We start from the raw sequence: 56,046 nt of genomic DNA on the forward strand, positions 1-56,046 counted from the left end.
AAGAACCGCGCCAGGGCGAGGAAGCCGGCCAGCACCACCACGTCGGCCACCGCCGCGCTCGGCAGGCCGGTGGCGAGCGAGGGCAGCGTGGCGGCGGCGATCCAGGTTGCCCCGAACACGATGTAGGGCGCGGCCCGGAACACGGGCGACGCCGTGTGGGCGACCAGGGCCTCCTTCGTGAGCAGTTTCGCGAGCTCCCGGTAGGGCTGCGTCAGCGGGGGACCCTTGCGGTTCTGCAGGCGCGCCTTCACCCGCCGCACCCAGCCGACGAGGAGCGGGGCCGCCGCGAGCACCAGGAGCGCCTGCAGCACCGCGAGCGACCAGGCCCAGACGCTCAGGAGATGATCCACAGCAGCACCAGGAGGGTTGCGAGCGACCACGCGAGGTAGGTGCGCACCTGCCCCGTCTGCAGGCGCACGACGCGGCTCGCCGAGCGCTCCACGAGGCGCGCCACCGGGGCGTAGAGCAGGTCCCAGACCCGGTCTTCCACGTGCAGGAGGTGGCGCTGGCGCCCCCCCTCGGTCTCGACCCGCTCGTCGATCCGGAACAGCGGGCCGAACACCCGGCGGATGGGTTGGGCGAAGGAGGTGGCCGTGTACTGCATGTGGGCGTTCGGGGGCGAGAAGCCGCAGTCCCACGCGTCGCAGCGGCGCACTGCGGCCCGGGGCCCGCGGGCGAGGAGCCAGCGCCCGCCCCACCAGAGCACGGCGAGGGAGAGCAGCACCAGCGGGGCACCGTAGCTCGCGCCCTCGGCCGGCACCGGGGTGAGCCACAGCCAGCTCTGCGTCGAGACCGGGTCGAGGCCCTGGCCGAGGAGCAGCTGCGAGACCGGGTTCAGCAGGCCCACCACCGTGGTGGGCAGCACCCCCAGGAGCAGGCAGAGCGCGGCGAGCAGCGCCTGGCCGGCGCGCATGCCGAGGCTCACCTCGCGGGCCCGGCGCACGTGCCGGGAGCGGGCCTGGCCGAGGAAGGCGACCCCGTAGACCTTGACGAAGCAGGCGGCGGCGAGCGCCCCGGTCACCGCGAGCATGGCCGCGGTGATGGGGAGCAGGCTGCGCAGCACGCCGCTCTTCAGGCTCCAGGCCTGCAGCGCCGCCTGGAAGGTGAGCCACTCGGAGACGAATCCGTTGAAGGGCGGCAGGGCCGAGATGCTGATGCAGCCCACCAGGAAGAAGAGTCCCGTCCAGGGCATCCGGCGCAGCAGCCCGCCCATGCGGTCGATGTCGCGCTCGTGGGTCGCGTGCAGCACCGCGCCCGCTCCGAAGAAGAGCAGGCTCTTGAAGAGGGCGTGGTTCAGGGTGTGATAGAGCGCCGCGATGAGCGCGACGACCCCCGCGACGGTCAGCCCCGCGGAGAGGAAGACGAGCGACAGGCCGAGGCCGATGAAGATGATCCCGATGTTCTCGACCGAGTGGTAGGCGAGCAGGCGCTTGAGGTCGTGCTGCATCAGGGCGTAGAGCACTCCCATCAGAGCGGAGACGCTGCCCACCAGCAGCACCGTCACCCCCCAGCCGAGCCGCGCGTCGCCGAGGAGGTCGAAGGTGAAGCGGATGAAGCCGTACACGGCGACCTTCAGCATCACCCCGGACATGAGCGCCGAGACGTGGGAGGGGGCGGCGGGGTGCGCCTCGGGCAGCCACGCGTGCAGCGGCACGAGCCCGGCCTTGGTCCCGAAGCCGAGGAAGGCGAGCCCGAAGGCCACGCTCGCCCACATCGGCTGCAGCTCCCCGGCGCGCATCGCCTCGAAGGTGAAGCCGTGGCCGAAGGCGGCGAGCACGCCGTAGCCGAGCAGGATGCTGAGACCGCCCACGTGGGCCATGAGCAGGTAGAGGAAGGCGGCCCGGCGGTTGGCCGAGTGCTCGTGCTGGAACACCACGAGGAAGTAGGAGCTGACCGACATCAGCTCCCACGCCACCATGAACAGGAAGGCGTCGTCGGCGAGCACCACCAGCAGCATGCCGGTGAGGAAGAGCCCGGTGAGGCCGCCGAGCAGCCACAGGGGGTCGCGGCTGTGGGCGAACTCCCGCACGTAGCCGGGCCCGAAGAGCGCGACCGCGACGGTGACGAGCCCGATCAGGACGAGGAAGAAGCCGGACAGGGCGTCGAGGCGGACCCGCCAGGGCAGCCAGGGCAGGCCGAGGGGCAGCTGAGCGGTGGCCACGGCGCCGTCGCCCGTGAGAGCGCCCATCCCGGCGGCGACCGCAAGCACGCCCGTGAGGCCGAGGAGCAGGAAGTACAGGCGCCCGACCCGCTCGGCCCAGGCGCAGGTCGAGACGGCGAGCGAGCTCGCCGCGAGCGCGACGACGACCGCCCCGAGGGCGAGGACGAGCGTGGGGTCGGTCACGGGCGGGGGGGCTCAGGCACCGAGGTACGCCTCTCTCACCCGGGGATCGCCCCGGAGCTCGGGGCCCGTGCCGGTGAGGGTGACGGCGCCGGTCTCGAGGACGTAGGCGCGGGAGGCGATGTGCAGAGCCATGTTCGCATTTTGCTCCACCAGGAGCACGGTGACACCGCCGCGATTGATCTCCTCGACCACCCGGAAGATCTCCTGCACCAGCCGCGGCGAGAGACCCATGGACGGCTCGTCGAGGAGCAGCAGGCGCGCCCGGCTCATCAGCGCCCGGCCCACCGCCAGCATCTGCTGCTCCCCGCCCGAGAGGGTGCCCGCGGCCTGGCGCAGCCGCTCGCGCAGGCGGGGGAAGGTCCCGAGGACCCGCTCCAGGTCGGCCTCGATCCGGGCCCGGTCGCGCCGCTGCCAGGTGGCGAGGCGCAGGTTCTCGTCGACCGTGAGGTTGCCGAAGACCCCGCGCCCCTCGGGGACGTGGGCGATGCCGAGCCCGACGATGCGGTGCGCCGGGACGCGCCGGAGGTCCTGGCCCTCGAAGCGGATGCTCCCCCCGAAGGGCGCGAGGCCCGAGATCGCCCTGAGCACCGAGGTCTTGCCGGCGCCGTTCGCGCCGACCAGGGTGACGATCTCGCCCGCCCTCACCGTGAAGGACACGCCGTGGAGCGCGCGGATGCCGTCGTAGCTCAGGGTGAGGTCGCGGACCTCGAGCTGTGCCTCGCCGGCCGGTGCGAGCGGGGCGCTCACGCGACCGGGGCCTCGCCGAGATAGGCCTCGAGCACCCGCGGGTCGCTGCGGATGACCTCCGGCGGCCCCTCGGCCAGGGTCTCGCCGAAGTCGAGGACCTGGATGCGCTCGCAGATCCCCATCACCAGCTTCATCTGGTGCTCGATGAGCAGGATGGTCAGCCGGAACTCGCGCCGCACCCACTGGATGAACTCCATCAGCTGGTCGATCTCGTTCGGGTTCATGCCGGCCGCCGGCTCGTCGAGCAGGAGGAGCTCCGGGCCGATGGCGAGGGCGCGCGCGATCTCGAGCCGGCGCTGCATGCCGTAGGGCAGGTTCTTCGCGGTCTCCCCGGCGAGGCGCTCGAGCTTGAAGATCGAGAGCAGGCGGCGGGAATCGTCCACGATGCGGCGCTCCTCGCGGCGGTAGCGCCCCAGGTGCAGCAGCGCCTCGACGGGCGTGTAGCGCGCCTGGGCGTAGTGGGCGATGCGCACGTTGTCGAGGACCGAGAGGTCGCGGAACAGGCGGATGTTCTGGAACGTCCGCCCGATGCGCAGGGCCGTGATCTGGTGCGGGGTCTTGCCCACGAGCTCCGTGCCCTTGAAGCGGATGCTGCCCGAGCTCGCGCGGTACACCCCCGTGATCAGGTTGAAGACCGTCGTCTTGCCCGCGCCGTTGGGGCCGATGAGCCCCATGAGCTCGCCTTGCTCGAGCGTGAGGTTGAAGCCGGCGAGGGCGCACAGCCCGCCGAAGTAGTGCCGCACGTCAGTCGCGCTGAGCAGCGCCATCGCGGCGGCCTCCCTGGGGGTCGGCGCGGCGGTGGGCCTCGCGGTCGAGGCGGGGGATGAATCCCCGGTACTCGCGCAGGCCCATGATCCCGCGCGGCCAGTAGAGCATCACCAGTACCAGGGCGAGCGGCATGATGACCATGCGCCACACGCCCAGGTGGCGGATGAAGTGCTCGTTCAGCGGGTCGAAGACCACCGCCGGCAGCCAGGAGAGCAGCGCCGCCACCGTGGACGGGCGCAGGATCTCCAGGAGCACGGTGTAGAGCGTCGCCCCGAGGATCGACCCGCCGATGGAGGCGATGCCCCCGAGATACACCATGATCAGGATGTCAGTGGTCTTGATCACGTCGAACACGCGCGGGCTGATGAACTGCAGCAGGTGCGCGAAGAGCGCGCCCGCCACACCGGCGCCGAACGAGGACAGCGTGAAGGCGAGGAACTTCACCCGGCGGGTGTGCACGCTCATCAGTTCGCTCGCGATCTCGTCCTCGCGCACCGCGAGCACGCCGCGCCCGTAGCGCGAATAGACGAAATTGCGCACGAGCCACACGACGGCGACGGCCCAGAAGAACACCCAGGGCAGGGTGGTCAGCTTGCCGATGCCGGGGATCCCGCGTGGCCCGCCCACGGCGTCGATGTTCTCGATGACCGACTTCACGATCATCAGGAAGGCGAGGGTGATGATCGCGAGGTAGTCCCCCCGCACCTTGAACGAGGGGACGGCCACCACGAGCCCGAGGAGCGCGGCGGCGAGCCCGCCGGCCAGCACCGCGACCGGGAAGAGCGCGGGAGACTCCGCGACCGGCAGCACCTTCATGGTGAGGAGTGCCGCGGTGTACGCCCCCACCGCCATGAACCCGGCGTGGGCGAGGGAGAACTCGCCCATGAAGCCGTTCACCAGGTTCAGGCTGACGGCGAGGATGATGTTGATCCCCACGTACATCAGGACCATCTGGACGTACTTGTTCAGCAGTCCGTACTCGGGGATTGCGAAGGAGAGCACGAGGCCGGCGGCGAGCAGCACGGGCAGCAGCCAGCGTTGCTCGAGCAGCCAGTCCCAGCGCCGGCGCAGCGGGTGGCTCATACCTTCTGGGTGCGCGGCTGGCCGAGGATCCCGTACGGGCGCACGAGGATCAGGAGCAGCAGGAGCGTGAACGCGACGAAGTCACGGTAGGTGGACGGGAAGAAGGCAGTCACCATGATCTCCACCCCGCCCAGCAGGAACGCGCCGATCATCGCCCCCCGGATGTTGCCGATGCCGCCGACCACGGCGGAGATGAAGGCCTTCCAGCCCACCATGATCCCCATGTACGGGTCGATCACCGGGTAGGCGAGGGCGTACATGGTGCCCGCCGCGCCCGCGAGCCCGGCGCCGATGGCGAAGGTGATGGAGATGATCGTGTTGACCGGAACGCCCATCAGCGGGACGAAGGTCCGGTCCCAGGAGATCGCCCTCATCGCCATGCCGACCGGGGTGCGGTGCACCACGTGATCGAGGACCAGCATCAGCCCGAGGGAGAGGAAGATGATGATGACCTGCAGCGAGGAGAGCGACACGCCCCCCAGGTCCCAGGTCACGTTGTCCAGGAGTGCGGGCACGTTCTTCGGGTAGGGCGCGAGAGCGAGCGTGAAGTTCTCCAGGAACAGCCCCACCCCGAGCGCGGTGATGACCGCGGAGACGCGTGGCGCGTGGCGCAGCGGCTTGTAGGCGAGGCGCTCGATCAGCACCCCGAGGAGCGCGGTGCCGAGGATGGTGAGCAGGAGCGTCGGAACGAAGGGCAGCCCCAGGTACACCGCGGACAGGAAGCAGAAGAAGGCCCCCACCATGAACACGTCGCCGTGGGCGAAGTTGATCATGGTGAGGATCCCGTAGACCAGGGTGTAGCCGAGCGCGATCAGGGCATAGATGCTGCCGAGCTGCAGGGCGTTCAGGACCTGCTGCAGCCAGTAGACGAGGGCCTCGCTCACGGGCTCGCGTTCGTGAAGTAGTGGAAGCGGCCCTCCCGGATCTGCAGGATGACGGCGCTCTTGACGGGGTCGCGCGAGTCGGCGCGGAACTGCAGGTCGCCGGTGACGCCGCGGTACTCCGCCAGCGTGGAGAGCGCGGCGCGCACCGCATCGCGGTCGGCCTTGCCTGCGGTGCGGATCGCGCCGAAGAGCAGGCCGAAGGCGTCGTAGGTGAGCGCGGCCACGTCGTCCGGCTTCGCGCCGTAGGTCGCCTCGTAGTCCTGCAGGAACTTCTTCGCCGCCGGCGCGGCGTTGTCCGCCGAGTAGTGCGTGCTGAAGAAGTAGCCGTTCATGTCCGCGCCACCGAGCTTCAGCAGCTCGTCACTGCCCCAGGAGTCGCTGCCGATGAAGGGCACGTCGATCCCGAGGCGCTTGGCCTGCTGCACCTGCAGCGGGACCTCGCTGTAGTAGTTCGGGAGGAAGACGACCTGCGGCCTGGCGTCCTTGATCTTGGTGAGCTGCGCGGAGAAGTCCTTGTCGCCGGTGGTGTAGGTCTCGTACGCGACAACCTTGCCCCCGAGGCGCTCGAAGCTCTCCCGGAAGACCTCGGCGATGCCCTTGTTGTAGTCGGAGGCGACATCGTAGAGCAGCGCCGCGCGCTCGGCCTTCAGGTTCTCGAGGGCGAACCGGGCGAGCACGCCACCCTGGAACGGGTCGACGAAGCAGGCGCGGAACACGTACTTCTTCGGCTTGCCGGTGACCCCGTCCACCGTCGTCTTGGGGTTGGTGGACCAGGGCGTGACCAGCACCGTGCCCGCGCTCTCGGCCACCTCGGCGGCCGGGATGGCGTAGCGGCTGGCGTTGGGGCCGACGATCGCGAGCACCTCGTCCTGGGTGATGAGCTTCTGGGCGGCGACCGCGGACTGGTCCGCCTTGCCGGCGTTGTCCTCCACCACCAGCTTGAGCTTGACCCGCTCGGCGCCGATCTCCAGGCCACCGGCGGCGTTGACCTCCTCGACGGCCATCTGGGCGGCGTTGCGGCAGGAGGTGCCCACCGCGGGCATGTCGCCGGTCAGCTCGGCGATGACCCCCAGCTTGAGCGAGCGGTCGGTGTCGCAGGACGCCGTGCCGAGGGCGGCCAGCAGGGCGAGCAGCAGCGAAAAGGTCCTGGTCATCGGGTCGGCTCTCCTCGACATCGCTGGGGTTTCAACATTGGGGTTTCAACATTGCCCGGGCTTCGGGTGGCGCGCCTTCACCTCCGCGATGCGCACGTCGATGGCGGCGAGCTCGCTCGCGTCGCCCTGGCGCTCCTTGTAGAGCGCGTCGAGCTGGTCGCCGATGGAAGGGTACTCCGCTTCGCGCGCCTCGCGGTACGCCTCCGTGCGCTGCTCCTGGCGGTAGTCGGCCATCGCCTGGTCCAGCTCCTCGGCGGTTGGTACCGGGGTCGGCAGCAGCCACTCGGCGATGGCGAACCCCTTGCCTTCCTTCTTCACCAGGAAGTCGAGGCCGACCCGGGCGTTCGGGTACAGGCGGTGAATCGCGCCGCAGAACTCGCGGTGGGCGCGGCTCACCGCGAGCGAGCGGGCAGCCCCGGGCTCTCCCTCCGTCCCGGCGGGCTCCGGGGTCTCGCCGGGCGCAGGGTGGTGGGGGCGCGCGGCCATGGCGGTCACCACGACCAGCAGGAAGCCAAGCAGCACGACGATGCTGACGGCGCTCAGGGTGAAGGCGTCAAAGGACATGGGGAGGCCCTCCTCGGCTTCGTCCGGGCCCTTCCGGTCGTTGCCGGGAGGCGCGGACGCGCAAGCTTTGCCGACGGCGGGGCGAGCCGTCAATGAGCGCTTGCTAGAAGCTCACCAGGACGATGGCGACCAGCGCCAGCGCGATGCCGACGCCCTGGCGCAGGGTCAGGGGCTCGTGCAGGTAGAGAGTGGCGAGCGCGATGCTCAGCACGGGGTAGAGGGCGGTGACGGTGGCGATCACCCCAACCGGGCCGCGGGTCACGGCGTAGAGGTAGGCGAGGGCCCCCCCGACCCCGAGCATGCCCGTCACCAGCGCGAGGCCCACCCCCCGGGGGTCCGTGGCCGGCCGGAAGCCGAGCACCGCGAGGACCACCAGGGCGACGGCGAGGCCGCCCAGGGCGTGATAGACCACGGCGCTGGCGGCGTCGACGTAGCGGGTCGTGAGCTTCGGCAGGAACGCGTAGACCCCCCAGAGGAGGAACGCGAGCGCGGCGGGCACCACCCAGGGAGGCATCGGTCCCACCCGTCATCCGTCCTTCGGGGGGATCCCGAAGAGGCGCTCGAGGGCCGCGCGGGCAGCGGCGGCCTCGTCCGCGGCGGCCGCGCCGGCGCTGCGCCGGGCCTGGAACCAGTCGCAGAAGTTCGCCCGATCCTTCTCCTTCACCTCTCCGGCCACCGGCTCCCGGCAGGCCCGGGAGACGCGCGGGTCGTAGTGCCGGCACATGCGGCAGACGTGCAGGTCGGCGCGGCAGGCCGGGCACTCGTCGCGCCGGCCGAAGGGCCGGGGCAGGTCCTCCAGGCTAGCGCCGCACTTCCAGCAGGCCCAGGTCTCGGGTGTCACGCGTGCGCACCTCCCAGGGGGATCCTACCAGGGCCAGGGGGCCTGCGCCGGTGTGCCGGCGGTCCCGGGCGACCCCGGGATGTCGGGGAGGCTAACCGGCCGCGGGGGTGACCGGGGCGACGGCGAAGATGACCGCGCTCCAGAGCGAGTGGGAGACGATGAGGGCGGTCACGTCCTGGCGCCAGAGGTACTGCGCGCCCCACCAGGCGCCCGCCACCAGGGCGGCCAGGATCAGCATCAGGTTGCCGGAGAAGGCGTGGACCCCGCCGTAGACGAGGGTTGCGGCCACGTAGCCCCCCAGCGGGCCGAGCCGCCCCATCAGGCGTTTCTGCAGGAAGCCGCGCCAGAAGATCTCCTCGGCCGGTCCGGTCACGACGAGGAGCAGGAAAAACACCGCGACCCGCGAGGCCCCCACGCCGAGGTCGTAGATCCCGCCCACCTGGGAGCCGGCCCCGGGGACGACGTAGGGGGCGAGCGCGTTGCCGAGGTAGAACACGGCGTAGAGCAGCGCCGCGGAGACCACCCCGAGGGCGACGGACGCGGCAGAGAAGCGCAGGCGCGGGCGCTCGAAGGCGAGCGCGTACAGGGCGACTGTGGTCGCGGTCAGCCCGAGCTTGACCCAGAAGCTGCCCCAGGCCAGACCGAAGATGAACGCCCAGCCGACGAGGGCGAGCGCGACGGCGCCGGCGATCACGCCCATGGCGTGACCTGCGCCGCGAAGAGCCCGCCGAGGAAGAGCAGGCCGAAGACGGTGTCGAGCTGGGCGGTCATGGCGTCGGCCATGGCCGGGATCTCCCCGTGGAACCGGTCGAGGAGGTTGAAGGCCATGGGCAGGGAGAGGAAGACGGCGAGCACCCAGGGGCTCAGCCCGCCGGTGAGCACCGCGCCGAGCGTGTAGGCGTAGGCCGAGAACATCAGACCGCTGAAGAGGTAGAGTCCCTGCTCGCGGCCGAAGGCGGTGCCGAGGGTCTGGATCCCCGTGCGGCCGTCGTGGTCGATGTCACGCAGGTTGTTCGCCAGCAGGACCAGCGCGACCAGGGCGCCGAAGGGCACCGAGACCCCGAAGGCGTCGAGCGAGAGGGCGTCGCGCTGCACGGCGTAGGCCCCCTCGACCATGAGCGGTCCCCAGATGAGGAACACGGCCGCCTCGCCGAGGGCGCGGTACTTCAGGCTGATCGGACGCGCGGTGTAGAAGACGGTGAGCGCGAGGCCCGCCAGCGAGACCCAGAGGACGTGGGCCGAGCGATGCCAGGCCAGGGTGACCCCGATGACCGAGGCCAGGGCGAGGAGCACCAGGCCCTCGACGAGCAGGGTGCCGGGACTCATCAGCCCCCCCACCAGGGGGTGGGGGCGATAGTGGACGGTGGGCGAATCGCTCTGGTCGACGCCGTTCCGGGTGTCGAAGTAGTCGTTCATGACGTTGCCCGCCGCGTGGACCAGAACCGCGCCGAGGGCGGTGAGCAGGAGCCAGTCCCAGGCGATGGGCCCATCGGCCGCGGCGACCGCCGTCCCGAGGCCCACCGACAGAAGGGTCATGGTGAACGACCAGGGCCGGGTGGCGAGGAAGTAATTGCGAACCGTGGGCATGGGGGACCGAACCGTACGGGCGTGAGCGGCAAGGCGGCCCAATATCCTACCACGAACCTCCGTTAAAGCTCTTCCGTGGCGAAGGTCTCGCAGGCGGACAACTGGCCTTCCTGCAGGCCACGCTTGAACCAGCGCACACGCTGGGCCGAGCTGCCGTGGGTGAAGCTGTCCGGCGTCACGTAGCCCCGGGACTGGCGCTGCATGCGGTCGTCACCGATGGCGCTGGCCGCGCCAAGGGCCTCCTCCACGTCACCTGCCTCCAGGACCTGCCGGGCCCGGTGGGCGTGGTGGGCCCAGACGCCTGCCAGGCAGTCGGCCTGGAGCTCCTGACGCACCGAGATCTGGTTGGCCTCGACCTCGTCGACGCGGCCCTGCAGGCGCCGCACCTGGTCCGAGATGCCGAGGAGGTTCTGGACGTGGTGGCCCACCTCGTGGGCGATGACGTAGGCCTGGGCGAAGTCCCCGGGGGCCCGGAAGCGGTTGCGCATCTCGTCGTAGAAGGCGAGGTCGATGTACACCTTCTGGTCGGCCGGACAGTAGAAGGGGCCCATGGCGACCTGGGCGAAGCCGCAGGCGGAGTTCACCGCGCCGCTGAAGAGGACGAGCTTCGGCTCCTCGTACTCGCGGCCGGCCTGGCGGAACAGCTCCTGCCAGGTGTCCTCGATGTCGCCGAGCACGAAGGAGACGAACTCGGCGAGCTCCTCCTCCTCGGCCGAGCGCGGAGCCCTCTCGGCCCCCGCCTCGGGAGTCGAGCCGGGCAGCGAGCCCGTGGGGATGCCCTGCAGGAGGATGGTAGGGTCGACCCCCAGCACCAGGGCCAGCAACAGGGCGGCGACCAGGCCCGCGCCCCCCAGGCGCACGCCGCCGAGGCCCATCGACATGGAGGAGCCCTCGCCCCGCCGGTCCTCCACGTTCTCGCTCCGCCTGCTGACCCTCCAGCGCATGTGAGTCCTCCTCCCGGTGCTGCCGGCCTCTGGGTACGGATGCGAGGATAAACGTTTGGGCCGCGAAAGCTCCACCCCGCAGGGCATCCCGGCGGTCAGCGCCTGCGCTGGCGCGAGCCGGCGGCGTCGTGAGAATATTAGTGCATACGTATTGATGACCGCGCGGCCCTGCCGGGCGGGAGGGAGAAGCGTACTCATGTCGAGCCATTTTCCGTCCAGCCGGATTGCGTACCGGTCGGCCGCAAACTGGGTTTCCCGCGTCAAGGAGGGCCTGCTCCCCGTCAAATGGGGTGCAGCGCGCACGGTCTTCATCGGTTACGTGGGCTTCTCGCTCTTCACGGGCGTCGGCGGCTTCCTGACCGCCCCCGTCGCCACGTGGTACTTCTTCGGCGACTGGCGGTTCTGGCGCCACTGGCGTCCCGGCGTGCGCCTCTACGCGCAGGGCTGGCGCATGCTGGGGCTGCTGCTGAAGGGCGAGAGCGGGTACATGCTGGACGTGCCCCTCGGCGCCCCGCCCCACAGCGCCCCGGTCCTCTCGCTCGTGCAATTGAACCCGGCCTGGGCGCACGGGCCCACCTGCGGGCCGTGCGACCGCTGCTGCTCGCTCATCCACTGCCCCGTGCTGGACCGGGAGACCGGGTTCTGCCGTGGGTACAACTCGTTCTACTGGCGCTACTTCAACTGCGGGCGCTTCCCTTCGAGCCAGCGGGAGATCGACTACTACGCCTGTCCGAAGTGGCTGATGAAGGAGGCCCCCGCGACCTCGCCCGCCCTGGAGCCCCACCCCGTCCAGGCGATGGTCTCGGAGTAGGGCCTCCCCCCTACCGCCTACCGCCTACCGCAGATAGCCCCACTTCTGGAGGCGCTGGACGGCGTAGCGGGACTGGGACCCCTGGGGTACGGCCTTGACGTAACGGGCGTATTCCCGGGCCGCGCCCTGGTGGTTCTGCATCCCCTCGAGGCTCACCCCCTTCAGGAACGCGATGTCGGCGTTGCCCGGGAGCAGCCGGTCGTAGGTGTTCAGGTCCTGGTACGCGCGGTCGTAGTCGCGGCGCATCAGTGAGCTGACGGCGCCGACGCGGTGCCCCTGGGCCTCCCGGGGGTAGACCGACTTGGCCTGGCTCGCGTAGCGCTGGGCCTGGTCGGGGCGCTCCAGGGCGAGCTGGCACTTGGACATCATGACCAGGGCGGCGTAGTCGTTCGGGGCCTGTTTCAGGGCCTGGCCGAGCTCCTGCTCGGCGCGCGAGTACTCCTTCTTGCGCATGTCCGTGTCGGCCCGCTGCATGGCCTGGAGGGCGCCCTTGATCCGGCGCACCCCCGCGGTCTGGTCCTGGTAGCGCTCGCGGTTGAGCGGCAGCGCCCGGTCGCCGGCGTAGCGGCTGCGCATGGCCTCGCGGGCATTGGCGACGCGCTCGTCGCTCATGGGGTGCGTGGAGAACATCAGCTCGATGGCGCTCGGGCGCTCCCGGGACTGCCGCTGCAGGATCTCGTGCAGCCCCACCATCCCGTCTGGATTCAGGCCCGCGCGGTGCAGGTACTCCATGCCGAGGGCGTCCGCCTCGCGCTCGTTCTCCCGGCTGTAGTGGGCGAGGAGGGCGCCGGCGCCGATGTTGCCGATGTCCTCGGCGAGGGAGCCCAGACCGCCGAAGCCCGAGACCTGGGCGGCAATCCCCACCCCGGCCACGGCGACCTGGGTGATCATGGTCTTGCTCGCGTGCTCGGCGGTGTGGCGGGCGTTCACGTGGCCGATCTCGTGCCCGAGCAGGGCCCCGAGCTCGGCCTCGTTGTCGATCTCGGCCAGGATCCCGCGGGTCGCCGCGATGCTGCCGCCGGGGAAGGCGTAGGCGTTCACGTAGCTCGCGTTCACGGCCCGGAAGGAGTAGGGCATGCCGGGGCGGTGCGAGAGGCGGGCGAGGCGGTTCCCGACCTCACTCAGATAGGCGTTGACGCTCGCGTCCTGGACCGGGCCGTAGTCGCTGGAGAACTGCTGGGGCGACTGCTGCTGGTCGATCGAGATCTCCTGCGACTCCGACATCAGCATCAGGGTCTGCTGGCCGGTGACCGGGTCGACGGCGCAGCCCTCGAGGGCCGATGCGCCCACCGAGGCCGTCAGCAGCCAGAGGAAGTCACGGCGGTCCATCCGCCGGTGGAAGATTCGGTCTGCTCGCTCGCTCGACATGACTTCACCCCGCGTGGATCGGATCCTCTGAAACGCGCCGGACCTCCGGCGCCCGGGGTCGGGGTGGGCACCCCGCCCCCACACGGCAAGACACTTTCCTTCGGCCGGCGCACCCGTCAACATGATCGGCCATGAGCACCATGACGATCGAGCGGTTGATGGACGCCTTCGCGCTCCTCGAGGACTGGCAGGAGCGCTACGACTACCTGAGCGAAGTGGGCGCCAAGCTCCCGCCCATGCCCGAAGCGGAAAAGACCGAGGCCCATCGCGTCCAGGGCTGCGTCAGCTCGGTCTGGGTCACCGGTCGGGCGGTGGGAGAGTCCCCGATCATGGAGTACCACGCGGACGGGGAAGGCGCCGTCGTGCGGGGTCTGGTGGCGCTCATCCTGATGCTCTTCCAGGACAAGCCGCGCGCCGAGGTGCTCGAGCTCGACGCCCAGGGCATCATCCAACGGTTGGGTCTGGACGAGCACCTCAGCGCCAATCGCCGCATGGGGCTGCACGCGATGATCGAGCGGTTCAAGGCCATCGCGCGCGGCGTCCCGGCCTGACCCTCTAGGCGTCGTCCCGGTAGCCCCGCTGGGACTTCTCCCGCAGCTCCTGGGCCTCGACGCTCAGGGTGGCGATGGGCCGCGCCTCCAGGCGCTTCAACCCGATCGGCTCGCCCGTCTCCTCGCAGAACCCGTAGCTGCCGTCGTCGATGCGCCGCAGGGCGGCCTCGATCTTCGGCAGCAGCTTGCGGTAGCGGTCCCGGGTGCGCAGCTCCAACGCCACCTCGCTCTCGTCGCGGGCTCGGTCGGCCTCGTCACCGACGTACCGGGAGGCGCCGTCGCTGCGCAGGTGGTCGATGGTCTGCTGGGACTCGCGTAACAGCGCGTCGCGCCACTCGAGCAGCTTGCGCCGGAAGTAGGCGAGCTGCAGGGGATTCATGTACTCCTCGTGGGGCGAGGGCTCGTAGCCCGGCGCCAGCTCGACCTCGGAGATGGGCAACTCGAACTCGGGCGGCGTCTCGGGGGCGGTGCCCGTCCCCGGCTGGGGGGCGCTCGCGCCCCTGGCGGTCTTCGGAGCGGCTTTCTTCTTCCCCGCCGCTGCTCCGGGCGGGGGCGGCTTGGCTGCCGCCGGGGTTTCCTCCTGAGCCTCTCTCGCAGCCATCACTCTCTCCGGCTCGCTCTTCGGTGGGGGCTTCGCCTTCTTCGGCTCGGCCGGGGTCGGGGTCGGCGCCTTCGTGGGCGCGGGTTTCTTCGCTGCCGGCGCCTTGGGGGCCGGCGCCCTTGCTACCGGTGCCTTCGCGGCTGGCACCTTCGCGGCCGGTGCCTTCGCCGGCGGCGCTTTCTTCCGCTCCGCGGGCCTTGCCGGCTCGGGGGCCTTCGCCGCGGCCGCCTTCTTCGCCACGGGCTTCTTCGGCGGGGTCGCCTTCTGTGGCGGCGCCGCCTTTCCGGGCGCGGCCCTCTTCTTTGCCGCCGCCTCAACCGCTGTGGCCTTCTTCGAGGCCTCCGCCTTCACTGGCGCGGCCTTGGCGGCTGCGCTCGGGGGTACCGACTGGGCTTTCTTTGCGGCCATCGGGGTCTCCGACGGTTCACTCCTGGTGGACTGCCGGCTTCGCCCGGCAGGGCGGATGTTTATAGCGTGTCGTGCACCGGTCTGACAACCAGGCCTCCCCAAGCGTAGCCGGTCAACGGCGGGCCCGCCGGCGCACTGCCTCCCGGCCGAGGGTCGACGCCAGATACGCGAGCCCGGCGAGGACGATGATGACGGAGCCCGAAGGCAGGTCGGCGCCATACGACAGGGCGAGTCCGCCGCTGGTGAAGGTCGCCCCGAGGACGGTCGCCAGCAGCATCATCCGGCCGATGGAGCCCGCGTACTGGGCCGCGATGGCCGCGGGCAGCGTGAGCAGCGCGATGACCAGGATGAGCCCGACCACCCGGATGAGGAGCACCACCGTCACCGCCACCAGGGCGAGCAGCAGGAGGTAGACGAGCTCCACGCGAACCCCCCGCAGGAGCGCGAGCTCGTCGTCGAAGCACACGGCCAGGAACGGCTTGTAGAGGACCCCCACCAACAACAGGATGCCCGCGTCGATGGCCGCCATCAGGTAGAGGTCCTCCCGGGTCACCATCAGGATGTTCCCGAACAGGTAGCTCATCAGGTCGGGCCCGTAGCCCGGGGCGCGCGACAGGAACAGCACCCCGACCGCCATGCCCACGGCCCACAGCGCCCCGACCAGCGTGTCCTCGTGCTGGCGCCAGCGCAGGGAGACCCAGCCCACGAGGAACGCGGTCACGAGCGCCGCAGCCAGGGCCCCCCAGAGCGGGTCCGCCCCGAAGTAGTACGCGATGCCCATGCCGCCGAGGACCGCGTGGGCGATGCCGCCCGCGAGAAAGGCGATGCGCTTGACCACCACGTAGGTGCCGACGACCCCGCAGCCGACGCTGGCGAGCAGGCCCGCGGCGAGGGCGTGCTGCAGGAAGGCGTGCTGGGAGAGGGCCTGGAGGAACTCGGTCACGAGGTCGGGCCACCGGATCGGCTCGCGGGGGCGGGGTGTGCCGCGAGGTCGCCGGCCGCGTGGGTGTGGTGGATCATGCGCACGGGCTGGCCGTAGAGCGCGGAGATGGTCTCGCCCGTCAGTTCCTCGGTGGCGTGGCACATCAGGGTGCGGTTCAGGCACGCGACCCGGGTCACGTAGCGGGAGATGAAGCCCACGTCGTGGGAGACGACGACCACCGCCAGGCGCTCGCTCAGGCGCTTCAGCAGGTCGAAGATCTCGGTCTCGACCCGCTGGTCGATGTTCGCGGTGGGCTCGTCGAGCAGCAGCACCTCCGGCTCGGAGACGAGCGCCCGGGCCACGAGCGTGCGCTGCATCTGCCCGCCCGACAGGGTGCCGATGGGGCGCTCGGCGAGCCCGGCGACCTCGGTCTCGCGCATGGCCTCGGCCGCGAGCGCGCGGTCCTGGGCGGTGAACCCCCCGAACGGCCGGGTGCGCCCGAGCCGGCCGAGGGCGACGCAGTCCCGCACCGAGATCGGGAAGTCCCGCGAGAAGGACGGGTACTGGGGGACATACCCGATGCGCCGGCGAGCGGCCGCCGGGGTGCTGCCCAGCACCGTGACCCGCCCCCGCGTCGGTGCGAGGAGCCCCAGGACGAGCTTGAGCAGCGTGCTCTTGCCGCCGCCGTTCGGGCCGACCAGGCCCAGGAACTCCCGCCTGCCGACCTCGAGGCTCACCCCCTCCAGGACGCCGACGCCGTCGTAGGCGAAGCTCACGTCCTCGAGCGTGATGACGGAGTCCATCCCTACCTCAGGGCCGCCCGGAAGGCCGCGGTCACCCGCCGCAGGTTGTCGGCGTAGTCCGGGGCGAGTGGGTCCACGGCCGCTACGGTGCCCCCGAGGGCCCGGGCGAGGGCCTGCGCGGCGGCGGGGTTGTCCCGTGGCCCCACGAAGATCACCTGCACGCCCGCGCCCCGCGCCTGCTCGATGAGGGCTGCCAGCGTGCGGGCGCCGGGCTCCTTGCCGCCCTGCTCGATGGGGACCTGGGTGAGGCCGTAGGTGTCGGCGAAGTAACCCCAGGCCGGGTGGAACACCAGGAACCGGCGCCCCTCCGCCCCGGCGAGCGCCGCCCGGATCTCGGCGTCCAGGGCGTCGAGCTCGCCGGCGAGCCGGTCGTAGCCCGCGGCATAGGCCAGGGCGCCGGCGGGGTCGGAGCGGGTCAGTTCGTCGCGGACCTGGGCCGCCATCCGCTTCGCGAGTGGTGGACTCGTCCAGACGTGGGGGTCCGGCCGCCCGGGGGCCGGTGCTGCGGGTTGCCGCCCGGCGCCGCCGGTCTCGGGCCCTGCGCCGTGCCGTTGCCGGGACTCGCCGTGCCGGTGGCCCTCGACCTGGCGGAGCGCGACCGCCTCGCGCTGGTCCACGACCCGCAGCCCCGGGCTCGCCTGCCGGATCCGCTCGAGCCAGACGTCCTCGAAGTCGACCCCGACGCGGAAATAGACGCGGGCCCGGGAGGCCTCCACCATCTGCCGCGGGGACGGCTCGTAGGCGTGCGGGTCGCGGCCGGGCCCGACCAGCACCGAGGTGCGTAGCCGCTCCCCGCCGACCCGGTCCACCAGATACTGCTGGGGCGCCACGCTGACGAGCACGGCCATCGGTTCGGCCGCGGCAGCCGCGTCGGTACCCGCGGCACCCGGGGCGAGACCTGCGAAGACCCAGGCGAGCAGGGCGGATCGGGTGGGCATTCAGGGATTCCCCTGGCGCCGCGGCGTGGGCCGATGACCGGCGCCGGGGCGGCGCGGGGCCCCGGGCGCCGGGAGGGCCGGGATGGCCCCCGGTCCGTCAGGTCTCGGCAGCGCCGCCGGCGGTGTTGCGGCTGCGCTCGATGGACTGCAGGACCAGCCAGCTCTCGCCGAACTTGCGCAGATTCTCCAGCTCGGTGTCGAACTGGTCGTAGTGGCGCTCCTCGTCGGCGATGATGTCCTCGAAGATCTGCTTGGACACGGCGTCGGCGGCGTTGGCGCACTCCATCGCCCACGCGTTGTAGTCGCGGGCGCTCTCCTCCTCCATGCGGGTGGCCATCGCGAGCATCTCGCCCACGTCGCGGACGGCCGCTACGCGCCCCGAGGGGACCATGGCCACGTCGCCCTTGAGGAACAGGATGCGCTCGGCCAGCCGCTCCACGTGCCCCATTTCCTCGATCGCGGTGCGCCGGAACAGGCCCGCCAGAAGGTCGAAGCCCATGTCGTCGCAGTGGAAGTGGAAATACATGTACTGGTGGACGGCGGTCAGTTCGTCGGCGACCGCGCGGTTCAGCAGTTCCACGCTCTTCTCGTGCATCTCGTTGCCCCTCAGGTTGCGCCAGGTGTGACTGAGGCCTGGCCCGATCGATCAGTCTACCCCGAGCTCCCGGCCGCGCGGTGTCACCGCCACGCCCGGCCCCGGCATGGCGCCACAGTAACCCCATCGCCCCCCCGGGCCAAGGCCCCGGGGCGTCAGTCCTGCAGGGAGACGGGCGTGACGAAGCCCGGCGGCTTGATGGCGAGGACCGAGCACTCGATCTGCTCGAGGATTGCCTCGGCCGTGTTGCCCATGATCAAGCCTGGGATCCCCGTGCGGGCCACCGTCCCCATGACCACGAGATCCGCCTCCAGTTGCCTGGCGAGGGCGGGGATCTCCTTGCGCGCCGAACCCTTCACCAGATGCACGCTCGGCTTGAGGTACTGCACCGTCTCCTTGCCGATGGTGTCCTCCAGGTCGAGCATCAGCCGGTCGAGGTTGGTCGCGACGCGTTGGCGCGCGTACGCCACGTAGGGTGCGATCTTCTCCTCAGGGGTGTTCCCGAACGGGCCGCGCAGCAGGGACTCACCCATGGCGTCCCACACGCTGGCGACGTGCAGTTCCGCGAACTCGGACAGGGCCAGGGCCGCCGCCCGCCCGAGGACCTCGTGATTCAGCGCGCGCCGGGTCTCCAGTTCCTCCGCGGGGTACCGGTCGTCGGCGTCCACCGTCGCCAGGATGCGCGGCCTCGCGTTCGCGGCCGCGCACTGGATGAGCCAGACCGGGCAGGGGCACTTGCGCAGGAGGTGCATGTCGTCGCTCCCGAAGACCCGGTCCAGCCAGCCGGGGCGCTCGGGCGGCCGGACCACGAGGTCGTGACCGGCGCGGATCACCTCGCGCACCACCTCGAGATAGGGGGTGCCCGTCAGCACCCGGGTCCGGATGGGAAGCTGCTCGCGAAAGGGCGAGACGAGGCCCTCGAGGAGCGCGCCGCGCTCGGCGGCGAGCCCGGCCTGCAGCTCGAGAGCGAGGGTCCCGGTCTCCGGCGCGCCGGTGCCCAGGGCGAGCTGCGGTAGCACGTCCACGACCGTGAGCGCGGCCTGGTTGTTCTCGGCGAGCGCCACCGTGCGCTCCAGCACCAGGGCGCAGGGCTCGTCGGGGTTCACGACGAAGAGGATGTTCTCGAATTGCGTCATCTCGCACCTCCTCCTGGGGGAAGACGCACTCTACCTGCCGGGCGGCTCGACTCCAACCCGTGCCGCGACGGGGGGTGGCGGGCTCCTCCGGAAGAGGGATTCGATTCGGGGGGACCGCATCGGGTGGGTGCCGTTATATCATTTCGCCCGCCGGCCGGGCCCGGGGCCCCGGGCCCCCCGCGGGCCGGCACTCCCGCTCCACCGAGGGGCTCTCATGTTCTCCCTGCAGACGATTTTCGGTAAGGGCACCCAGTTCTTCGGGCTGCTCGAGGATGCCGCGGTGACCGCCGTGGACAGCACCCGGGCCTTGCACACCATGCTCCGGGAGCACCACCAGCCGCTCCAGCTCGATACCTTTCGCCTCGCCCGGGAACGGGAGAGGGCCGTCTCCGACAAGATCAACGAGGAGCTCCTCTGCAGCTTCGTCACCGCTCTCGAGCGGGAGGACATCGAGGCGCTGCGCGCCGCCCTCGTCCGGATCCCGAAGCAGGTCGAACGCTTCGCCGAGCGTTACGCGCTCGCCACCGGCATCCTCGACGGGGTGGACTTCGCGCCCCGGGCGGCCATGCTCGAGCAGGCGGCCGAGGTCGTGCTGGAGATGGTCCAGAAGCTCCGCCGTATGAAGGCGGAGGAGATGAGACTGCTCAACGACCGCCTGCGCTCCATCGAGAGCGAGGCCGACCGGCTCATGCTGGAGTTGTACCGGGAGATCTACGCCGGCCGCTTCGGCGGCCAACAGATGTTCCTCATCAAGGAGTTCTTCGAGATCCTGGAGAAGGCCATCGACCGCTGCCGCGAGGCCGGCACCGTGGCCTACCAGATCGTCCTGAAGAACAACTGAGGGGGAAGACCTTGCTCTCCACCCTCGTCCTGGTGCTCGTCGCCGCGCTCGTCTTCGAGTACATCAACGGCTTCCACGACACGGCGAACTCCATCGCCACCGTGGTCGCGACCAAGGTGCTCTCGCCGATGCAGGCGGTGGGGCTGGCGGCGGTGGCCAACCTCGTCGGCGCGCTCTGGGGCACCGCGGTGGCGAAGACCATCGCCTCGGGCCTCATCGACCAGGCGGTCGTCGAGGTCACCTCCCAGGTGATCGTGTGCGCCCTGGCGGGCGGAATCGTCTGGAACCTGACGACCTGGTACGTGGGCCTGCCCTCTTCCTCTTCCCACGCCCTGGTGGGGGGGCTGGCGGGCGCGGCCATCGCCGCCAGCGACGGGCGCTGGAGCTCGGTCATCTGGTCGCAGCCGGCGGATTCCTGGTACCGCAGCGCCGGGGTGCTCTGGAAGGTCGTGGTGCCGATGGTCACCAGCCCGCTGCTGGGGTTCACGGTCGGGCTGCTGCTGATGGGCCTGCTCTTCGCCCTGTTCTGGGGGATGTCACTCAGGCCGGGGGTCCTGCGGCGCATCGCCCGGCCGCGCTGGGCCAACGCCTTCTTCGGCAAGGCCCAGCTGGCCTCGGCCACCTACATGGGGCTGGCCCACGGGCTGAACGATGCCCAGAAGACGATGGGGATCATCGCCCTCGCCCTGGTCTCCGCCCAGCAGGCGGGGACGCTCGACGGGCTGCCCGGATGGCTCGCCTGGCTGCACCCGAGCGAGGCGGCGCTCGCCCACGGGGACATCGACGCCTGGATCAAGGTGACCTGCGCGGTGACCATGGCGGCGGGCACCGCCGTGGGGGGCTGGCGCATCATCCGCACGCTCGGCCACAAGATGGTCCGGCTGCAGCCCGTGCACGGCTTCGCGGCCGAGACGTCCGCGGCCACGATCATCACCATTGCCTCCTCCCTCGGCATTCCGCTCTCCACCACCCACAACATCTCCGCCGCCATCCTCGGCGTCGGCGCCGCCAAGGGCTTCTCGGCCATCCGCTGGACGATCGTCGAGCGGATGCTGTGGGCCTGGATCCTGACCATCCCCGCTGCCGGTGGCATGGCCTACGGGCTGTACCGGTTCCTGCACGTCCTCGGGTTGACCTGACCCGCCCCGGGCCCCGGCCGGTCAGAGCCAGTCGCGGCGGCGGAACCAGTAGAGGAGGGCGCCGGCGATGCCGACGCTCACCAGCCAGAACACCGGGTAGGCCCAGGCGGACTCGTTCTCCGGGATGGGCATGTTCATGCCGTAGACGCCGGCGAGGAAGGTCAGGGGGACGAAGATGGTGCTGATGATGGTCAGCGTCTTCACGATGTCGCCGAGGCGGTTGGAGGCCGAGACCATGTGCATCTCCACCAGGTTGGCGGCGAGCTCGCGGTAGGTCTCCAGCAGGTCGAGGATGCGCACCACGTGGTCGTGCACGTCGCGCAGGTAGGTCCGCGTCGTGTCGGAGAGGCACTCGTGGTGCTCGCGATGCAGGTTGTCCAGCAGGTCCCGCATGGGCCAGCTGACGCGGCGCAGGACCGTCAGCTCCCGGTTCATGCGGTGGATCCGCTGGGGGGCGTTGCGCCCCGCCCGGTCCTGGAAGACCGCATCCTCGAGCTCCTCGAGGCCCTCGGAGATCTGTTCCAGGAGGGGGAACGAGTGGTCCACGACCGCGTCGATGAGGCAGTAGAGCAGGAAGCTCGCGTCGCTGCGGCGCAGCCGTGAGCCGGGGGTCTCGATGCGCTGCACGATGGGCGCGAACGGCTCCGGCCCGCGCGCGCGGAAGCTGAGCACGGTGTCGCGCCCGAGGAAGAGGCTCACCTGCTCGGTGTTCAGATTGCCGTCCACGCGGTCGACCAGCCGGACCACCACGAACAGGCGTCCGGGGCGATCCGGCGAGCCGGGGTAGTCCTCGGCCTTCGGGCGCTGCCCGCGGTTCACCACGTCCTCGACGGCGAGCGGGTGCAGCTCGTACTTCTCGGCGAGGGCGCGCAGGAGCGTCGGGTCCGCCACCCCCACCACGTCGATCCAGCGCACGCTCGACCACTCGGGGCGGTGAGTGGCGAGGAAGCTGCGCACGTCGTCCACCCGCTCGACGCGCACCTGCTCCGGGCAGTAGTCGACGCAGGTGACCACGATCGGGGCGTCGCCCCGTGCGAGGCCCGGAAGCTCGTGCGGCTCGATCCCCGGCGCCTTGCCCGGGCGTCCGAGGGCGCGCCCGAAGCGGTTCCGGCGGGGCCGTTCCGGGGGTCTGTGATTCTTCCGGCGGTGTGTCATCGGCGGAACCACTCCAGGCCGGCCTCGGTGGCGACGGCGTCGAGGGGGACGTCCCAGGGGCTCACGGCGAGCGCGGGGACCCGCTGGAAGCGGTACGCGGCGCCGACCAGGACCGGTCGCCTCCAGCGCAGGCGCCGGTGGGAGAACGCAAAGGTGCGGTCATAGTAGCCACCGCCCATCCCCAGGCGGTTGCCCGCGGCGTCGAAGGCGACGAGGGGCAGTACGACCAGATCGAGGGCGGAGGCGGGCACCTGGCGGTTGGCCGCCACCGCCGGCTCGGGGATCCCGAACCGGTTCGGGCGCAGGACCGTGTCCGGCGCGTAGGGCAGGAAGTGCAGGCGCCCCCGCTCGACCACGGGCAGGTAGCAGCGCTTGCCCGCCTGCCAGGCCCGGGTCACCAGGGCCGCGAGGTCCACCTCGCCCCCCCGGGACAGATACACCGCCAGGCGCCGGGCCCGGTGGAAGGCCCCGGTTGCGGCGAGGGCCCGGCAGATGCGCGCGCTCGCGTGTGCCCGGGCCGCCGGGTCCAACCGCCGGCGCTGCTCACGCAGCGCCCGGCGCAGGTCGCTCGAGGGGGTCACCGCAGGCAGGTCCGGGTGGATCGGGCTGGGCTCGGTGTGCGGCGTGCCTTGATGAGGTGTCCCCCGTAGGTGCCGACCGAGATCCTGCCCCCTTGAACCGAAGTTCAACTTGGGGGAATGGATCGGCGTCTCAGGCTTTCCGCAGCGTGGCGGACATGCACAACGACGCCGAGAGCCGACCCCCGAGGGCTGTGATATAGGCTCAAAGAGTACTGGATCTCTTTGCGAACACCACAGGGGACGTAAAGCACTCTAAACCGTTTGTCCGCTGCTGTCACTGCGCAGGGCGAGCTCGAGCTTGCCCTGGATCCGCTGCATTCCCGCGCCCACCGCGTCGGCGAGGATATCGTGGCGGCGGCGGTCCTGGAGCAGTTCGTGCGCGAGGTTGAGCGCGGTGATCACGGCGACCCGCTCGGCCCCGATGACCCGCCCGCCGTCGCGCATCTCGCGCATCTTGTGGTCGAGCAGCTGCGCAGCCTGCAGGAGGGCGTCGCGCTCGCTCGGCGGACACCCCACCGTGTATTCCTTGTCGAGGATCCGGATGGAGATCGGGGTGCTGGCCTCGGGCACGTCACATCTCCATGGACTTCAGGCGGGCGATCATGGACTCGACCCGATTGCGTGCGTGCTCCGTCTTCTCGATGAGGGCCGCGCGCTCGGTCAGCAGGTGCGTGTGCTGATTGCGCAGGGCGCGGTTCTCCTCGGAGAGGCGTTTGCTCCTGGCGATCAACTCGTCCACGAGTTGCTCGAGCGCCTTGATGTCCGGCGTGTCCATGGGTTCCCCGGTGTGGGCTCCGGCCTGCGGTCCGTCCCTCGGACGGGATGCCGAGCCGTGCGCCATCTGCTCATTTTATCGGCACTATAGAACCGGGGCCTGAGGGGGTCAACGGCGCGCGGTGTCACGCTTTTCCCGCGCCCTGGCGGTGGTTGGGGCGCCCGTGGGGCGGTGCTAGCATAGCCCCGGACCTCTCTTCGCGAAGGCAGCCGACCGTGACCGACCACGAGCCCACCTACGAATCGCTGGAGTCGGCGCTGAGCCAGGCCGATTCCGAGATGAGCCCCGCCGAGAGCCACGGGCTCGTCTGCGCGATGCTCTGTGTCGACCCCGCGGTGTCCGACGAGCGCTGGATGGGGGAGGTGGTGCCCGCGAGCCCCGAGGGCGAGGCGGACCCCGCCGGGGCGCGGGAGCTCCTCGCGCACCTGCGTGGGGCGAGCGCCGCGGCTCTCGCCGGCGAGGAGGCGGGGCTGCAGCTCTTCCTGCCCGAGGACGACGCGGCGCTCGCGCTGCGCACCGAGGCCCTCATCGACTGGTGCGACGCGTTTCTCTACGGTCTCGGGGTCGCGGGGCTGGACCATCGCTCCCTCAGCCCCGAGGCGCGCGAGGTGCTGGAGGAGCTGACGGAGGTCAGCCGGCTCGACCCCCAGGCCGAAGGGGAGGAGGACGAGCGGGCCTTCTTCGAGGTGAGCGAGTTCGTGCGGGTCGCCGTCATGCTGCTCTACGAGGACCTGCGCGAGCGCGACCGCGTGGAACACCCGACCGTGCACTGATGAGCGGGCTCACCCTCGACCGCAAGGAGTTCGCCCGCCGGCGCAAGTCGCTCATGCGCCAGATGGACGCGAACGGCGTCGCGATCCTCTTCACCGCGCCGGTGCGCATGCGCAACCGCGACGTGGAATACGCCTTCCGTCCGGACAGCGACTTCTACTACCTGACGGGGTTCCCGGAGCCCGAGGCGGTGATGGTGCTGGTCCCCGGGCGGCCCGAGGGCGAGTACCTGCTCTTCGTGCGCGAGCGTGACCTGGCGAAAGAGGTCTGGAACGGGCGCCGGGCGGGCCTCGAGGGCGCGTGCGCGGAATACGGCGCGGACGACGCCTTCCCCATCGGGGACATCGACGACATCGTCCCGGGGCTCATCGAGAACCGCGACCGGGTGTTCTACGCGATGGGCGTATACCCGGATGTCGACCAGCAGGTGATGGGCTGGGTGAGCCGCGTGCGCAGCCGGGCGCGTGCCGGGGTGAGCGTGCCGGGGGAGTTCGTGGCCCTCGACCAACTGGTGCACGAGATGCGGCTCGTCAAGAGCGCCGGCGAGCTGCGCCTGATGCGCCGCGCGGCCGAGGTGACCGCGGCGGCCCACGTGCGGGCGATGCGGGTGGCGCGTCCCGGGATGACCGAGTACCAGGTGGAGGCGGAGCTCGTGCACGCCTTCATGAGCGGGGGCTGCCGCGCCTCTGCCTACGCCCCCATCGTCGGCAGCGGCGAGAACGGGGTGATCCTGCACTACACGGAGAACCGCGACCCGCTGCGCGACGGCGACCTGCTCCTCATCGACGCGGGCGCGGAGTACGAGTACTACGCGGCCGACATCACCCGCACGTTCCCCGTCAACGGGCGCTTCACGCCGCCCCAGCGCGAGCTCTACGAGCTGGTGCTGCAGGCCCAGGAGGCGGCGATCGCCAAGGTGCGCCCGGGCAACCACTGGAACGAGCCCCACGAGGCGGCCGTCGCCGCCATCACCCGCGGCCTCGTGGAGCTGGGCCTGCTCAAGGGGCGTGTGCCGCGGCTGGTCAAGGAGGAGGCCTACAAGCCCTTCTACATGCACCGCACCGGCCACTGGCTCGGCATGGACGTGCACGACGTGGGCGACTACAAGGTGGACGGAGAGTGGCGGGTGCTGGAGCCCGGCATGACCATGACCGTGGAGCCGGGGCTGTACGTGGCGCCGGGCGCGCGCGGCGTGCCCCGGCGCTGGTGGGGCATCGGCATCCGGATCGAGGACGACGTCCTGGTCACCCGAGACGGGTGCGAGGTCCTGACCCGCGCCGTGCCGAAGACGGTCGCCGACGTCGAGGCCCTCATGGCCTCGGCCGCCACGGCGGCCCCGGAAAAAAAACATCTCCCCCGGGAGGGCTGAGCGATGGCGGTGAAGACCTACAAGGCGGGCGTGAAGGAATACCGCGAGACGTACTGGATGCCGGAGTACACGCCGGCCGACACCGACCTGCTCGCCTGTTTCAAGATCACGCCCCAGCCGGGCGTGCCCCGCGAGGAGGCGGCCGCCGCAGTGGCCGCCGAGTCCTCCACCGGCACCTGGACCACGGTCTGGACCGACCTGCTGACCGACCTCGACTACTACAAGGGCCGCGCCTACCGCATCGAGGACGTGCCGGGCGACGACACCTGTTTCTACGCCTTCGTCGCCTACCCCATCGATCTCTTCGAGGAAGGCTCGGTGGTGAACGTCTTCACCTCGCTCGTCGGGAACGTGTTCGGCTTCAAGGCCGTGCGCGCCCTGCGCCTGGAGGACGTGCGCTTCCCCATCGCCTACGTGATGACCTGCGGCGGGCCGCCCCACGGCATCCAGGTCGAGCGCGACATCCTGAACAAGTACGGACGCCCGCTGCTCGGCTGCACCATCAAGCCGAAGCTCGGACTCTCGGCGAAGAACTACGGGCGCGCGGTGTACGAGTGCCTGCGCGGGGGGCTCGACTTCACCAAGGACGACGAGAACGTCAACAGCCAGCCCTTCATGCGCTGGCGCCAGCGCTTCGATTTCGTCATGGACGCGGTCGACAAGGCCGAGGAGGAGACCGGCGAGCGCAAGGGCCACTACCTGAACGTCACCGCCCCGACGCCCGAGGAGATGTACAAGCGTGCGGAGTACGCCAAGGAGCTCGGCGCGCCCATCATCATGCACGACTTCATCACCGGCGGGTTCTGCGCCAACACGGGCCTCGCCAACTGGTGCCGGGACAACGGGGTGCTGCTGCACATCCACCGCGCGATGCACGCGGTGCTCGACCGCAACCCGCACCACGGCATCCACTTCCGCGTGCTCACCAAGATCCTGCGCCTCTCGGGCGGCGACCACCTGCACACCGGCACCGTGGTGGGCAAGCTCGAGGGCGACCGCGCCTCCACCCTGGGCTGGATCGACCTGCTGCGCGAGAAGCACATCCCCGAGGACCGCAGCCGGGGCATCTTCTTCGACCAGGACTGGGGGGCCATGCCGGGCGTCTTCGCGGTCGCCTCGGGCGGCATCCACGTCTGGCACATGCCGGCGCTGCTCTCCATCTTCGGCGACGACTCGGTCTTCCAGTTCGGCGGCGGCACGCTCGGGCACCCCTGGGGCAACGCGGCGGGCGCGGCGGCCAACCGCGTGGCGCTGGAGGCCTGCGTGGAGGCCCGCAACCAGGGCCGCGCCGTCGAGAAGGAAGGGCGGGAGGTGCTGGCCGGCGCCGCGCGCCACAGCCCCGAGCTGAAGGTGGCCATGGAGACCTGGAAGGAGATCAAGTTCGAGTTCGACACCGTCGACAAGCTCGACGTCGCCCACAAGTAGACGCGCCAGTCGGCGTGCCGCCGCCCGGGGCCGTTTTCGCCCGCGGGCGCGCCGCCGGGACGGATGAGCCGGGAGGCCGAGACACCATGAGCGAGATGCAGGACTACCAGTCGAGCCTGAGCGACCCGAAGAGCCGCAAGTTCGAGACCTTTTCCTACCTGCCGCCGATGACCCCGGAGCAGGTCCGCAAGCAGGTGGAGTACATCGTGAAGAAGGGCTGGAACCCGGCCATCGAGCACACCGAGCCGGAGAACGCCTTCGACCACTACTGGTACATGTGGAAGCTGCCGATGTTCGGCGAGACCGACGTCGACCGCATCCTGGCCGAGGCCGAGGCCTGCCACCAGGCGCACCCGAATCACCACGTGCGCCTCGTGGGCTACGACAACTTCGCCCAGTCCCAGGGCACCGCGATGGTGGTCCACCGGGGGCCGGTCGCGGCCTGAGCCGGGGCGGTGGAGGGACCGGGGCCCCCGACCGGCGCGCCGGCGGGGGCCTTTTCGTCGCAACCGGAGGAACCGCGGTGAACGAGCGCGACCCGTACCTGGTGGGCGCAGAGCCCTACTACCGCACCGTCGCCGACGAGGTCGTCCTCTACGAGGCGGCCTACGGCGCGCGCATGCCGGTGATGCTGAAGGGCCCGACCGGGGCCGGCAAGTCGCGCTTCGTGGAGTACATGGCCTGGAGGCTCGGCAAGCCCCTGGTGAGCGTCGCCTGCAACGAGGACATGACCGCCTCGGACCTGGTGGGGCGGTTCCTGCTCGACGCCTCGGGCACGCGCTGGCAGGACGGCCCGCTCACCACGGCCGCACGGATCGGCGCCATCTGCTACCTCGACGAGGTCGTCGAGGCGCGCCAGGACACCACGGTGGTGATCCACCCCCTCACCGACCACCGGCGCCAGCTCCCGCTCGACAAGAAGGGTGAGCTCGTACGCGCGCACCCCGACTTCCAGCTCGTCATCTCCTACAACCCCGGCTACCAGAGCCTGATGAAGGACCTGAAGCAGTCGACCAAGCAGCGCTTCGGGGCCATCGACTTCGGCTACCCGCCGATGGAGGTGGAAGTGGAGGTGGTGGCCCACGAGAGCGGTGTGGACGCCGCGACGGCTGAGAAGCTGGTGCAGGTCGCCCAGCGCGCCCGCAACCTGAAGGGGCACGGCCTCGACGAGGGGATCTCGACCCGGCTCCTGGTCTATGCGGGGAGCCTCATCGCCCGGGGCATCGAGGCGCGCGCGGCCTGCTCCATGACCCTGGTCCGCCCCCTCACCGACGACCCGGACCTGCGCGAGACCCTGGAGGCGGCGGTCGCGACGTTCTTCGGATGAGCGTCAGCCTCGACGAGCACCGCGAGCTCCTCGAGGGCGCCGACCCGGCGGTGCGGGACACGCTGGCGGCGAGCTTCGCGGAGGCCGCGCGCTGCATGTCGCCGCGCGCCCTGCAGGGCTACCTCGAAGGGGCGAAGGCGCTGCGCGGGCTCGGCCGCGGCGGCGACCTCGTGGTGTCCTATCTCCAGGCGATGCCGCCCGTCTGCAGGGAGGTGGGCGAGGACGTCGTCGCGGACTGCGTCGGCGCCGCGATGAAGCTCGCCTCGATGGTGAGCGGCGAGGTGGTCGGCCTCCTCTTCTCGAGCCTGCCCACGGCCGCGCGGCGGCTCGGTGACCCGGAGCTCCTGCGCGGCTACCTCGCCCTGGTGCACCAGCTCTCGGCGAAGGCGCCCCGGGGCCTGCGGCCCATGCTCTCGCGCCTGGACGAGCTGTTCTCTCGGCTGACGCTCGGGGGGTTGCGCCGCTGGGCGCTCTGGGGGGCGCAGGTGCACGGGCGGGACTACCCGGCGCTCGCCGCCTACTTCGCCCTCGAGTCCGCCGACAGCCGCGCGGTGCTGCAGCGGGAGCGGCGCGGGACGCTCTTCGTGGACACCCAGCGCGGGCTCAACTTCTACCTGCGCGCCCTCTGGGGGCGGGACTTCTACCTGCGGCCGACCTCCGGGGACCACGAGACCCGGGAGGGGACGCGGCCCTTCATCGAGGCCGGGGTGATCCACCTCCCGGATGCCTGCGACGACTTCGCGGGGCTCCCCGGCCGGGACCTGTACCGCGCGGCGGCGGCCCACGCCGCGGCGCACCTCACCTACACGCGCCGGCCCCTCGGGTCCGGGGACCTCGACCCGGTGCGCCGGCTGCTCGTCGGGCTCGTGGAGGACGCGCGGGTGGAGGCCCTCGCGATCCGCGAGCTCCCGGGGCTGAGGGCGCTCTGGGCGCCGTTCCACGCCGCGCGGGTGGAATCGCCCGGGGCGGAGCGCGACCCGGTGGTGCGCCGGCTCGAGCGCTGCGCCCGGGCGCTGCTGGACCCGGGGCAGGGACACCCGGAGCGGCGGGACGCGGGCCAGGGGGATTCGGGCCAGGGGGATTCGGGGCAGGGGGACCCTGACCCCTGGGTGCGCGAGGTGGCGGCGCGCTTCCACCGGGAGCTCGCGGGGCGTGCGACCGACCCCCGCTGGTCCGGGGAGCTCGGCGCGGCGCTCCACGAGGGGCTCGCCGCGGCGGTGGGCGCCCTCCCTGCGCTGCGGGTCCTGGAGGCCGCCGGGGCGCCCTACCGGGACGACAACCGCTACCTCTGGGCCGCGGACGAGGCGGCCTGGCCGGAGGCCGGGTACGTCCCGGGGAGTGAGCGGCAGACCCGCAGGACCGTCCGCGTCATGGAGATGGTCAACGAGGTCGACTGCGAGCTGGCCGGTGACGACGCCCAGGAGGTGTGGACGCTCACCAGCGAGTTCTTCCGCGACGGCGACCCCCCCGGGGTCAGCGTGAACCGTCTCGAGGGCCGGGAGCCGGTGAGCGAGCCGCACCCCTATCCGGAGTGGGACTACCAGGTGCAGCTGCACCGCCCCGACTGGGTGACCGTCCTGGAGAAGCGCCAGCCCCGGGGCCGCGCGGCCGACATCGACGCGATCCTGGCGCAGTACGGGCCGCTCGCGCGCCGGATCCGGCACACCATCGACGCCCTCCAGCCCCAGGGGCTGGTGCGCCTGCGCCGCCAGGAGGACGGGGAGGAGATCGACATCGACGCCGCGGTGGGGGCGATGGTGGCCCTGCGCCTGGGGCAGACGCCGGACCCGCGGGTGAGCGTGCGCTACGTGCGCAAGACCCGGGACCTCGCCGTCCTGCTGCTGCTGGACCTCTCCGAGTCCACCCGCGAGGTCCTTCCGGGCAGCGATCGGCCGGTGCTGCAGCTCGCCCGGGAGGCGACGACGCTCCTCGCCTGGGCCATCCACGGCATCGGCGACCCCTTCGCCGTGCACGGCTTCGCCTCGGACGGGCGCCACGACGTCCAGTACTACCGCTTCAAGGACTTCGAGCAGCCCTGGGACGACGCCGCGAAGGCGCGGCTCGCCGGGATGCAAGGGGGGCTTTCGACCCGGATGGGAGCGGCGCTGCGTCACGCCGCGGGCTTCCTGCGCCGCCAGCGTCAGCAGAAGAAGCTCCTGCTCCTCGTGACCGACGGCGAGCCGGCCGACATCGACGTGCGTGACCCGCAGTACCTGCGCGAGGACACCCGCAAGGCGGTGGAGGAGCTCGCCGCCCGCGGGGTGCAGACCTTCTGCCTGACGCTGGACCCCGCGGCCGACGAGTACGTGGCGCGGATCTTCGGGGCGACCCGCTTCGCCGTGGTGGACCGCGTCCAGCGCCTGCCCGAGCGCCTGCCGGCGCTCTTCGGGCAGCTGACACGCTGAATCAGGTCACCCGGGGGGCGAGCTCACCGCTCTCGTAGCGGCGGACCATCTTCTCGAGGGAGATGGGCTTGATCTTCGAGGCGTAGCCCGGGGTCCCGAAGGCCTCGTAGCGCGCCTTGCAGATCCCCTTCATGGCCTTGATGGACGCGGTGAGCCACTTGCGGGGGTCGAACTCCTTGCCGTTCTCGGCCAGGAACTTGCGGACCGCCCCGGTGGAGGCCATGCGCAGGTCGGTGTCGATGTTGACCTTGCGCACGCCGTTGCGGATCCCCTCCTGGATCTCCTCGACGGGCACCCCGTAGGTCTCGCCCATGTCGCCGCCGTAGCGGTTGATGACGGCGAGCCAGTCCTGGGGCACCGAGGAGGAGCCGTGCATCACCAGGTGGGTGTTGGGGATGCGCGCGTGGATCTCGCGGATGCGGTCGATGGCGAGGATGTCGCCGGTTGGCGGCCGGGTGAACTTGTAGGCGCCGTGGCTGGTGCCGATGGCGATCGCGAGCGCGTCCACGCCGGTCGCCTTCACGAAGCGGGCCGCTTCCTCCGGGTCGGTGAGCAGCTGGCTGTGGTCGAGGGTCCCCTCGGCCCCGATCCCGTCCTCCTCTCCCGCGACGCCGGTCTCGAGCGAGCCGAGGCAGCCGAGCTCGCCCTCCACCGAGACCCCGCAGGCGTGGGCCATCTCCACGACGCGGCGGGTGACGTCCACGTTGTACTCGTAGGAGGTCGGCGTCTTGCCGTCCTCGCCGAGCGACCCGTCCATCATCACCGAGGAGAACCCGAGCTGGATCGAGCGCTGGCACACCGCGGGCGAGGTCCCGTGGTCCTGGTGCATCACCACCGGGATGTGCGGGAACTCCTCGACCGCGGCCAGGATCAGGTGGCGAAGGAACGGCGCCCCGGCGTACTTGCGGGCGCCGGCCGAGGCCTGGACGATGACGGGGCTGTCGGTCTCGTGCGCGGCCTCCATGATGGCGCGCATCTGCTCGAGGTTGTTGACGTTGAACGCCGGGCAGCCGTAGCCGTGCTCGGCCGCGTGGTCCAGAAGCTGGCGCAGTGAAATCAGGGCCATGGCGGAACTCTCCCTCTACTTCCCGGTGGCGCGCTCTTCGAGGATGGCGACTGCGGGCAGCTTCTTGCCCTCGAGGAACTCGAGGAAGGCGCCGCCCGCGGTGGAGATGTACGACACCTTGTCGTAGATGCCGTACTTCTGGATGGCGGCGATGGTGTCGCCCCCGCCGGCGAGGGTGAAGGCCCGGGTTGCGGCGATCGCCTCGGCGATGGTGCGGGTGCCGGCGCCGAACTGATCGAATTCGAAGACGCCGACCGGCCCGTTCCAGACGACCGTGCCGGCCGCGAGGATGATGTCGGCCAGTTCCCGGGCGCTGCGCGGGCCGATGTCGAGGATCATGTCGTCGTCGGCCACCGCGCCCGCGTCCTTCACGACGGCCGGCTCGGCGGCGTCGAGGTTCTTGCCCACGACCACGTCCACCGCGACGGGGATGGTCGCGCCGCGCGCGCTCATCTTCTTCATCAGGTCCCGGGCGACGGGGACGAGGTCGTCCTCGCAGAGCGACTTGCCCACGTTCTTCCCGCTCGCCTTGAGGAACGTGTTGCCCATGCCGCCGCCGACCACCAGTTGGTCGACCTTCTCGGAGAGCGCCTCGAGCACCGTCAGCTTGGTGGAGACCTTCGAGCCGCCGACGATGGCGACCATTGGCCGGGCGGGGTGGGCGAGGGCTTGTTGGAGCGCGTCGAGCTCCCGCGTGAGCAGGATCCCGGCGCAGGCGACGGGGGCGAAGCGCGCGACGCCGTGGGTGGAGCCCTCGGCCCGGTGCGCGGTGCCGAAGGCGTCCATCACGAACACGTCGCAGAGTGCCGCGTACTTCTTCGCCGTCTCGTCGAGGTTCTTCTTCTCACCCCGGTTGAAGCGCACGTTCTCGAGGAGGACCAGCTCGCCCTCGGCCACCTCGAAGCCCCCCTCGACCCAGTCCCGGATGAGCCGCACCGGCCGGCCGAGCTTGGCGGAGAGGTCCTCGGCGACGGGGCGCAGGGAGTTCTCCTCGGAGTATTCGCCTTCCGTGGGGCGCCCCAGGTGGGAAACGACCATCACCCGAGCGCCCTGGTCCAGCGCGTGGCGGAACGTGGGCATCGAGGCGCTGATGCGGGCGTCGCTCGTCACCCTGCCGTCCTTCACCGGCACGTTCAGGTCGGCGCGCACGAGCACGCGCTTCCCCCTGAGGTCGAGGTCCGTCATCTTGATGACGTTCATCACCGGCTCCTTCGCTGGCATTCGCAGGCGAGGGCGGGGGAGGGCGGCCGGACGCCGCCCCGGACCCCGCCCGGGGGACCCTCACTTCGCCTTCATCAGGGCGAGCGTGGTGTCGAGCATGCGGTTGCAGAAGCCCCACTCGTTGTCGTACCAGGACAGGACCTTCACCAGCTTGCCGTCGATGACCTTGGTGAGGCCCGCGTCGTAGGTGGAGGAGACGGCGGTGTGGTTGAAGTCGATGGAGACGAGCGGCTCCTCGTTGTAGGCGAGGATCCCCTTCAGCTCGCCCTGCGCGGCCTCCTTCAGGATCGCGTTGACCTCGTCCTTGCTCGTCGGGCGCGCGGCCTCGAAGGTGAGGTCCACCACCGAGACGTTGATCGTCGGCACGCGCATCGCGAAGCCGTCGAGCTTGCCGTTCAGCTCGGGGAGCACGAGGCCGACCGCCGCCGCGGCGCCGGTCTTGGTGGGGATCATGGACATGGTGGCCGAGCGGGCCCGGCGCAGGTCCTTGTGGAAGACGTCGGTGAGGACCTGGTCGTTGGTGTAGGAGTGGATGGTCGTCATCAGGCCGCGCACGACGCCGATCTTCTCGTGCAGCGGGGCCACCAGGGGCGCGAGGCAGTTGGTGGTGCAGGAGGCGTTGGAGATGATCGTGTCCGAGGCCTTCAGCGTCTTGTGGTTGACGCCGTAGACGACGGTGGCGTCGATGTCCTTGCCGCCCGGCGCCGAGATGATGACCTTCTTCGCGCCGCCGGCGAGGTGCGCGCCCGCCTTCTCCTTGCTGGTGAAGAGGCCCGTGCACTCCATCACCACGTCCACTCCGAGCTCGCCCCAGGGCAGCTTCGCGGGGTCGTGCTGGGAGAGGACCCGGATGCGGTCGCCGTTGACCACCAGGGAGTCGCCGTCCACCGCGACGCTGCCCGCGAACTTGCCGTGAACGGTGTCGTAGCGCGTCAGGTGCGCGTTGATGCTGGCGTCGCCCAGATCGTTGACTGCGACGATCTGGATCTCCCCGGTCCGGCCCGCATCGTAGAGCGCGCGCAGGATGTTGCGGCCGATGCGCCCGTAGCCGTTGATTGCGACCTTGATTGCCATGTTGCTCTAGCCTCCCTCAACGCATTGATCTTTCGAATGAACGCGAAACCGCGGGCTCAGGCGGCGAGGACTTCCTCGAGTGCCTGGACCACGTTCTCCGTGGTGAATCCGAAGTGCTTGAACAGGGCCCCCGCGGGGCCCGATTCGCCGAAGCTGCGCATGCCGACGACCCGGCCTGCGGTCCCCACGTACTTGTACCACCCGTCCGCGACGAGCGCCTCGAGCGCGACCCGCGCGGCGACCGCCGCCGGCAGCACGGACTCGCGGTAGGCGGCGTCCTGGGCGTCGAACACGTCGGTCGAGGGCATGGACACGACCCGTACCCGCCGTCCCCGGTCGTTCAGCCGGCGGGCGGCGTCGACCGCGAGGGCGACCTCGGAGCCCGTGGCGATCAGGATCGCCTCCGGCCCCCCGGTGGGCTCCAGGAGCACGTAGCCGCCGCGGGCGACGGCGGCCATCTGCGCCGGGGTGCGCGGCTGGTGGGCGAGGTTCTGGCGCGACAGGACGAGGCTCGTGGGCCCGGTCCGGCGCTCGAGCGCGGCCTTCCAGGCGAGGGCGGTCTCCACCGCGTCGGCCGGGCGCCACACCGACATGTTGGGCGTCAGGCGCAGGGCCGCGACCTGCTCCACCGGCTGGTGGGTCGGGCCGTCCTCGCCGAGGCCGATCGAGTCGTGCGTGTAGACGAAGACGCAGCGCTGCTTCATCAACGCTGCCATGCGCACCGCGTTGCGCGCGTAGTCCATGAAGACGAGGAACGTGCCGCCGTAGGGGATGAACCCGCCGTGCAGGGCGGCGCCGTTCATGAGGGCCGACATCCCGAACTCGCGCACGCCGTAGTGGACGTAGTTGCCCGAGGCGTCGTCCCTGCGCACGCCCTTCGATCCCTTCCAGAGCGTCAGGTTCGAGCCGGCGAGGTCGGCCGAGCCGCCGAGGAGTTCCGGCAGCAGCGGACCGAAGCCGTCGAGCGCGTTCTGCGAGGCCTTGCGGGTCGCGATGCTCTCGGCCTTCGCGGCCACGGCGTCCACGAAGGCGCTGGCCTTCTCCTCCCAGTCCGCGGGGAGATCGCCGGCGAGGCGCCTCTCGAGCTCGGCCGCGAGCTCGGGGAAGGCGGCCCGATAGGCCACGAAGCGCTCCCGCCACTCGTCCTGCGCCGCGGCGCCCCGGACGCGGGCGCTCCAGGCGGCGTAGATCTCCTCGGGGATCACGAAGGGCGGGTGGGGCCAGCCGATGTTCTCGCGGGTCGCCGCGACCTCCTCCTCGCCGAGGGGCGAGCCGTGGCAGTCGTGGCTCCCGGCGAGGTTCGGGGAGCCGTAGCCGATGACGGTCTTGCAGCAGACGAGGGTCGGGCGGTCGCGCTCGGCGCGCGCCTCCTCGGCCGCCCGCCGGATGGAGGCGGCGTCGTGGCCGTCCACGTCCCGAATGACGTGCCAGCCGTAGGCCTCGAAGCGCGCGGGGGTGTCGTCGGTGAGCCAGCCCTCGACGTGGCCGTCGATGGAGATCCCGTTGTCGTCGTAGAAGGCGACGAGCTTGCCGAGCCCCCAGGTGCCGGCGAGGGAGCAGACCTCGTGGGAGATCCCCTCCATCATGCAGCCGTCACCGAGGAAGACGTAGGTGTAGTGGTCCACCACGGCGTGGCCGGGCCGGTTGAACTGGGCGGCCAGGACCTTCTCGGCGAGCGCCATACCGACGGCGTTGGCGAGCCCCTGGCCGAGCGGGCCGGTGGTGGTCTCCACGCCCGGGGTGTAGCCGTGCTCGGGGTGGCCGGGGGTCTTCGAGTGCAGCTGGCGGAACTGCCTGAGGTCCTCCAGGGAGAGCTCGTAGCCCGAGAGGTGCAGCAGGGAGTAGAGCAGCATCGAGCCGTGGCCGTTCGAGAGCACGAAGCGGTCGCGGTCCGGCCACGCGGGGTCGGCCGGGTTGTGCTTGAGGAAGTCGTTCCAGAGCACCTCGGCGATGTCCGCCATGCCCATCGGCGCGCCGGGGTGTCCCGACCGGGCCTTCTGGACCGCGTCCATGCTGAGGGCGCGGATGGCGTTCGCGAGGTCTCTCCGGGAGGGCATCAGGATTCTCCTCACAGCAAGAAGGCAACGCCGGCGCCGCGTGGCCCCGGTCTCGTGGTTGGAAGGATCCTGGCCCCGAGGACGTCCTGGCGGGGCCCGTGTGGGCCAATTTTCCCCCCATCGGCGCCCGAGCGGCAATAGCGGCGGCTGGGGTTATAATGCGCGGATCAGACCATCCCCCCTGCAACGTGGCGAGGACCCAACCCCATGGCGGACAGCTTCCTCTTCACCTCCGAGTCGGTCTCGGAGGGGCACCCGGACAAGGTCGCCGACCAGGTATCGGACGCCGTTCTGGATGCCTACCTGGCTCAGGACCGCCGGGCCCGCGTGGCCTGCGAGACCCTGGTCAAGACCGGCATGGTGGTGCTCGCCGGGGAGATCACGAGCAACGCCTCGGTCGACTACGACCAGCTCGTGCGCCAGGCGATCCGGGAGATCGGCTACTCTGGCTCGGACATGGGCTTCGACTGGCAGACCTGCGCGGTGCTGACCGCCATCGGCAAGCAGTCGGGCGACATCGCCATGGGCGTCGACGAGACCGGCGAGCACGAGCAGGGTGCCGGTGACCAGGGGCTGATGTTTGGCTACGCGACTCGCGAGACCGACGTCCTGATGCCGGCCCCCATCACCTACGCCCACCGGCTGGTCGCCCGCCAGGCCGAGGTGCGCAAGGCCGGGCGCCTGCCGTGGCTGCGCCCGGACGCCAAGAGCCAGGTGACCTTCCGCTACGAGAACCACCGGCCGGTGGCGATCGAGGCGGTGGTGCTCTCGACCCAACACGGGCCGGACGTGGGGATCACCACCCTGCGCGAGGCGGTGATGGAGGAGATCGTGAAGCCCGTGCTGCCGACCGAGTGGCTCACGCGGGAGACCCGCTACCACATCAATCCGACCGGGCGCTTCGTCATCGGCGGCCCGCTCGGCGACGCCGGGGTCACGGGGCGCAAGATCATCGTGGACACCTACGGCGGCATGGGCCGCCACGGCGGCGGCGCCTTCTCGGGCAAGGACCCGAGCAAGGTCGACCGCTCGGCCGCCTACGCCGCGCGCTACGTCGCGAAGAACCTGGTGGCCGCGGGGCTCGCCGAGCGCTGCGAGATCCAGGTCTCCTACGCCATCGGCGTGGCCCGCCCGACCTCCATCTCGGTGGACACCTTCGGCACGGGGCGGGTCTCCGACGCGCGGCTCGCCGAGCTCATCCAGGCGCACTTCGACCTGCGCCCGAAGGGCCTCATCACGATGCTCGACCTGCTGCACCCCATCTACCGCAGGACCGCGGCCTACGGCCATTTCGGGCGCGAGGAGTTCCCCTGGGAACGGGTGGACAAGGCCGAGGAGCTGCGCGAGGCGGCCGGCCTCTGAAGCCGCCCGGCGCCACCGGCACCGCGACCGGCACTGCCGTCGACACCGACACCGCGACCGGCACCGAATCCCGAGCGACACCGAACAGCGAGACAGAGTCCAGAACATGAGCAACCAGCCCGCCGTCCCACCGAGCCACGACCACCCCGACTACAAGGTCGCCGACATCGCCCTCGCCGAGTGGGGTCGCAAGGAGATCCGGATCGCCGAGAGCGAGATGCCGGGCCTGATGGCGCTGCGCGAGGAATACCGCGGGCAGAAGCCGCTCGCGGGCGCGCGCGTCGCGGGCTGCCTGCACATGACCATCCAGACCGCGGTCCTGATCGAGACCCTGGTGGAGCTCGGCGCCGAGGTCCGCTGGTCCTCCTGCAACATCTTCTCCACCCAGGACCACGCGGCGGCCGCCATCGCCGCGGCGGGCATCCCGGTCTTCGCCTGGAAGGGCGAGACCGAGGAGGAGTACTGGTGGTGCGTCGACCAGACCATCTTCGGGCCGGGCGGCTGGCGTCCCACCCTGCTGGTGGACGACGGCGGTGACCTCACGCTCGTGTTGCACGAGAAGTACCCGGAGCTCCTCGCCCACGTGCGCGGGCTCTCGGAGGAGACCACCACGGGCGTGCACCGGCTCTACGAGATGATGAAGCAGGGCACGCTCAAGGTGCCCGCCTTCAACGTCAACGACTCGGTCACCAAGAGCAAGTTCGACAACCTCTACGGCTGCCGCGAGTCGCTGGTCGACGGCATCAAGCGCGCCACCGACGTGATGATCGCGGGCAAGATCGCGCTCGTCGCGGGCTACGGTGACGTGGGCAAGGGCTGCTGCCAGTCCCTGCGCGGGCTGGGGGCCCAGGTGTGGGTGACCGAGATCGACCCCATCTGCGCCCTGCAGGCCGCCATGGAGGGTTACCGCGTGGTCACGATGGAAGAGGCCGCGCCGCTCGCGGACATCTTCGTCACCGCCACGGGCAACGTGCGCGTCATCGGGCTCGAACACGTGCAGGCGATGAAGAACGAGGCGATCGTCTGCAACATCGGGCACTTCGACGCCGAGATCGACGTGGCGGCGCTGCGTCAGTTCCCCTGGGAGAACATCAAGCCCCAGGTGGACCACGTGATCTTCCCCGACGGCAAGCGCGTCATCCTCCTCGCGGAGGGGCGCCTGGTGAACCTCGGCTGCGCCACCGGCCACCCGAGCTTCGTGATGTCGGCGTCGTTCACCAACCAGGTGACCGCGCAGATCGAGCTCTGGCAGAACGGGGAGCGCTACGAGCGCAAGGTCTACACGCTGCCCAAGCACCTCGACGAGAAGGTGGCGCGCCTGCACCTGCCGAAGCTCGGCGTGCACCTCACGCGCCTGAACGCGGAGCAGGCCGCCTACATCGGCGTGCCGGTGGACGGCCCCTACAAGCCCGAGTACTACCGCTACTGATGGAATCCCAACGCCGCCACCCCCGGACCTTCAGCTTCGAGTTCTTCCCCCCCAAGACGGAGGAAGGACAGGCGAAGCTGCGGGGGGTCCGCGACCGCCTGGCGCGCCTCGGGCCCCGGTTCTTCTCGGTGACTTACGGGGCCGGGGGCTCCACCCGGGACCGCACGCGGGAGACCGTGCTCGAGGTCCAGCGCGAGTCGGGGGTGGACTGCGCGCCCCACATCTCCTGCATCGGCGCGAGCCGCGAGAGCATCCGCGAGATGCTCGAGGACTACCGCGCCCAGGGGATCGCGCGCCTCGTGGCGCTGCGCGGCGACATGCCCTCGGGGATGCACGAGCCGGGCGACTTCCGCTATGCGCGCGACCTCGTCGAGTTCATCCGCGCCGAGACCGGGCGCCACTTCCACATCGAGGTGGCGGCCTACCCCGAGTTCCACCCCCAGGCGCGCAGCGCGCCGGCGGACCTCGAGGCCTTCCGGAACAAGGTGGAGGCGGGTGCCGACGGCGCGATCACCCAGTATTTCTTCAACGCCGACGCCTACCTGCGCTTCGTGGAGAGCTGCGAGGCGATGGGGCTCGCCGTGCCCATCGTCCCCGGGATCATGCCGATCACGAATTACGCCCAGCTCGCGCGCTTCTCGGACGCCAGCGGCGCGGAGATCCCGCGCTGGCTGCGCAGGCGCCTGGAGGCCCTCGGCGAGGACGCCGGGGCCATCGCCGAGCTCGGTGCCGATGTGGTGAGCGAGCTCTGCGCCCGCCTGCTCGAAGAGGGCGCGCCGGGGCTGCACTTCTACACGATGAATCGCGCCGAGCCGACGCTCGCCATCTGGGAGCGCCTGGGTCTCGGCGGGCGGGGGTAGGGCGCTGCCGGGGGTGCCGCCCCGGCCCTGCTCGACACCCTCCCGGGGCGGGACGCGCGCCCCTCCACCCTCACGGGGTCCCTGCTAGACTGTCGTGCGGATGAGCGAGGAGACGCCGAGGTCGGTCGCCGGTTCGGGGGGAGGAGAGCTCCCGACGCTGGTATTGATCGACGACGACCCGCTCATCGCCGAGTCCCTCGCCTTCGTGCTGCGGGACGAGTACGCGGTCTCCGTCGCGGCGACTCGGGCCGATGCCCGGGCGCTCCTGCAGCGCCTCCCGCAACCTCCCGCGCTGGCACTGGTGGACCTCGGGCTGCCGCCCACGCCCCACTCGCCCGAGGAGGGCTTCACGCTGGTGGGCGAGCTGCTCGCCTTCAACCCGCGCATGAAGATCCTCATCCTCTCGGGCCAGAGCGACCGCCGGAACATCCAGCACGCGCTCACCCTCGGCGCGGTCGACTTCGTTCCGAAGCCGACCGACGTCCCGCTGCTGAAGGCCCGGCTCGCGCACCAGCTGATGCTGCTTGACGCCGAGCGGGTCGAGGCCGAGCAGCCGGTGGAGACCTGCGGGCTCCTCGGCGGCAGTCCGGCCATGGCCACCCTGCGGGCCCAGGCCCGGCAGTTCGCGGACACGCCCTTCCCGGTGCTGATCGAGGGCGAGTCCGGCAGCGGCAAGGAGCTCGTCGCCCAGTGCCTGCACTCGAGCAGCCAGCGGGCCGGGGAGCCGTTCCTCACCCTGAACTGCGCGGCGATGGCCGCGGACCTGATCGAGGCGCAGCTCTTCGGCCACGCCCGCGGGGCCTTCACCGGGGCGACCTCCGCGCGCTCGGGCTTCTTCGAGGAGGCTGGCACCGGCACCCTGTTCCTCGACGAGGTCGGGGAGTTTCCCCTCGAGCTGCAGCCGAAGCTCCTGCGCGTGCTCGAGAACGGCGAGTACTACCGGGTGGGCGAGACCCGCCCGCGGCGCTCCTCGGCGCGGATCATCGCGGCGACCAACCGCGACCAGCGCGAGCAGGTGCGCACCGGGCGCTTCCGCGAGGACCTCTACCACCGGCTCGGCGTGCTCACCATCCGGGTTCCCCCCCTGCGGGAGCGGGGCGAGGACGCGCTCGAGCTCCTCGACCACTTCCGTCAGCTCTACTCCGGCAGCCTCGCGCCCTTCTCCATGGACGAGGAGGCCCGGCGGCGCCTGGCGCGCTACCCCTTCCCGGGCAACGTCCGGGAGCTGCGCAACATCGTCATCCGGCTCGCCGCCAAGCACGCGGGGGAGCGGGTGACGCGGGCGGTGCTCGACGCGGAGCTCGACCCGGACCTGGCCGCACCGCTCCCGGCGGGCGAGGAGGGGCTGGACGAGCGCGCGGAGCAGCAGATCCGGGCGACCGGGTTCCAGCTCGACGGGGTGCTCACCGAGTGGGAGCGCCGCTACGTGAACGCTGCGCTGCGGCTCGCCCAGGGCAACCTGAGCCAGGCCGCGCGTCTGCTCGGGGTGAACCGGACCACGCTCTACAGCCGGATCCAGCGCCTGAACGGAGCGGGGCCCTAGGATGTACTACGAGCACTTCGGTCTCACCGAGCCGCCCTTCCGGATCACGCCGGACACGCGGCTGTTCTTCCCGGGCGGGAGCCGGGGCGCGATCCTCGACGCCATCGTCTACGCGATCGCCAGCGGCGAAGGGATCATCAAGGTCATCGGCGAGGTCGGCAGCGGCAAGACCATGATCTGCCGCATGCTGGAGGTGAAGCTGCCGGAGTCGATCGAGGTCGTGTACCTCGCCAACCCGAGCCTCTCGCCGGAAAACATCCTGCACGCCATCGCCTTCGAGATGAAGCTGCCCCTGCCCCCGGGCGCGGGGCGGCTCGAGGTGATGCACGCCCTGCACGCCCGGCTCCTGGAGAAGCACGCCGACAACCGCCAGGTGGTGATGTTCGTCGAGGAGGCCCAGCGCATGCCGCTGGACACCCTCGAGGAGATCCGGCTCCTCTCCAACCTGGAGACCGAGCGCGAGAAGCTCCTGCAGATCGTGCTCTTCGGCCAGCCCGAGCTGGAGCGCAACCTGAGCCCGACGCACATCCGCCAGCTCAAGGAGCGCATCACCCACGGGTTCGTCCTGCCGCGCCTGGAGGCCGAGGAGATCCGGGAGTACCTGGACTTCCGCATGCGCTCGGCCGGCTACAAGGGTCCGCCGGTCTTCTCCCCCGCCGCCGTGAAGCTCATCTCGCGCGCCTCCGAGGGCCTCATCCGGCGCATCAACGTACTGGCCGACAAGGCGCTCCTCGCGGCCTACGCCGGGGGCACCCACGAGGTGACGCGGCGCGAGGCCCGCTCGGCCATCCGCGACAGCGAGTTCGGGGGGCCGCGCTGGACCTTCGACTGGCGGGTGGCGAGCCTGTTCGGGGCGGCGGCCCTCGGCGCCGGGGTGATGTGGTTCGCCCAGGGCGGCTACCGGCATGTTCCGGGGCTCGCCGGGTTCGGGGAGGGCGGTGCGCCCACGGCTGTGGCCAGCGGCCCGGTGGTGCGCGCGGCCTCCGAGGGTCCTCCGGCGGCTCCCGCGGCTCCCGCGGCTCCCGCGGCTTCCGCGGTCCCCGGGGGGACCGGCGCGGCGGTGGCCCCTGTCGTGGCCCCCGAGCCGCGGGTCGAGACGGCGGCCGCTGTCGGTACCTCCGATCCGCGGCCCCAGACGGCGGTTCCAGCCGCCGTCCCGCCGGCCGCGTCTCCCGAGCCCGTTTCCACGCCCCTGTCGCCACCCGCGCCGGAGGCCCGTCCGACCCCGACCCCGACCCCGACCCCGACCCCGGCCCCCGAGCCGCGGGTCGACGCGGTGGCCCCTGCGGCAACCTCCGAGCCTCCGGTCGAGCCGGCCCCGGCCGTCGCGCCCCCGGCTGCTGCGCCCGTGGCTGCCGCTCCTCCGCCACCGGCTCGTCCCGGGGCGGGCCGCGAATCCGCCTACGTCGCGCGCAGGCTTGCCGCCACGACCGAGTGGCTAAAGACTGCCGACGCAAGCCGATACAGCATTCAATTGATGCACATTGGCATAGACCGTGGCGCAGGGCTTGAGGCAAGCTTGCGTCATGGAGGGCTCGGCGCCGACCTGGAGCGTGTGTGGCTCTACCGCACGCGGATCGGGGGCGTCGAGCTGTTGAGCGTCCTGCTCGGGGACTTCCCGAGTCAGGACGAGGCGCGCCGGGCGCTCCAGGAACTGCCGCCGGCGCTACGCCAGGCAAAGCCGTTCGTGCGGCCGCTGCGGGAAATCCGGGGCGGGAACGCGGGAGTCAGCGGGTGACAGGGGGGGCTGCCCGGACCGGGCAGGCGAGCAGAAAAATGGCAAGAATCCACCGCATCTCGTTCTATCTGGCGGCTGGGCTTCTCCTCGGGGCCTGCGCCGTGCCGGTGTTGCCGGAGCGCGATCCCTCGCCGGGGCACCTGAAGCCCCAGGCCGCGACGCTGCCGGAGACCATCCCCGAGCCGGTGGGCCAGGTGCCCATCCTCCCCCCGCCGCGGCCCGCTCCGCGGCTCGAGACCTACACCGTGGTGGTCAACGACGTCCCGGTCCGCGACCTGCTCTTCGCCCTGGCCCGCGACGCCAAGGTCAACGTGGACATCGCCCCGGGGCTGACCGGCAACGTCACCCTGAACGCGATCGACCAGACCCTGCCCCAGATCCTGGAGCGGCTCTCCGAGCAGCTCGACCTGCGCTACACCATGCAGGGCAACCTGGTCACGGTCGGGCCAGACGCACCGTATCTCCACACCTACAAGGTGGACTACGTCAACATGGCCCGCGACACCCAGACCAGCATTCAGGTCGCGAGCCAGGTGTCGTCCACGACCCCCGGCGGGCGGGGCGGTGGGGGCAGTACGTCGGGCGGCGCCAACTCCACCACCAGCATCACCAACACCTCGGCCAACCGATTCTGGGAGACCCTCGCCCAGAACATCCTGAACATCCTGGGGGAGAAGGGCGCGGGCGGCGGCGGGGCCGGGGGCAGGGTGACCTCCACCTCGTCGGTCATCGTCAACCCGGAGACCGGCATCGTCACCGTGCGCGCCACCGCGCGCGAGCACCGCGTGATCGCCGACTACCTGAGCCAGATGATGGCGAGCGCCCACCGCCAGGTCCTCATCGAGGCGACCGTGGTCGAGGTGGAGCTCTCCGACCAGTACGAGGCCGGCGTGGACTGGACGAACCTAGCCAAGGGCTCGGGCTTCCTGGCCACGCAGACCTCGCCGAGCTCCACCACCAACCCGTTCTTCATCCTGAAATACCTCGGGCCCGACGCCGACATCTACGGCACCATCCGCCTGCTGAGCGCCTACGGCCAGGCGCGCGTCCTCTCGAGCCCGAAGCTCATGGTGCTCAACAACCAGAGCTCGGTGCTGAAGGTCGTGCGCAACGTGGTCTACTTCCAGATCGACGTGACCAACACCCTGGGCACCACCACCCAGCCCTCCCAACAGCAGTCGGAGACCAACATCTACACGGTGCCCGTCGGGCTCGTGATGAACGTGACCCCCCAGATCAGCGAGAGTGAACAGGTCATCCTGAACGTGCGCCCGAGCATCTCGAGCATCGTGCGCTACGTGCAGGACCCCAACCCGGCGCTCTACCAGACGGGGCTCATCCTGGACACGCAGATCGCGAACCTGGTCCCCGAGGTGGAGACCCGGGAGCTGGAGTCGGTCCTGCGCGTCAGCAGCGGCCAGGTTGCGGTGCTCGGCGGGCTGATGAAGGACGAGGTGAGCCGCAAGCAGAGCGGGATCCCGTTCCTGAAGGACATCCCGATCCTCGGCAACGCCTTCTCCTATCGCAGCGACGAAAACATCAAATCCGAGCTGGTCATCTTCATCCGCCCCGTCGTCGTCCGCGACGCGAGCATCGAGACCGACCTGCAGGAGCTGCGCCCCTACCTCGAGCAGACGGTCCGCCCCGATCTCGGCCTGCCGGCCACCGTGGGCGGGGAGAAGATCCATGAGTCTGTTACTGGACGCCCTTAAGAAGGCCGAGCAGTCCAAGCGCGAAAAGGTCGCCGAGGTTGCGGGCGGCCACCGGGGCCCTTCGGGCCAGCCCCAGGGGGGGACGCCCGTGCCGGGCGGTGACCTCGACCTGGAGTTGCGGCTCGAGCCCCTGCCGGAGGAGGGCCTGGCGGCGCAAGCCTCGGGCGTGGCGGCCGGAGGTTTCCGCGAGCCCGAGGCCGGTTCCGGCCGGGCCGAGCCGTCCCCGGGGTCCAGCGATGCGGCCGGGGCCAGCACCCTGCGCTTCGAGCGCGAGGGCGGGGCGGCCAGTGGGCCGCGGGTCGCCACCGGGGAGCTCGACCTGGAGGAGTTCGCGCGCAAGCTCTCCGAGGCGGGGCCCCCGACCATCGAAACCGGGGCGCTCGGCGTGTCGGAGCTGCGCGAGGGCAGTGTGACCGCCGCGCAGACGATGCCGTCCCTGAAGAACGTGCAGGCGGCCCTGAGGGAGTTCTACGGGGAGAGCACCGGTGCGGGCCCCGCGCCCCGCGCCGCCGTGCCGCCGCCCCGGACCTCGGGCGCGACCAGCGCCATCGAGACCCAGAGCTCCCAGCGCGCCGCCCGCAACGTCTTCGAGGCCAAGGAGGTCCCGGCCCGCAAGCGGCGCAAGGCCCTGGTGCCCCTCGGCGTCACCGCCGTCGCCCTGACGGGTCTCCTGGTCGGGGGGTACTACGCGACGCGCTCCTTCACCACCGTGAGGCCGTCCACCCTGGCGGTGTCCCGGCCCGCCCCGATCCCCGTGGCGTCCGTGCCGGCGCCGGCTCCGGCTCCGGCTCCGGCAGCACCCGCTCCGGCGGCGCCGGCTCCTGCTGCCGCTGCGCCCGCGCCCGTAGCGCCTGCACCGGCTCCCGCACCGACTTCCGCCGCACCCACCGTGGTGGCCCAGGCGGCGGCCCCCGAGGCCCCGCCCGTCGCGGCCGCCCCGGCACCGGCACCAGCAGCCCCCGCCACCGCACCGGCTGCGGCGGCTGCCCCGGCGCCCCGGGCGGCGCCAGCCCGCCCGGCGACCCCGGGGGTGCGGCCCTCCGACGAGGAGGCCTACCGCCTCGCGCTCGCCAGCCCGCCGCCTGCCCGGGCGCAGCCACCCGCGGCGGTGCAACCCGCTGCGGCTGCTGCCGCATCGTCCCCGGCGCCCGCGGCGTCCGCCCCGGCGGCTGCAGAGAGTGCGCCCGTGGTGCGTGCCCTGCCGTCCTCGCCGCGCCCCCGTGCCTCGTCCCCCGTGCGGGTGATGAGCCGCAGTGAGCCCGACCCGACCTACGTGCGGCTCGACCGCGCCTATCAGGCCTTCCAGTCCGGCGACTACGAGCAGGCCCGCGAGCTCTACCGCCAGGTCCTCACCCGCGACCCGCGCAACCGTGACGCCCTGCTCGGGCTCGGGGCAGTCGCCACCGCCCAGGGCGAGAGCCAGCAGGCGCAGGCGGTATACCGCCGGGTGCTGAGCCAGAACCCCGGGGACCGCGTCGCCACGGCCGCCATCAGCAACCTGGGCGCGAGCCCGGGCGCGGCGGCGCCCCAGGGCGAGGCGCGCCTGAAGCAGGCCCTGGCCCAGGACCCGGGGGCGCCTTACCTCAACTTCTCCCTCGGCAACCTCTACGCCTCCCAGCGGCGCTGGTCGGAGGCCCAGCAGGCGTATTTCAACGCCTACCGCGCGGACAGCCGCAACGCCGACTACGCCCTCAACCTCGCGGTCAGTCTCGACCGGCTGGGTAAGCCGCGCCAGGCGCTCGAGTACTACCGCCGGGCCCTGGAGACGGCCGGGCGGCAGTCGGCCTTCAGCGCCGACGCGGTACGCACCCGCATCCAGGTCCTCGAAGCTGCGGGGTCGGGCGAGGGGTCATGAGTGTGCGGCGCAAGCCCCGCCTGATCGGCGAGATCCTGGTCGAGAAGGGGGTCGTCTCCCGCGACCAGGTCGCGATCGCCCTCACCGAGCAGAAGAAGACCGGGCAGCACCTGGGCAAGCTGCTGGTGCGCCTCGGCTTCGCCTCCGAGGCGATCATCCGCGAGGTGCTGGGCGGGGAGCTCGGCCAGCAGAGCATCGACCTGGCCAAGGTGGTCGTCGACCCCGAGGCGGTCAAGCTGGTCCCGAAGGACGTCGCCCGGCGCTACCACGTGCTCTGCATCTCCTTCGACTCCGCGGCCAACCGCGCCACGGTGGCGATGGCCGACACCTTCAACGTGGTCGCGCTCGACAAGATCCGCGCCCTGCTCGGTGTGGACGTGGAGATCCTCCCGTTCCTCGCCGGCGAGGCGGAGATCGACAAGACCATCGACCAGGTGTTCGGCTACGAGCTATCGGTCGACGGCATCCTGAAGGAAATCGAGACGGGCGAGGTCGACTACCAGAGCCTCGAAGGCGAAACCGACGAGTACAGCCAGCCGGTGGTGCGGCTGGTGAACGCGCTGCTCTCCGACGCGGTCAAGCGCGGGGCCTCGGACATCCACTTCGAGCCCGAGCAGGAGTTCCTGCGCATCCGCTACCGCATCGACGGCGTGCTGCGCCAGATCCGCAGCCTGCACCGCAACTACTGGGCCTCGCTCGCGGTGCGCCTGAAGGTGATGTCGCAGATGGACATCGCCGAGATGCGCGCGCCCCAGGACGGGCGCTTCTCGCTCTCGCTCTACGGACGCCCGATCGATTTCCGCGCCTCGGCGATGCCGACCACCCACGGCGAGAACATCGTGCTGCGCATCCTCGACCGGCAGAAGGGCATCGTGCCGCTCGAGGGCCTCGGGCTCTACGAGGACCAGCTCGACCTGCTGCGGATCATGCTGGCGCGCCCCGAGGGGATCCTGCTCGTCACCGGCCCGACCGGCAGCGGCAAGACCACCACGCTGTATTCGATGTTGATGCACCTGAACGACGAGACGGTCAACATCATGACCCTCGAGGACCCGGTCGAGTACCCGGTCGCGATGATCCGCCAGACCTCGATCAACGAGGCGGTGAAGCTCGATTTCGCGAACGGCGTGCGCACCATGCTGCGCCAGGACCCGGACGTCATCCTGGTCGGCGAGATCCGCGACGAGGAGACGGCCGAGATGGCCTTCCGCGCGGCCATGACCGGCCACCAGGTGTTCTCGACCCTGCACACGAACTCCGCCGTCGGCGCCGTCTCGCGCCTGCTCGACATCGGCATCCGGCCCGAGATCATGGCCGGAAACATCATCGGCATCCTGGCCCAGCGGCTCGTGCGCAAGCTCTGCCCCAAGTGCCGCGAGCCCTACACGGCGAGCCGCGTGGAGCGCCAGCTGCTCGGCCTGCACGCGACCGAGGCCGCGCCGAAGCTCTACGGCGCCAAGGGCTGCACGGCCTGCGACTTCCAGGGCTACAAGGGCCGCCTCGCGCTGATGGAGGTGCTGCGGGTGGACGCCGAGCTCGACGCCCAGATCGCGAGCGGCGCCAACACCCGCGAGCTGGCGAGGGCGGCGCAGGCCAAGGGCTTCCGCACGCTCGCCGACGACGGCGTGCGCCGGGTGCTGGAGGGGGTCACCTCGCTCGACGAGGTCTCCCGCGTGATCGACCTCACGGACCGGCTCGCCGGCTGACGCGCCGTGGCGCAGTTCCAGTACAAGGCCATGGACCCCCGGGGCAAGCTCGTGACCGGGACCATGGAGGCGGCAAACGCCGCCGACCTCGAGCTGCGGCTCGGGCGCATGGCGCTCGACCTCATCCGCTCGAAGGAGGTGCAGCGCTCGATCCCGCGCTTCGGCACCCGCGCCATCAAGCGCCGCGACCTGATCACCTTCTGCCTGCACATGGAGCAGCTCACCTCCGCGGGCGTGCCCATCATCGAGGGGCTCGCGGACCTGCGCGACAGCATGGACCACCCGCGCTTTCGCGAGGTCATCACCGCGGTGATCGAATCGATCCAGGGCGGCGCGACGCTCTCGGATGCGATGGGGGCGTTCCCGCGGGTCTTCCCGGGGGTCATGCTGAGCCTCATCCGCGCCGGCGAGCAGACCGGGCGCCTCTCGGACGTGTTCAAGAACCTGACCGAGAACCTGAAGTGGCAGGACGAGCAGATGGCGATGACCCGCAAGCTGCTCACCTATCCCGCCATCGTCGGGGTGGTGGTCCTCGGCGTCATCTTCTTCCTGATGATCTACCTGGTGCCCCAGCTCCTGTCCTTCGTCACCGCGATGGGCAAGGAGATCCCGCTGCACACGAAGGCGCTCATCGCCGTCTCGAACGCCGTCGCCAAGTACTGGTACCTCTTGATTCTCGTCCCCGTGGCGCTCGTCGCCCTCGCGAGCTATCTCGCGCGGGTCAACCCGGGCGTGCGCGCGACGATCGACGACTGGAAGCTGCGCTTCTGGGTGATCGGGCCGATCCTGAAGAAGAGCCTGCTCGCCCGCTTCTCGAACTACTTCGCGCTGATGTACGGGGCCGGCATCCCGGTGCTCGACTCGCTCAAGGTGAGCGAGTCCATCGTGGGCAACCGGGCGCTCGCCAACGCCATCGAGCGCGCGGGGCGCCAGATCGGCGACGGGGCAAGCCTCTCCGGCGGCTTCGAGTCCGCCGGGGTGTTCCCGCCGCTCGTGCTGCGCATGCTGCGGGTGGGCGAGAGCACCGGGGCGCTCGAGGACGCGATGCGTCAGGTCAGCTACTTTTATAGCCGCGACGTGCGGGAGTCCGTCGACCGCCTGCAGTCGCTCATCGAGCCCACGATGACGCTGTTCCTGGGGGCGATACTCGCCTGGGTGATGTTCTCCGTGCTGGGTCCCATCTATGACCTCATCACTCAGATCAAGATTTAGCCGCGCGCCGCGGCGCTGCTTCTACCTCTCGGGCAGCCGCCTGACCGTCTACCAGTGGCGCCGGGGCACGCTGACCGACGCGCCGCTGTTCCAGCGCAGCGACGAGGGGCTAGCGGACTTCTCGACCTACCTGGACGACCAGGGGAACGTGCCCTCGTACATGCTCCTCGACCTCGTCGAGGAGGAGTACCGGCGGGACGCCATTCCCCACGTCTTCGGCGGCGACCGGCGCACCGTCATCAAGTACCGGGTGGAGCGCGCCTTCCGGGAGACGCCCTACTGGCACGGGCACATCCAGGGGCGCGAGCCCGAGGGCCGGCGCGACGACCGCCTGCTCATCAGCGCGGTGACGAACCCCGGGCTGGTCAAGCCCTGGGTCGAGCGCATCCAGGAGCACAAGGTGCCGCTCGCCGGCATCTACTCGCTGCCGCTGGTGAGCGCCGCGGTGCTCCCGGTGATGGAGGCCACCCGCGGCGAGGTCCTGCTGGTGAGCCTGCAGAGCACGGGCAACTTGCGCCAGTCCTTCTTCGTCGACCGGGACCTGAAGCTCTCGCGCCTCGCCCACATGCCGCTGCTCGCCCCCGAAGGGGTGGTGGAAACCACCCTCGACGAGGTGGAGAAGCTGCGCCGCTACCTGAACAGCCTGCGCCTGCTGCGCCGGGACGCGGCGCTGCAGGTCTGCGTGCTGGCTCACGGCCCGGTGATGGAAGAGCTGCGCCGCCAGGCGGCCAGCAGCCCCACCACTGCGTATCACCTGGGGGACCTGGCGGACCTCGCGGACCGGATCGGGATGAGCCCGGCCTTCGTCACGCCCTACGCCGACGCGGTGTTCGCGCACCTGCTGCTCTCGGCGCCGCCCGCGAACCACTACGCCCTGCCCGCCGAGACGCGCTACCACACGCTCTACCGGGCGCGCAACGCGCTGCGGGCCGGCAGTGTGGCGCTGCTCGTGGGGGGGCTCGTCGGCGGTGGGTTCGGCGTCACCGAGGGTCTGGTCCTGGAGCGCCGCGCGCTCGCCGCGGGGCAGCAGGCCGACTACTACCGGGTGCGCTACGAGGAGGCGCGGGGCGGGCTGCCGCCCTCGCCGGTGGAGGCGGCCGACCTGAAGGCGGCCGTGGAGACGGCCGGCGCCCTGGACCGGGTCCGGGCCCTGCCCCTGCCCCTGCTCTCGGCCTTGAGCCAGTCGCTCGACGCCAACCCCGACCTGCAGGTGGAGAACCTCGAGTGGCGGGTCGACCCCAGTCCCGAGGCCGCGATGGGCTCCGGAACCGGGGGCCGCGCGTCGCCACCGCCCGGGCGGGGCGGGGCGGCCGGCGTGGGGCCCACCGAGGGCCTCTACCACCTGGTCCTGGTCAACGGCCGGGTGACCGTGCCCGAGGGTGACTTCCGCAGGGCGCTCGAGACCGTGCGCGCCTTCGCCGAGTCGCTGCGCACGCAGCCCGGGGTGCGCGACGTGAAGATCCTGACCCAGCCCCTCAACGTGAGCTCCACCGAGAGCCTGCGCGGCGACCTGCAGTCCCGGCAGGGCAGCGGAAAGCAGGACTTCTCGGTGCGGGTGGTGTTCCGGAAAGACGATGCGGCTGCCTGACGTCGACTGGTCGGTCCTGCGGGGGTCGCTCATCCTGGCGGTGTTCGCGCTCGCCGCGAGCGCGGCCCTGGTGGGGGGCGGCCAGTGGTTCCACAAGGAGACGCAGGCCCGCTTCGACAAGGAGCAGCGGCGCTTCCAGACGAACAGCCGGCGCTACCTCGCGGTCGACGAGGAGGAGCGCCTGATCGCCACGCACCTCCCCAGCTACCGCAAGCTGGAGCAGTCCGGGGTCGTCGGCGAGGAACAGCGGCTCGCCTGGATCGAGACCCTGCGCGAAGTGAGCGCCTCCGTGCGCCTGCCTTCCATGCGCTACGAGATCCTGCCCCAGAAGGAGTACCTGCCGCCGGTCGCCGTTTCCACGGGGAGCCTGCGTGTGTACGCGAGCCCCATGCGGGTGCAGCTCGGGCTCCTGCACGAGGACGACCTGTTCCGGTTCCTGGACACCCTCGCCCAGCGCGCCCTCGGGAAGTTCAGCGTCGAGCGCTGCACGCTACGCCGCGCCGGGCCTGCGCTCCAGACCGACCCCGCCAAACCCAACCTGGAGGCCGAGTGCGAGCTGCTCTGGCTCACCATCCGGCAGCCCGGCGAGGCCAAGGCGGGGTGATGACGGGCGATGCGGCGGAGCGGTGAACCGGCGATGCGGCGATGCGGCAGTGCGGCGATGCGGCAGTGCGGCGATCTGGGAAGGCCGCCCGGCGTCCCCGGAGCTGAAGAAGGCGAGGTGCGCACCATGCCACGATACGAGAGAGGTCCGAGCCCCGTGACGTCGCCCCTGCGCCGTTCCTTCGCCCTGGCGGTGGCCCTGGCTGCGCTGGGCGCACTGGGAGCGATCCCCGTGCAGGAGGCCGCGGCGCAGGCCCAGGCTTCGGCTCAGGGGCAGCCTCCGGCCCTGGCCACCGCGCTGCCCGGCAGGCTCTTTCTCACCCCCGCCGAGCGCGCGCACCTGGACGAGCTGCGGCGTGTCCGGCCCCAACAGGCGCGTCCGGCCCAGGTGGAGGAGGGGCGGGCCGGGACCACCCAGACCAGCATCGACATTCCGCCGCCGCCCCCGCCCGAGCCCTTCACGATGAACGGCCTGGTGGTCCGGTCGCGGGGTCCCAACACGGTCTGGGTCGATGGCCAGCCGGTCCTCAGCACCCAGGACACCGACAAGGGCGTGCGCATCGACACCCGCCGCACCAGTGCATCGGGCACCCCCGTGACCGTCCTCGAGAGCGGCCGCGCCGTGCGCCTGAAGCCCGGCCAGACCTACGTCCCGGACACCAATCGCCTCACCGAGCGCTACGAGGCGCCGCCCGCGCCAGAGCCCGGGCGCTGACACCCGGCCGGCTGGCTGAACGCGACGAACCCGACCACCGGCCGCTCGGGCCGGAATGTGGCCACGCGCCTATGCCACTGTCAGCCCGAAGCCATTCCCGTCATCGTTCTTGCGCTCGGGGAGTGAGGCCCTGCCAGTCTGACCGCTGTGGTCGGTGAGACGGGCGACCTACAAGAGCGGCACGGCGAGGAAGGGGACAACTGTCGGTAGGTTGCCAGGGTCGAGCAGGTTGCCGCTGGTGTCGCAGCCCCTGATTTTCCCGGTGAGGAGATCGCCGTCGTCAAGTGCTCGGTCCACCCCTTTCGCAATATCCAGGGGTACGCCGGCGACCTCGATGATGTTATTCACGACCCGAGGATAGGTGGCCGCTGCGCTGAAGTGAGAGTCATCGAGTGCGATCAGGCGAATCGTCGCTTGAGAATCGCCATAGTTCTTGACCATCGGTGAACTGCGCTCTCGAGTCAACCCGGCGAAATGGAGGTGCAGTGGCGCACAGTAGACCTCCACGTCAGGGCGGAGCGCGTCACTGTTGTTGACCTCGATCTTTCCATTACCAGACCCTGCTCCGGTACTTGCCTTCGGAGCCCGCACCGAGCTGTTAGAACATTCGTCGGTCACCGCAATGTCGGCGATATCCTTGAACGCCTCTGGAATATCGCCCGGCAGGTAGTGGTAGCGATCCCTGAACTGAGCAGCGGCCGAGGAGAGATCCCTGAGCGTCTGGGCCAAGTCCTTCGTGTAGCCATCGCGCACAGCTGACGTACCCTGCAGGATCATTCCGAGGATGAGAGCGATAATGACGAGGACTACTACGACTTCAAAGAGGGTGAAGCCGGTGATTCTTCTTGGGTTCTCCTTGGGTATACCCGAACATAGGTCGCGCGTAAGGCGGGTGCCGCTCAACGCAAGCCTCACCTCCAAAAGGGAGAACAGTTGATTCCCATGGCTCAAACCGTGGTTGTGCATAACTATGGGCAAACGCCTGGTACTCGAAAGAGCAGGCTCGCTTCCGAGCGTGTGCGCATAAAGTTGTCAGCAGTTGTCGCGAGGTTTCCGTCAGGGCCGCGAGATGTGAGAGTGTATTTGGGAGTCTCAAATGGTGCGGTGTGGGACACGGTGGTTGTCCCGTCTATATAAATCTGAATGGCGTTTCCCCAAGGGTCATTGACGCCCGTACTGGTCGGCACCTCACAGTTGGTGAGGACTTGGGCGAGCACGGTCGCTTCCGCATCATCGAACCGCTGTTGCATTTCCGCTTGAACGGAAGGCAAGGCGCCCGAGAGAATCAGAGGCCCCAAGAGCTGAGCGTTCGTGAAACCGCTGACCACATCATCGAAGGGTCCACTGCCACCGACCTTTTCGGAGTAATCACGCTGGACGTACGTGGGATCCACATCGGTGTTCTCCCTCTCATCGGGTGATGAGCCAGCGTCGGGCAAGGAATTCTGGACGCCCTTCACCGTATACGCACCCAGTCCGTTCTTGCCGTGGGATACGACCACCACGACGAGTTGGTTGGCGATTGGGGTGACGGCGGTAGCGTCCGGTTTTAGCACGAGGCTACCGGTGCTTGCCGGTCGCACCGCTGGCTGGGATGGAGTCCCGCGTGTCGTCCAGGAATTCAGGGGGTCGGTACCACTATTATCAGAGACGTGATACGTGAAGTAATTACCCCACCCGTCCAGCGCATCGTCTCTGCTGAGACCGAGGTCTCTGTACGGGAGTATCCCGACGTACGCCGCACAGTTGGTAGTGGGGTCGTTCGCAGTGGTGCGGTTGTCTTCCCCACTGCCGTCAGGCAAGTGGGACTCGTCAAACGGAGGGCCAAAGTCTCGGTCGGGGCAAGGAAGGTACATGTGCCGCCCCAGGTGATCGATGAGGGCATTCTTGATGGTTTCGATCTTTGCCCTTGTCTTGGCGTAGCCGCCAGTCGTCATCTGTGCGTTGAATGCAGCAAGTCCCAGGGTGAGCATCGTGCCGATAATCACCAGTACGACGGCGAGTTCGACCAGGGTGAAGCCGGATTCAGTTCTCTTCATGGCAGAGCCAAGTACCGTGCGGCAGTGAGCGCACCATAGGGTATCGGCCAAGGGCGAGGTCCTCTTAGGCCGAACACCGGAGTGTGGAGGGATAGGATATCACCGCCAGCAGGGGACGACCGGGGGACGGGCTCAGGGAGAGGGAGAGTCTGGAAAGCCCTGATGCGGACGAGGAGCGCAGGGTAAGGAAGGCTCCCAGAGGGTAGGCGGGGCCCCCGTTGGCGCCGTCCTCTAAAGCAGGTACGCGTGGGGCAGAGCAGGCCTGGCGACGGGCGGAAGGCAGCGCCCCAGCCAGTGCTCAAAGACAGCGTCCTTGCCGCCTACTGCCTCCGGCGGCCGCGTGCGAGATGGAGGCTGGCCAACGCAGATGCGAGGAAAAGCAAACTGGCAGGCAACGGCACTTCGGCGATGCGGACGTTGTCCATCGTGAAGCCTTCGAGGACGGCCTCCGTCTTCGCATCGGCGAGGCCAAAGGTGACCCGACTGAAAGGCGTCGAATCGACAAAGCCGAGGAAGCCATCCCCGGTAAAGCCGGGTATCTGGTCGAGACGGATTACCGAGGTGCCCACTTGTATGGTCAGGACGTCTTGCTCCGACGTCCCGGACCAGTCGGCAGCGAAGGCGACTACCGGCGCAGTCGTCTTGAAGTCGACGTAGAGTTGTTTAGGGCCACAACCGGTGGCTGGGAGCGATGAATCGCAGACTCTACCCTGGAACACGAGGCCGCTGTCACCGGCCTTGAGGATCCGGACGGCTTCCTGGTCATTGCTGTCCAACCAGATGCTCAGAATGCCTTTGGGCTGGATCACCGTGGTATTGGGAGAGAGGGAGCCCGCGGGCGCCTGGTCAAACGTCTCGAGCTCAACCGCCAGTCCGCCTACTGCTATTTCCCACTGGCTGGCGGCGGTGTACGCGGTGAGTGCCAAAGCGGAAGGGGCGAGCAGCGTCGCCGCTAAAGCCAGAAGGGCAGAGCGCCCCTTCTTGAGATACATGACAGTCCCTCCCCCGGCGCGACCCTGCGGACTGGGGACAGGGCGCGCCGCCGTTTTTGTTACCCGCAGAACTCAGGGCTGTATTTCATGCCCGGGCGGGCGGAGGACCGCCGCACGCGCACCGTCCCCCAGGGAGGTCCGCGTCGACCCAGGCTTTGTCCCCTCCACAGGCAAGAGCGGGACCAGATCCAAATGACCCAGGTAGTTCAGGCCATTATGCCGGGGTCATGAGGTCGGACGCGAGGGCGTTGTAAAGGTCCACGACAGCCGCGGCGGGGTCTGCCATCTTGCCTGAAGTCTCTGGAATCCTCGCAACCATCTGTTGTTCATATGAACTCTCTGTGGGCGGTGTGGCCGGGGCTGAGAGACCCCCGTGTCAAAACCGCCGACACGCCTGGGTGTCAAGCGACCCCAGTGGCCCGCGGAAAGGGCTTGCG

Annotated in this window: 54 protein-coding genes and 1 other RNA gene (1 of these 55 only partly in view); 23 read left to right on the forward strand and 32 right to left on the reverse strand. The window is 70.5% G+C overall.

The window, feature by feature from the left end; all coding sequences use genetic code 11:
* The 13 genes from KA217_04785 to KA217_04845 form a co-directional block, all read right to left on the reverse strand.
* Window positions 1-350: the 5' portion of an NADH-quinone oxidoreductase subunit H gene (locus KA217_04785; protein MBP7711765.1), read on the reverse strand. Its footprint begins 616 nt before the window's first position; the window shows 350 of its 966 coding nt (coding positions 1-350); it begins with the start codon at window positions 348-350; the stop codon falls past the left edge of the window.
* Window positions 335-2,344 carry a hydrogenase 4 subunit B gene (hyfB, locus tag KA217_04790; GenBank protein MBP7711766.1) on the reverse strand — a complete coding sequence of 670 codons (2,010 nt, stop codon included), beginning with the start codon at window positions 2,342-2,344 and terminating at the stop codon, window positions 335-337. The genes KA217_04785 and hyfB overlap by 16 nt, the downstream gene beginning before the upstream one ends.
* A gap of 12 nt (window positions 2,345-2,356) precedes the next feature.
* A complete protein-coding gene (locus KA217_04795) occupies window positions 2,357-3,091 on the reverse strand; it encodes an ABC transporter ATP-binding protein (protein ID MBP7711767.1) in 735 nt (244 codons plus the stop codon).
* A complete protein-coding gene (locus tag KA217_04800) occupies window positions 3,088-3,858 on the reverse strand; it encodes an ABC transporter ATP-binding protein (GenBank protein ID MBP7711768.1) in 771 nt (256 codons plus the stop codon). The genes KA217_04795 and KA217_04800 overlap by 4 nt, the downstream gene beginning before the upstream one ends.
* Entirely contained in the window at window positions 3,836-4,942 is a 1,107-nt protein-coding gene (locus KA217_04805; GenBank protein MBP7711769.1) for a branched-chain amino acid ABC transporter permease, read from the reverse strand. The genes KA217_04800 and KA217_04805 overlap by 23 nt, the downstream gene beginning before the upstream one ends.
* Entirely contained in the window at window positions 4,939-5,826 is an 888-nt protein-coding gene (locus KA217_04810) for a branched-chain amino acid ABC transporter permease (protein MBP7711770.1), read from the reverse strand. Before KA217_04810 ends, KA217_04805 begins: the two co-directional genes overlap by 4 nt.
* On the reverse strand, window positions 5,823-6,980 hold the full coding sequence (locus KA217_04815; protein MBP7711771.1) for an ABC transporter substrate-binding protein: 1,158 nt from the start codon (window positions 6,978-6,980) through the stop codon (window positions 5,823-5,825). Before KA217_04815 ends, KA217_04810 begins: the two co-directional genes overlap by 4 nt.
* Before the next feature lie 45 nt (window positions 6,981-7,025).
* On the reverse strand, window positions 7,026-7,544 hold the full coding sequence (locus KA217_04820) for a hypothetical protein (GenBank protein ID MBP7711772.1): 519 nt from the start codon (window positions 7,542-7,544) through the stop codon (window positions 7,026-7,028).
* Window positions 7,545-7,647: 103 nt separating this feature from the next.
* Window positions 7,648-8,058 (reverse strand): DMT family transporter, encoded by a 411-nt coding sequence (locus KA217_04825; protein ID MBP7711773.1) that lies wholly within the window; start codon window positions 8,056-8,058, stop codon window positions 7,648-7,650.
* Between the two features lie 12 nt (window positions 8,059-8,070).
* Complete coding sequence (locus KA217_04830; GenBank protein ID MBP7711774.1) at window positions 8,071-8,343, reverse strand: hypothetical protein; 273 nt, start codon at window positions 8,341-8,343, stop codon at window positions 8,071-8,073.
* 133 nt (window positions 8,344-8,476) lie between these two features.
* Window positions 8,477-9,085: a CPBP family intramembrane metalloprotease gene (locus KA217_04835; protein ID MBP7711775.1), complete on the reverse strand. Its 609-nt coding sequence runs from the start codon at window positions 9,083-9,085 to the stop codon at window positions 8,477-8,479.
* Entirely contained in the window at window positions 9,076-9,972 is an 897-nt protein-coding gene (locus KA217_04840) for a prenyltransferase (GenBank protein MBP7711776.1), read from the reverse strand. Before KA217_04840 ends, KA217_04835 begins: the two co-directional genes overlap by 10 nt.
* 62 nt (window positions 9,973-10,034) lie before the next feature.
* Entirely contained in the window at window positions 10,035-10,916 is an 882-nt protein-coding gene (locus KA217_04845) for a zinc metallopeptidase (protein ID MBP7711777.1), read from the reverse strand.
* A gap of 196 nt (window positions 10,917-11,112) precedes the next feature.
* On the opposite strand from KA217_04845, the gene KA217_04850 reads away from it, so the two are divergent.
* Window positions 11,113-11,727, forward strand: coding sequence for a hypothetical protein (locus KA217_04850; protein ID MBP7711778.1), 615 nt, complete (start codon window positions 11,113-11,115; stop codon window positions 11,725-11,727).
* Between the two features lie 24 nt (window positions 11,728-11,751).
* Here KA217_04850 and KA217_04855 read toward each other — a convergent pair whose 3' ends face one another.
* Window positions 11,752-13,095 carry a M48 family metalloprotease gene (locus tag KA217_04855; protein MBP7711779.1) on the reverse strand — a complete coding sequence of 448 codons (1,344 nt, stop codon included), beginning with the start codon at window positions 13,093-13,095 and terminating at the stop codon, window positions 11,752-11,754.
* A 131-nt stretch (window positions 13,096-13,226) separates the two neighbouring features.
* On the opposite strand from KA217_04855, the gene KA217_04860 reads away from it, so the two are divergent.
* Window positions 13,227-13,646 (forward strand): SufE family protein, encoded by a 420-nt coding sequence (locus KA217_04860; GenBank protein MBP7711780.1) that lies wholly within the window; start codon window positions 13,227-13,229, stop codon window positions 13,644-13,646.
* Between the two features lie 4 nt (window positions 13,647-13,650).
* Here KA217_04860 and dksA read toward each other — a convergent pair whose 3' ends face one another.
* On the reverse strand, window positions 13,651-14,247 hold the full coding sequence (gene dksA, locus KA217_04865; GenBank protein ID MBP7711781.1) for an RNA polymerase-binding protein DksA: 597 nt from the start codon (window positions 14,245-14,247) through the stop codon (window positions 13,651-13,653).
* Between the two features lie 73 nt (window positions 14,248-14,320).
* On the opposite strand from dksA, the gene KA217_04870 reads away from it, so the two are divergent.
* Window positions 14,321-14,740 (forward strand): hypothetical protein, encoded by a 420-nt coding sequence (locus KA217_04870; protein MBP7711782.1) that lies wholly within the window; start codon window positions 14,321-14,323, stop codon window positions 14,738-14,740.
* A 27-nt stretch (window positions 14,741-14,767) separates the two neighbouring features.
* On the opposite strand, the gene KA217_04875 is transcribed toward KA217_04870, so the two are convergent.
* The 5 genes from KA217_04875 to KA217_04895 form a co-directional block, all read right to left on the reverse strand.
* Window positions 14,768-15,598, reverse strand: a complete 831-nt coding sequence (locus KA217_04875) for a metal ABC transporter permease (GenBank protein ID MBP7711783.1) — start codon at window positions 15,596-15,598, stop codon at window positions 14,768-14,770.
* Window positions 15,595-16,380, reverse strand: a complete 786-nt coding sequence (locus tag KA217_04880; protein MBP7711784.1) for a metal ABC transporter ATP-binding protein — start codon at window positions 16,378-16,380, stop codon at window positions 15,595-15,597. Before KA217_04880 ends, KA217_04875 begins: the two co-directional genes overlap by 4 nt.
* Window positions 16,381-16,382: 2 nt before the next feature.
* Window positions 16,383-17,318 carry a zinc ABC transporter substrate-binding protein gene (locus KA217_04885; protein ID MBP7711785.1) on the reverse strand — a complete coding sequence of 312 codons (936 nt, stop codon included), beginning with the start codon at window positions 17,316-17,318 and terminating at the stop codon, window positions 16,383-16,385.
* A gap of 97 nt (window positions 17,319-17,415) precedes the next feature.
* Window positions 17,416-17,913, reverse strand: coding sequence for a bacterioferritin (locus KA217_04890; protein MBP7711786.1), 498 nt, complete (start codon window positions 17,911-17,913; stop codon window positions 17,416-17,418).
* Window positions 17,914-18,068: 155 nt separating this feature from the next.
* A complete protein-coding gene (locus tag KA217_04895) occupies window positions 18,069-19,049 on the reverse strand; it encodes a universal stress protein (GenBank protein ID MBP7711787.1) in 981 nt (326 codons plus the stop codon).
* A gap of 214 nt (window positions 19,050-19,263) precedes the next feature.
* Between KA217_04895 and KA217_04900 the strand changes: the two genes are divergently transcribed.
* Together KA217_04900 and KA217_04905 are read left to right on the forward strand one after the other, a co-directional pair.
* Window positions 19,264-19,890: a pit accessory protein gene (locus KA217_04900; GenBank protein MBP7711788.1), complete on the forward strand. Its 627-nt coding sequence runs from the start codon at window positions 19,264-19,266 to the stop codon at window positions 19,888-19,890.
* A gap of 11 nt (window positions 19,891-19,901) precedes the next feature.
* Window positions 19,902-21,029: an inorganic phosphate transporter gene (locus KA217_04905; protein ID MBP7711789.1), complete on the forward strand. Its 1,128-nt coding sequence runs from the start codon at window positions 19,902-19,904 to the stop codon at window positions 21,027-21,029.
* A gap of 21 nt (window positions 21,030-21,050) precedes the next feature.
* Here the strand turns inward: KA217_04905 and corA are convergent, their stop codons facing one another.
* The 5 genes from corA to KA217_04930 all read right to left on the reverse strand — a co-directional run bounded on the left by corA (window position 21,051) and on the right by KA217_04930 (window position 23,540).
* Window positions 21,051-22,184: a magnesium/cobalt transporter CorA gene (gene corA / locus KA217_04910; protein MBP7711790.1), complete on the reverse strand. Its 1,134-nt coding sequence runs from the start codon at window positions 22,182-22,184 to the stop codon at window positions 21,051-21,053.
* Window positions 22,181-22,765, reverse strand: a complete 585-nt coding sequence (locus tag KA217_04915; GenBank protein MBP7711791.1) for a 5-formyltetrahydrofolate cyclo-ligase — start codon at window positions 22,763-22,765, stop codon at window positions 22,181-22,183. Before KA217_04915 ends, corA begins: the two co-directional genes overlap by 4 nt.
* 56 nt (window positions 22,766-22,821) lie before the next feature.
* A non-coding RNA gene (gene ssrS, locus KA217_04920) (6S RNA) lies at window positions 22,822-23,008 on the reverse strand.
* A 9-nt stretch (window positions 23,009-23,017) separates the two neighbouring features.
* Window positions 23,018-23,335 carry a cell division protein ZapA gene (locus KA217_04925; protein ID MBP7711792.1) on the reverse strand — a complete coding sequence of 106 codons (318 nt, stop codon included), beginning with the start codon at window positions 23,333-23,335 and terminating at the stop codon, window positions 23,018-23,020.
* Window position 23,336: 1 nt separating this feature from the next.
* A complete protein-coding gene (locus tag KA217_04930) occupies window positions 23,337-23,540 on the reverse strand; it encodes a TIGR02449 family protein (protein ID MBP7711793.1) in 204 nt (67 codons plus the stop codon).
* Between the two features lie 215 nt (window positions 23,541-23,755).
* Here KA217_04930 and KA217_04935 point away from each other — a divergent pair, with 215 nt between their 5' ends.
* The 6 genes from KA217_04935 to KA217_04960 all read left to right on the forward strand — a co-directional run bounded on the left by KA217_04935 (window position 23,756) and on the right by KA217_04960 (window position 30,837).
* A complete protein-coding gene (locus KA217_04935) occupies window positions 23,756-24,313 on the forward strand; it encodes a UPF0149 family protein (GenBank protein MBP7711794.1) in 558 nt (185 codons plus the stop codon).
* Window positions 24,313-25,680, forward strand: a complete 1,368-nt coding sequence (gene pepP, locus KA217_04940; GenBank protein MBP7711795.1) for a Xaa-Pro aminopeptidase — start codon at window positions 24,313-24,315, stop codon at window positions 25,678-25,680. The genes KA217_04935 and pepP overlap by 1 nt, the downstream gene beginning before the upstream one ends.
* A gap of 3 nt (window positions 25,681-25,683) precedes the next feature.
* Complete coding sequence (locus KA217_04945) at window positions 25,684-27,105, forward strand: form I ribulose bisphosphate carboxylase large subunit (GenBank protein ID MBP7711796.1); 1,422 nt, start codon at window positions 25,684-25,686, stop codon at window positions 27,103-27,105.
* Between the two features lie 86 nt (window positions 27,106-27,191).
* Window positions 27,192-27,551, forward strand: coding sequence for a ribulose bisphosphate carboxylase small subunit (locus KA217_04950; protein MBP7711797.1), 360 nt, complete (start codon window positions 27,192-27,194; stop codon window positions 27,549-27,551).
* A gap of 77 nt (window positions 27,552-27,628) precedes the next feature.
* A complete protein-coding gene (locus tag KA217_04955) occupies window positions 27,629-28,432 on the forward strand; it encodes a CbbQ/NirQ/NorQ/GpvN family protein (protein ID MBP7711798.1) in 804 nt (267 codons plus the stop codon).
* The gene (locus KA217_04960) at window positions 28,429-30,837 is read left to right on the forward strand and encodes a nitric oxide reductase activation protein NorD (protein MBP7711799.1); all 2,409 of its coding nucleotides are present in this window, start codon (window positions 28,429-28,431) and stop codon (window positions 30,835-30,837) included. The genes KA217_04955 and KA217_04960 overlap by 4 nt, the downstream gene beginning before the upstream one ends.
* Window position 30,838: 1 nt before the next feature.
* Here the strand turns inward: KA217_04960 and fba are convergent, their stop codons facing one another.
* The 4 genes from fba to tkt all read right to left on the reverse strand — a co-directional run bounded on the left by fba (window position 30,839) and on the right by tkt (window position 36,255).
* Window positions 30,839-31,903 (reverse strand): fructose-bisphosphate aldolase class II, encoded by a 1,065-nt coding sequence (gene fba / locus KA217_04965; protein MBP7711800.1) that lies wholly within the window; start codon window positions 31,901-31,903, stop codon window positions 30,839-30,841.
* A 15-nt stretch (window positions 31,904-31,918) separates the two neighbouring features.
* Window positions 31,919-33,103, reverse strand: coding sequence for a phosphoglycerate kinase (locus KA217_04970; protein ID MBP7711801.1), 1,185 nt, complete (start codon window positions 33,101-33,103; stop codon window positions 31,919-31,921).
* An 81-nt stretch (window positions 33,104-33,184) separates the two neighbouring features.
* Window positions 33,185-34,198 carry a type I glyceraldehyde-3-phosphate dehydrogenase gene (gene gap / locus KA217_04975; protein MBP7711802.1) on the reverse strand — a complete coding sequence of 338 codons (1,014 nt, stop codon included), beginning with the start codon at window positions 34,196-34,198 and terminating at the stop codon, window positions 33,185-33,187.
* 56 nt (window positions 34,199-34,254) lie between these two features.
* Entirely contained in the window at window positions 34,255-36,255 is a 2,001-nt protein-coding gene (gene tkt / locus KA217_04980) for a transketolase (GenBank protein MBP7711803.1), read from the reverse strand.
* 207 nt (window positions 36,256-36,462) lie between these two features.
* On the opposite strand from tkt, the gene metK reads away from it, so the two are divergent.
* From metK to KA217_05040, 12 genes are all read left to right on the forward strand, one after another.
* Window positions 36,463-37,617, forward strand: coding sequence for a methionine adenosyltransferase (gene metK / locus KA217_04985; protein MBP7711804.1), 1,155 nt, complete (start codon window positions 36,463-36,465; stop codon window positions 37,615-37,617).
* A 106-nt stretch (window positions 37,618-37,723) separates the two neighbouring features.
* On the forward strand, window positions 37,724-39,046 hold the full coding sequence (locus tag KA217_04990; GenBank protein MBP7711805.1) for an adenosylhomocysteinase: 1,323 nt from the start codon (window positions 37,724-37,726) through the stop codon (window positions 39,044-39,046).
* Window positions 39,046-39,906, forward strand: a complete 861-nt coding sequence (gene metF / locus KA217_04995) for a methylenetetrahydrofolate reductase [NAD(P)H] (GenBank protein ID MBP7711806.1) — start codon at window positions 39,046-39,048, stop codon at window positions 39,904-39,906. Before KA217_04990 ends, metF begins: the two co-directional genes overlap by 1 nt.
* Before the next feature lie 100 nt (window positions 39,907-40,006).
* Complete coding sequence (locus KA217_05000) at window positions 40,007-41,449, forward strand: sigma-54-dependent Fis family transcriptional regulator (GenBank protein ID MBP7711807.1); 1,443 nt, start codon at window positions 40,007-40,009, stop codon at window positions 41,447-41,449.
* A 1-nt stretch (window position 41,450) separates the two neighbouring features.
* A complete protein-coding gene (locus KA217_05005) occupies window positions 41,451-43,187 on the forward strand; it encodes an AAA family ATPase (GenBank protein MBP7711808.1) in 1,737 nt (578 codons plus the stop codon).
* A gap of 38 nt (window positions 43,188-43,225) precedes the next feature.
* Complete coding sequence (gene mshL / locus KA217_05010) at window positions 43,226-44,899, forward strand: pilus (MSHA type) biogenesis protein MshL (protein MBP7711809.1); 1,674 nt, start codon at window positions 43,226-43,228, stop codon at window positions 44,897-44,899.
* Complete coding sequence (locus KA217_05015; protein MBP7711810.1) at window positions 44,874-46,754, forward strand: tetratricopeptide repeat protein; 1,881 nt, start codon at window positions 44,874-44,876, stop codon at window positions 46,752-46,754. Before mshL ends, KA217_05015 begins: the two co-directional genes overlap by 26 nt.
* Window positions 46,751-48,460 carry a type II/IV secretion system protein gene (locus KA217_05020; GenBank protein ID MBP7711811.1) on the forward strand — a complete coding sequence of 570 codons (1,710 nt, stop codon included), beginning with the start codon at window positions 46,751-46,753 and terminating at the stop codon, window positions 48,458-48,460. The genes KA217_05015 and KA217_05020 overlap by 4 nt, the downstream gene beginning before the upstream one ends.
* A 6-nt stretch (window positions 48,461-48,466) precedes the next feature.
* Window positions 48,467-49,672 carry a type II secretion system F family protein gene (locus KA217_05025; protein MBP7711812.1) on the forward strand — a complete coding sequence of 402 codons (1,206 nt, stop codon included), beginning with the start codon at window positions 48,467-48,469 and terminating at the stop codon, window positions 49,670-49,672.
* Entirely contained in the window at window positions 49,644-51,260 is a 1,617-nt protein-coding gene (locus KA217_05030) for a hypothetical protein (protein MBP7711813.1), read from the forward strand. The genes KA217_05025 and KA217_05030 overlap by 29 nt, the downstream gene beginning before the upstream one ends.
* Entirely contained in the window at window positions 51,247-51,864 is a 618-nt protein-coding gene (locus tag KA217_05035) for a hypothetical protein (protein MBP7711814.1), read from the forward strand. Before KA217_05030 ends, KA217_05035 begins: the two co-directional genes overlap by 14 nt.
* A gap of 156 nt (window positions 51,865-52,020) precedes the next feature.
* Window positions 52,021-52,578 carry a hypothetical protein gene (locus KA217_05040; GenBank protein MBP7711815.1) on the forward strand — a complete coding sequence of 186 codons (558 nt, stop codon included), beginning with the start codon at window positions 52,021-52,023 and terminating at the stop codon, window positions 52,576-52,578.
* A gap of 168 nt (window positions 52,579-52,746) precedes the next feature.
* On the opposite strand, the gene KA217_05045 is transcribed toward KA217_05040, so the two are convergent.
* From KA217_05045 to KA217_05055, 3 genes are all read right to left on the reverse strand, one after another.
* Window positions 52,747-53,481: a prepilin-type N-terminal cleavage/methylation domain-containing protein gene (locus KA217_05045; protein MBP7711816.1), complete on the reverse strand. Its 735-nt coding sequence runs from the start codon at window positions 53,479-53,481 to the stop codon at window positions 52,747-52,749.
* 65 nt (window positions 53,482-53,546) lie between these two features.
* Complete coding sequence (locus KA217_05050) at window positions 53,547-54,617, reverse strand: type II secretion system protein (protein MBP7711817.1); 1,071 nt, start codon at window positions 54,615-54,617, stop codon at window positions 53,547-53,549.
* A 320-nt stretch (window positions 54,618-54,937) separates the two neighbouring features.
* On the reverse strand, window positions 54,938-55,609 hold the full coding sequence (locus KA217_05055; GenBank protein MBP7711818.1) for a VPLPA-CTERM sorting domain-containing protein: 672 nt from the start codon (window positions 55,607-55,609) through the stop codon (window positions 54,938-54,940).
* Window positions 55,610-56,046: the final 437 nt, after the last annotated feature.

This window comes from Gammaproteobacteria bacterium, assembly GCA_017999615.1.
In the GTDB taxonomy this organism is placed as follows: Bacteria; Pseudomonadota; Gammaproteobacteria; order JAABTG01; family JAABTG01; genus JAGNLM01.

Excerpts from the sequence above, each read along its gene's own strand:
- KA217_04800 (MBP7711768.1), bottom strand. The coding sequence starts at position 3,858 with ATGGCGCTGCTCAGCGCGACTGACGTGCGGCACTACTTCGGCGGGCTG.
- KA217_04805 (MBP7711769.1), bottom strand. The coding sequence starts at position 4,942 with ATGAGCCACCCGCTGCGCCGGCGCTGGGACTGGCTGCTCGAGCAACGC.
- KA217_04815 (MBP7711771.1), bottom strand. The coding sequence starts at position 6,980 with ATGACCAGGACCTTTTCGCTGCTGCTCGCCCTGCTGGCCGCCCTCGGC.
- KA217_04820 (MBP7711772.1), bottom strand. The coding sequence starts at position 7,544 with ATGTCCTTTGACGCCTTCACCCTGAGCGCCGTCAGCATCGTCGTGCTG.
- KA217_04825 (MBP7711773.1), bottom strand. The coding sequence starts at position 8,058 with ATGCCTCCCTGGGTGGTGCCCGCCGCGCTCGCGTTCCTCCTCTGGGGG.
- KA217_04835 (MBP7711775.1), bottom strand. The coding sequence starts at position 9,085 with ATGGGCGTGATCGCCGGCGCCGTCGCGCTCGCCCTCGTCGGCTGGGCG.
- KA217_04840 (MBP7711776.1), bottom strand. The coding sequence starts at position 9,972 with ATGCCCACGGTTCGCAATTACTTCCTCGCCACCCGGCCCTGGTCGTTC.
- KA217_04845 (MBP7711777.1), bottom strand. The coding sequence starts at position 10,916 with ATGCGCTGGAGGGTCAGCAGGCGGAGCGAGAACGTGGAGGACCGGCGG.
- KA217_04850 (MBP7711778.1), top strand. The coding sequence starts at position 11,113 with ATGTCGAGCCATTTTCCGTCCAGCCGGATTGCGTACCGGTCGGCCGCA.
- KA217_04855 (MBP7711779.1), bottom strand. The coding sequence starts at position 13,095 with ATGTCGAGCGAGCGAGCAGACCGAATCTTCCACCGGCGGATGGACCGC.
- KA217_04860 (MBP7711780.1), top strand. The coding sequence starts at position 13,227 with ATGAGCACCATGACGATCGAGCGGTTGATGGACGCCTTCGCGCTCCTC.
- dksA (MBP7711781.1), bottom strand. The coding sequence starts at position 14,247 with ATGGCTGCGAGAGAGGCTCAGGAGGAAACCCCGGCGGCAGCCAAGCCG.
- KA217_04880 (MBP7711784.1), bottom strand. The coding sequence starts at position 16,380 with ATGGACTCCGTCATCACGCTCGAGGACGTGAGCTTCGCCTACGACGGC.
- KA217_04885 (MBP7711785.1), bottom strand. The coding sequence starts at position 17,318 with ATGCCCACCCGATCCGCCCTGCTCGCCTGGGTCTTCGCAGGTCTCGCC.
- KA217_04890 (MBP7711786.1), bottom strand. The coding sequence starts at position 17,913 with ATGCACGAGAAGAGCGTGGAACTGCTGAACCGCGCGGTCGCCGACGAA.
- KA217_04895 (MBP7711787.1), bottom strand. The coding sequence starts at position 19,049 with ATGACGCAATTCGAGAACATCCTCTTCGTCGTGAACCCCGACGAGCCC.
- KA217_04900 (MBP7711788.1), top strand. The coding sequence starts at position 19,264 with ATGTTCTCCCTGCAGACGATTTTCGGTAAGGGCACCCAGTTCTTCGGG.
- corA (MBP7711790.1), bottom strand. The coding sequence starts at position 22,184 with ATGACACACCGCCGGAAGAATCACAGACCCCCGGAACGGCCCCGCCGG.
- KA217_04930 (MBP7711793.1), bottom strand. The coding sequence starts at position 23,540 with ATGGACACGCCGGACATCAAGGCGCTCGAGCAACTCGTGGACGAGTTG.
- pepP (MBP7711795.1), top strand. The coding sequence starts at position 24,313 with ATGAGCGGGCTCACCCTCGACCGCAAGGAGTTCGCCCGCCGGCGCAAG.
- KA217_04945 (MBP7711796.1), top strand. The coding sequence starts at position 25,684 with ATGGCGGTGAAGACCTACAAGGCGGGCGTGAAGGAATACCGCGAGACG.
- KA217_04950 (MBP7711797.1), top strand. The coding sequence starts at position 27,192 with ATGAGCGAGATGCAGGACTACCAGTCGAGCCTGAGCGACCCGAAGAGC.
- KA217_04960 (MBP7711799.1), top strand. The coding sequence starts at position 28,429 with ATGAGCGTCAGCCTCGACGAGCACCGCGAGCTCCTCGAGGGCGCCGAC.
- fba (MBP7711800.1), bottom strand. The coding sequence starts at position 31,903 with ATGGCCCTGATTTCACTGCGCCAGCTTCTGGACCACGCGGCCGAGCAC.
- KA217_04970 (MBP7711801.1), bottom strand. The coding sequence starts at position 33,103 with ATGAACGTCATCAAGATGACGGACCTCGACCTCAGGGGGAAGCGCGTG.
- gap (MBP7711802.1), bottom strand. The coding sequence starts at position 34,198 with ATGGCAATCAAGGTCGCAATCAACGGCTACGGGCGCATCGGCCGCAAC.
- tkt (MBP7711803.1), bottom strand. The coding sequence starts at position 36,255 with ATGCCCTCCCGGAGAGACCTCGCGAACGCCATCCGCGCCCTCAGCATG.
- metK (MBP7711804.1), top strand. The coding sequence starts at position 36,463 with ATGGCGGACAGCTTCCTCTTCACCTCCGAGTCGGTCTCGGAGGGGCAC.
- KA217_04990 (MBP7711805.1), top strand. The coding sequence starts at position 37,724 with ATGAGCAACCAGCCCGCCGTCCCACCGAGCCACGACCACCCCGACTAC.
- metF (MBP7711806.1), top strand. The coding sequence starts at position 39,046 with ATGGAATCCCAACGCCGCCACCCCCGGACCTTCAGCTTCGAGTTCTTC.
- KA217_05000 (MBP7711807.1), top strand. The coding sequence starts at position 40,007 with ATGAGCGAGGAGACGCCGAGGTCGGTCGCCGGTTCGGGGGGAGGAGAG.
- KA217_05005 (MBP7711808.1), top strand. The coding sequence starts at position 41,451 with ATGTACTACGAGCACTTCGGTCTCACCGAGCCGCCCTTCCGGATCACG.
- mshL (MBP7711809.1), top strand. The coding sequence starts at position 43,226 with ATGGCAAGAATCCACCGCATCTCGTTCTATCTGGCGGCTGGGCTTCTC.
- KA217_05015 (MBP7711810.1), top strand. The coding sequence starts at position 44,874 with ATGAGTCTGTTACTGGACGCCCTTAAGAAGGCCGAGCAGTCCAAGCGC.
- KA217_05020 (MBP7711811.1), top strand. The coding sequence starts at position 46,751 with ATGAGTGTGCGGCGCAAGCCCCGCCTGATCGGCGAGATCCTGGTCGAG.
- KA217_05030 (MBP7711813.1), top strand. The coding sequence starts at position 49,644 with ATGACCTCATCACTCAGATCAAGATTTAGCCGCGCGCCGCGGCGCTGC.
- KA217_05035 (MBP7711814.1), top strand. The coding sequence starts at position 51,247 with ATGCGGCTGCCTGACGTCGACTGGTCGGTCCTGCGGGGGTCGCTCATC.
- KA217_05050 (MBP7711817.1), bottom strand. The coding sequence starts at position 54,617 with ATGAAGAGAACTGAATCCGGCTTCACCCTGGTCGAACTCGCCGTCGTA.
- KA217_05055 (MBP7711818.1), bottom strand. The coding sequence starts at position 55,609 with ATGTATCTCAAGAAGGGGCGCTCTGCCCTTCTGGCTTTAGCGGCGACG.